58 protein-coding genes (2 of these 58 cut by a window edge) are annotated in these 54,578 nt (G+C 59.7%); 28 read left to right on the forward strand and 30 right to left on the reverse strand.

Annotated features, from left to right (window positions below; translation table 11 throughout):
• From ctaD to Q8X48_RS11785, 3 genes are all read left to right on the forward strand, one after another.
• On the forward strand, positions 1–954 hold the 3' portion of the coding sequence (gene ctaD / locus Q8X48_RS11775) for a cytochrome c oxidase subunit I (protein ID WP_407800703.1). It extends 639 nt beyond the left edge of the window; the window shows 954 of its 1,593 coding nt (coding positions 640–1,593); its start codon lies off the left edge, out of view; its stop codon occupies positions 952–954.
• A gap of 138 nt (positions 955–1,092) precedes the next feature.
• Positions 1,093–1,644 (forward strand): cytochrome c oxidase assembly protein, encoded by a 552-nt coding sequence (locus Q8X48_RS11780; RefSeq protein WP_126048463.1) that lies wholly within the window; start codon positions 1,093–1,095, stop codon positions 1,642–1,644.
• Positions 1,645–1,669: 25 nt separating this feature from the next.
• A complete protein-coding gene (locus Q8X48_RS11785; RefSeq protein WP_407800702.1) occupies positions 1,670–2,557 on the forward strand; it encodes a cytochrome c oxidase subunit 3 in 888 nt (295 codons plus the stop codon).
• An 81-nt stretch (positions 2,558–2,638) separates the two neighbouring features.
• Here the strand turns inward: Q8X48_RS11785 and Q8X48_RS11790 are convergent, their stop codons facing one another.
• A complete protein-coding gene (locus Q8X48_RS11790) occupies positions 2,639–2,842 on the reverse strand; it encodes a twin transmembrane helix small protein (RefSeq protein ID WP_015092894.1) in 204 nt (67 codons plus the stop codon).
• A 71-nt stretch (positions 2,843–2,913) separates the two neighbouring features.
• On the opposite strand from Q8X48_RS11790, the gene Q8X48_RS11795 reads away from it, so the two are divergent.
• Genes Q8X48_RS11795 through Q8X48_RS11815 form a run of 5 tightly spaced genes read left to right on the forward strand, consistent with a single transcriptional unit; the run spans position 2,914 to position 6,816 of the window.
• Positions 2,914–3,654, forward strand: coding sequence for an SURF1 family protein (locus tag Q8X48_RS11795; protein ID WP_407800701.1), 741 nt, complete (start codon positions 2,914–2,916; stop codon positions 3,652–3,654).
• Positions 3,620–4,213 (forward strand): hypothetical protein, encoded by a 594-nt coding sequence (locus Q8X48_RS11800; protein ID WP_095967861.1) that lies wholly within the window; start codon positions 3,620–3,622, stop codon positions 4,211–4,213. The genes Q8X48_RS11795 and Q8X48_RS11800 overlap by 35 nt, the downstream gene beginning before the upstream one ends.
• A 10-nt stretch (positions 4,214–4,223) precedes the next feature.
• The gene (locus Q8X48_RS11805; protein WP_407800700.1) at positions 4,224–5,297 is read left to right on the forward strand and encodes a COX15/CtaA family protein; all 1,074 of its coding nucleotides are present in this window, start codon (positions 4,224–4,226) and stop codon (positions 5,295–5,297) included.
• The gene (gene cyoE, locus Q8X48_RS11810; protein ID WP_015092898.1) at positions 5,285–6,184 is read left to right on the forward strand and encodes a heme o synthase; all 900 of its coding nucleotides are present in this window, start codon (positions 5,285–5,287) and stop codon (positions 6,182–6,184) included. Before Q8X48_RS11805 ends, cyoE begins: the two co-directional genes overlap by 13 nt.
• Positions 6,181–6,816, forward strand: a complete 636-nt coding sequence (locus tag Q8X48_RS11815) for an SCO family protein (protein WP_407800699.1) — start codon at positions 6,181–6,183, stop codon at positions 6,814–6,816. The genes cyoE and Q8X48_RS11815 overlap by 4 nt, the downstream gene beginning before the upstream one ends.
• Before the next feature lie 173 nt (positions 6,817–6,989).
• Here Q8X48_RS11815 and Q8X48_RS11820 read toward each other — a convergent pair whose 3' ends face one another.
• The 3 genes from Q8X48_RS11820 to Q8X48_RS11830 are packed head-to-tail and all read right to left on the reverse strand — an operon-like array spanning position 6,990 to position 9,505.
• On the reverse strand, positions 6,990–7,763 hold the full coding sequence (locus Q8X48_RS11820; protein ID WP_407800698.1) for a MetQ/NlpA family ABC transporter substrate-binding protein: 774 nt from the start codon (positions 7,761–7,763) through the stop codon (positions 6,990–6,992).
• Positions 7,764–7,823: 60 nt separating this feature from the next.
• Positions 7,824–8,498: a methionine ABC transporter permease gene (locus Q8X48_RS11825; protein ID WP_008018443.1), complete on the reverse strand. Its 675-nt coding sequence runs from the start codon at positions 8,496–8,498 to the stop codon at positions 7,824–7,826.
• A complete protein-coding gene (locus tag Q8X48_RS11830) occupies positions 8,498–9,505 on the reverse strand; it encodes a methionine ABC transporter ATP-binding protein (RefSeq protein ID WP_407800697.1) in 1,008 nt (335 codons plus the stop codon). Before Q8X48_RS11830 ends, Q8X48_RS11825 begins: the two co-directional genes overlap by 1 nt.
• A gap of 210 nt (positions 9,506–9,715) precedes the next feature.
• Between Q8X48_RS11830 and katE the strand changes: the two genes are divergently transcribed.
• A complete protein-coding gene (gene katE, locus Q8X48_RS11835; RefSeq protein WP_407800696.1) occupies positions 9,716–11,854 on the forward strand; it encodes a catalase HPII in 2,139 nt (712 codons plus the stop codon).
• Positions 11,855–11,975: 121 nt separating this feature from the next.
• On the opposite strand, the gene Q8X48_RS11840 is transcribed toward katE, so the two are convergent.
• The 4 genes from Q8X48_RS11840 to zur are packed head-to-tail and all read right to left on the reverse strand — an operon-like array spanning position 11,976 to position 14,778.
• Entirely contained in the window at positions 11,976–12,692 is a 717-nt protein-coding gene (locus Q8X48_RS11840) for a PA5502 family lipoprotein (protein WP_407800695.1), read from the reverse strand.
• A gap of 37 nt (positions 12,693–12,729) precedes the next feature.
• The gene (gene znuB / locus Q8X48_RS11845) at positions 12,730–13,518 is read right to left on the reverse strand and encodes a zinc ABC transporter permease subunit ZnuB (protein WP_015092904.1); all 789 of its coding nucleotides are present in this window, start codon (positions 13,516–13,518) and stop codon (positions 12,730–12,732) included.
• Positions 13,511–14,296: a zinc ABC transporter ATP-binding protein ZnuC gene (gene znuC / locus Q8X48_RS11850; RefSeq protein ID WP_095967855.1), complete on the reverse strand. Its 786-nt coding sequence runs from the start codon at positions 14,294–14,296 to the stop codon at positions 13,511–13,513. Before znuC ends, znuB begins: the two co-directional genes overlap by 8 nt.
• Positions 14,296–14,778 (reverse strand): zinc uptake transcriptional repressor Zur, encoded by a 483-nt coding sequence (gene zur, locus Q8X48_RS11855; protein WP_007969799.1) that lies wholly within the window; start codon positions 14,776–14,778, stop codon positions 14,296–14,298. Before zur ends, znuC begins: the two co-directional genes overlap by 1 nt.
• A 66-nt stretch (positions 14,779–14,844) precedes the next feature.
• Here zur and Q8X48_RS11860 point away from each other — a divergent pair, with 66 nt between their 5' ends.
• Entirely contained in the window at positions 14,845–15,765 is a 921-nt protein-coding gene (locus Q8X48_RS11860; RefSeq protein ID WP_407800694.1) for a zinc ABC transporter substrate-binding protein, read from the forward strand.
• Positions 15,766–15,855: 90 nt separating this feature from the next.
• Here the strand turns inward: Q8X48_RS11860 and Q8X48_RS11865 are convergent, their stop codons facing one another.
• Together Q8X48_RS11865 and Q8X48_RS11870 are read right to left on the reverse strand one after the other, a co-directional pair.
• On the reverse strand, positions 15,856–16,806 hold the full coding sequence (locus tag Q8X48_RS11865) for a homoserine kinase (protein WP_407800693.1): 951 nt from the start codon (positions 16,804–16,806) through the stop codon (positions 15,856–15,858).
• 57 nt (positions 16,807–16,863) lie between these two features.
• The gene (locus Q8X48_RS11870) at positions 16,864–17,154 is read right to left on the reverse strand and encodes a DUF2782 domain-containing protein (protein ID WP_015092908.1); all 291 of its coding nucleotides are present in this window, start codon (positions 17,152–17,154) and stop codon (positions 16,864–16,866) included.
• 74 nt (positions 17,155–17,228) lie between these two features.
• Here Q8X48_RS11870 and polA point away from each other — a divergent pair, with 74 nt between their 5' ends.
• Positions 17,229–20,033 (forward strand): DNA polymerase I, encoded by a 2,805-nt coding sequence (gene polA, locus Q8X48_RS11875; RefSeq protein WP_407800692.1) that lies wholly within the window; start codon positions 17,229–17,231, stop codon positions 20,031–20,033.
• Between the two features lie 405 nt (positions 20,034–20,438).
• Here polA and yihA read toward each other — a convergent pair whose 3' ends face one another.
• Positions 20,439–21,083, reverse strand: coding sequence for a ribosome biogenesis GTP-binding protein YihA/YsxC (gene yihA / locus Q8X48_RS11880; protein WP_407800691.1), 645 nt, complete (start codon positions 21,081–21,083; stop codon positions 20,439–20,441).
• 191 nt (positions 21,084–21,274) lie between these two features.
• Between yihA and Q8X48_RS11885 the strand changes: the two genes are divergently transcribed.
• The 7 genes from Q8X48_RS11885 (at position 21,275) to Q8X48_RS11915 (ending at position 28,566) form a co-directional block, all read left to right on the forward strand.
• Complete coding sequence (locus Q8X48_RS11885) at positions 21,275–21,565, forward strand: c-type cytochrome (RefSeq protein WP_015092910.1); 291 nt, start codon at positions 21,275–21,277, stop codon at positions 21,563–21,565.
• A gap of 45 nt (positions 21,566–21,610) precedes the next feature.
• Positions 21,611–22,240 (forward strand): c-type cytochrome, encoded by a 630-nt coding sequence (locus tag Q8X48_RS11890; RefSeq protein WP_015092911.1) that lies wholly within the window; start codon positions 21,611–21,613, stop codon positions 22,238–22,240.
• 199 nt (positions 22,241–22,439) lie between these two features.
• Positions 22,440–23,081: a thiol:disulfide interchange protein DsbA gene (gene dsbA, locus Q8X48_RS11895; protein WP_126048484.1), complete on the forward strand. Its 642-nt coding sequence runs from the start codon at positions 22,440–22,442 to the stop codon at positions 23,079–23,081.
• Between the two features lie 14 nt (positions 23,082–23,095).
• Positions 23,096–23,974: an endonuclease/exonuclease/phosphatase family protein gene (locus Q8X48_RS11900; RefSeq protein ID WP_095967848.1), complete on the forward strand. Its 879-nt coding sequence runs from the start codon at positions 23,096–23,098 to the stop codon at positions 23,972–23,974.
• Positions 23,971–25,989 carry a GGDEF domain-containing protein gene (locus Q8X48_RS11905; RefSeq protein ID WP_407800690.1) on the forward strand — a complete coding sequence of 673 codons (2,019 nt, stop codon included), beginning with the start codon at positions 23,971–23,973 and terminating at the stop codon, positions 25,987–25,989. The genes Q8X48_RS11900 and Q8X48_RS11905 overlap by 4 nt, the downstream gene beginning before the upstream one ends.
• A gap of 104 nt (positions 25,990–26,093) precedes the next feature.
• Complete coding sequence (locus Q8X48_RS11910) at positions 26,094–26,873, forward strand: N-acetylmuramoyl-L-alanine amidase (RefSeq protein ID WP_015092915.1); 780 nt, start codon at positions 26,094–26,096, stop codon at positions 26,871–26,873.
• Positions 26,874–26,949: 76 nt separating this feature from the next.
• On the forward strand, positions 26,950–28,566 hold the full coding sequence (locus Q8X48_RS11915; RefSeq protein WP_126048488.1) for an EAL domain-containing protein: 1,617 nt from the start codon (positions 26,950–26,952) through the stop codon (positions 28,564–28,566).
• A gap of 7 nt (positions 28,567–28,573) precedes the next feature.
• Here Q8X48_RS11915 and Q8X48_RS11920 read toward each other — a convergent pair whose 3' ends face one another.
• Complete coding sequence (locus Q8X48_RS11920; protein WP_407800689.1) at positions 28,574–30,364, reverse strand: ATP-binding protein; 1,791 nt, start codon at positions 30,362–30,364, stop codon at positions 28,574–28,576.
• Positions 30,365–30,374: 10 nt separating this feature from the next.
• Complete coding sequence (gene algB, locus Q8X48_RS11925) at positions 30,375–31,721, reverse strand: sigma-54-dependent response regulator transcription factor AlgB (protein ID WP_007969783.1); 1,347 nt, start codon at positions 31,719–31,721, stop codon at positions 30,375–30,377.
• Positions 31,722–32,160: 439 nt separating this feature from the next.
• Here algB and Q8X48_RS11930 point away from each other — a divergent pair, with 439 nt between their 5' ends.
• From Q8X48_RS11930 to Q8X48_RS11945, 4 genes are all read left to right on the forward strand, one after another.
• On the forward strand, positions 32,161–32,448 hold the full coding sequence (locus Q8X48_RS11930) for a hypothetical protein (protein WP_095967843.1): 288 nt from the start codon (positions 32,161–32,163) through the stop codon (positions 32,446–32,448).
• Between the two features lie 72 nt (positions 32,449–32,520).
• Positions 32,521–32,685 carry a DUF1328 domain-containing protein gene (locus Q8X48_RS11935; RefSeq protein WP_003177151.1) on the forward strand — a complete coding sequence of 55 codons (165 nt, stop codon included), beginning with the start codon at positions 32,521–32,523 and terminating at the stop codon, positions 32,683–32,685.
• Positions 32,686–33,528: 843 nt separating this feature from the next.
• Positions 33,529–34,860, forward strand: a complete 1,332-nt coding sequence (gltP, locus tag Q8X48_RS11940; RefSeq protein WP_015092920.1) for a glutamate/aspartate:proton symporter GltP — start codon at positions 33,529–33,531, stop codon at positions 34,858–34,860.
• A gap of 213 nt (positions 34,861–35,073) precedes the next feature.
• Entirely contained in the window at positions 35,074–36,303 is a 1,230-nt protein-coding gene (locus tag Q8X48_RS11945) for a nucleoside recognition domain-containing protein (RefSeq protein ID WP_015092921.1), read from the forward strand.
• On the opposite strand, the gene Q8X48_RS11950 is transcribed toward Q8X48_RS11945, so the two are convergent.
• Positions 36,285–37,382, reverse strand: a complete 1,098-nt coding sequence (locus tag Q8X48_RS11950) for an aminopeptidase (protein WP_407800688.1) — start codon at positions 37,380–37,382, stop codon at positions 36,285–36,287. The two genes, Q8X48_RS11945 and Q8X48_RS11950, sit on opposite strands and share 19 nt — an antisense overlap.
• Positions 37,383–37,441: 59 nt before the next feature.
• Between Q8X48_RS11950 and Q8X48_RS11955 the strand changes: the two genes are divergently transcribed.
• Both Q8X48_RS11955 and Q8X48_RS11960 read left to right on the forward strand, forming a co-directional pair.
• Entirely contained in the window at positions 37,442–37,864 is a 423-nt protein-coding gene (locus tag Q8X48_RS11955; RefSeq protein WP_218503732.1) for a PA0061/PA0062 family lipoprotein, read from the forward strand.
• A gap of 40 nt (positions 37,865–37,904) precedes the next feature.
• Positions 37,905–38,327: a PA0061/PA0062 family lipoprotein gene (locus Q8X48_RS11960; protein WP_015092924.1), complete on the forward strand. Its 423-nt coding sequence runs from the start codon at positions 37,905–37,907 to the stop codon at positions 38,325–38,327.
• Positions 38,328–38,331: 4 nt separating this feature from the next.
• On the opposite strand, the gene Q8X48_RS11965 is transcribed toward Q8X48_RS11960, so the two are convergent.
• Both Q8X48_RS11965 and Q8X48_RS11970 read right to left on the reverse strand, forming a co-directional pair.
• Positions 38,332–38,565, reverse strand: coding sequence for a DUF1161 domain-containing protein (locus Q8X48_RS11965; protein ID WP_407800687.1), 234 nt, complete (start codon positions 38,563–38,565; stop codon positions 38,332–38,334).
• 183 nt (positions 38,566–38,748) lie between these two features.
• Positions 38,749–39,180: an OsmC family protein gene (locus tag Q8X48_RS11970; RefSeq protein WP_116579880.1), complete on the reverse strand. Its 432-nt coding sequence runs from the start codon at positions 39,178–39,180 to the stop codon at positions 38,749–38,751.
• 239 nt (positions 39,181–39,419) lie between these two features.
• On the opposite strand from Q8X48_RS11970, the gene Q8X48_RS11975 reads away from it, so the two are divergent.
• Positions 39,420–40,421, forward strand: coding sequence for an LLM class flavin-dependent oxidoreductase (locus tag Q8X48_RS11975; protein WP_008002158.1), 1,002 nt, complete (start codon positions 39,420–39,422; stop codon positions 40,419–40,421).
• A gap of 68 nt (positions 40,422–40,489) precedes the next feature.
• On the opposite strand, the gene Q8X48_RS11980 is transcribed toward Q8X48_RS11975, so the two are convergent.
• Positions 40,490–40,714, reverse strand: a complete 225-nt coding sequence (locus Q8X48_RS11980; RefSeq protein ID WP_015092928.1) for a DUF1161 domain-containing protein — start codon at positions 40,712–40,714, stop codon at positions 40,490–40,492.
• 121 nt (positions 40,715–40,835) lie between these two features.
• The gene (locus tag Q8X48_RS11985) at positions 40,836–41,051 is read right to left on the reverse strand and encodes a dodecin (protein ID WP_015092929.1); all 216 of its coding nucleotides are present in this window, start codon (positions 41,049–41,051) and stop codon (positions 40,836–40,838) included.
• Positions 41,052–41,208: 157 nt separating this feature from the next.
• On the opposite strand from Q8X48_RS11985, the gene Q8X48_RS11990 reads away from it, so the two are divergent.
• Positions 41,209–41,532 carry a DUF883 family protein gene (locus Q8X48_RS11990; protein WP_095967836.1) on the forward strand — a complete coding sequence of 108 codons (324 nt, stop codon included), beginning with the start codon at positions 41,209–41,211 and terminating at the stop codon, positions 41,530–41,532.
• Here Q8X48_RS11990 and Q8X48_RS11995 read toward each other — a convergent pair.
• Positions 41,529–42,422 carry a LysR family transcriptional regulator gene (locus Q8X48_RS11995; protein WP_407800686.1) on the reverse strand — a complete coding sequence of 298 codons (894 nt, stop codon included), beginning with the start codon at positions 42,420–42,422 and terminating at the stop codon, positions 41,529–41,531. The genes Q8X48_RS11990 and Q8X48_RS11995 overlap by 4 nt on opposite strands.
• Before the next feature lie 124 nt (positions 42,423–42,546).
• Between Q8X48_RS11995 and trpB the strand changes: the two genes are divergently transcribed.
• Both trpB and trpA read left to right on the forward strand, forming a co-directional pair.
• Positions 42,547–43,767 (forward strand): tryptophan synthase subunit beta, encoded by a 1,221-nt coding sequence (trpB, locus tag Q8X48_RS12000; protein ID WP_407800685.1) that lies wholly within the window; start codon positions 42,547–42,549, stop codon positions 43,765–43,767.
• A complete protein-coding gene (trpA, locus tag Q8X48_RS12005; RefSeq protein ID WP_015092933.1) occupies positions 43,767–44,579 on the forward strand; it encodes a tryptophan synthase subunit alpha in 813 nt (270 codons plus the stop codon). The genes trpB and trpA overlap by 1 nt, the downstream gene beginning before the upstream one ends.
• 162 nt (positions 44,580–44,741) lie before the next feature.
• Here the strand turns inward: trpA and Q8X48_RS12010 are convergent, their stop codons facing one another.
• From Q8X48_RS12010 to Q8X48_RS12060, 11 genes are all read right to left on the reverse strand, one after another.
• Positions 44,742–46,703 carry a DUF7844 domain-containing protein gene (locus Q8X48_RS12010; RefSeq protein WP_407800684.1) on the reverse strand — a complete coding sequence of 654 codons (1,962 nt, stop codon included), beginning with the start codon at positions 46,701–46,703 and terminating at the stop codon, positions 44,742–44,744.
• Positions 46,700–47,020 carry a DUF2388 domain-containing protein gene (locus Q8X48_RS12015; RefSeq protein ID WP_008045884.1) on the reverse strand — a complete coding sequence of 107 codons (321 nt, stop codon included), beginning with the start codon at positions 47,018–47,020 and terminating at the stop codon, positions 46,700–46,702. The genes Q8X48_RS12010 and Q8X48_RS12015 overlap by 4 nt, the downstream gene beginning before the upstream one ends.
• A 27-nt stretch (positions 47,021–47,047) precedes the next feature.
• Positions 47,048–47,365 (reverse strand): DUF2388 domain-containing protein, encoded by a 318-nt coding sequence (locus Q8X48_RS12020; protein WP_015092935.1) that lies wholly within the window; start codon positions 47,363–47,365, stop codon positions 47,048–47,050.
• Between the two features lie 107 nt (positions 47,366–47,472).
• Complete coding sequence (locus Q8X48_RS12025) at positions 47,473–47,793, reverse strand: DUF2388 domain-containing protein (protein ID WP_015092936.1); 321 nt, start codon at positions 47,791–47,793, stop codon at positions 47,473–47,475.
• Between the two features lie 145 nt (positions 47,794–47,938).
• Positions 47,939–48,148, reverse strand: coding sequence for a DUF1127 domain-containing protein (locus Q8X48_RS12030; RefSeq protein ID WP_015092937.1), 210 nt, complete (start codon positions 48,146–48,148; stop codon positions 47,939–47,941).
• A 259-nt stretch (positions 48,149–48,407) separates the two neighbouring features.
• Entirely contained in the window at positions 48,408–48,623 is a 216-nt protein-coding gene (locus Q8X48_RS12035; protein ID WP_007969750.1) for a DUF1127 domain-containing protein, read from the reverse strand.
• Between the two features lie 320 nt (positions 48,624–48,943).
• The gene (locus Q8X48_RS12040) at positions 48,944–50,437 is read right to left on the reverse strand and encodes an acetyl-CoA hydrolase/transferase family protein (RefSeq protein WP_407800683.1); all 1,494 of its coding nucleotides are present in this window, start codon (positions 50,435–50,437) and stop codon (positions 48,944–48,946) included.
• A gap of 213 nt (positions 50,438–50,650) precedes the next feature.
• Complete coding sequence (locus Q8X48_RS12045) at positions 50,651–52,084, reverse strand: NAD(P)(+) transhydrogenase (Re/Si-specific) subunit beta (RefSeq protein ID WP_007969748.1); 1,434 nt, start codon at positions 52,082–52,084, stop codon at positions 50,651–50,653.
• A complete protein-coding gene (locus Q8X48_RS12050; RefSeq protein WP_007992881.1) occupies positions 52,081–52,437 on the reverse strand; it encodes an NAD(P) transhydrogenase subunit alpha in 357 nt (118 codons plus the stop codon). Before Q8X48_RS12050 ends, Q8X48_RS12045 begins: the two co-directional genes overlap by 4 nt.
• Positions 52,438–52,448: 11 nt before the next feature.
• On the reverse strand, positions 52,449–53,570 hold the full coding sequence (locus Q8X48_RS12055; protein ID WP_007969746.1) for a Re/Si-specific NAD(P)(+) transhydrogenase subunit alpha: 1,122 nt from the start codon (positions 53,568–53,570) through the stop codon (positions 52,449–52,451).
• A gap of 435 nt (positions 53,571–54,005) precedes the next feature.
• Positions 54,006–54,578, reverse strand: the 3' portion of a protein-coding gene (locus Q8X48_RS12060) for a LysR family transcriptional regulator (protein WP_015092939.1). Its footprint extends 327 nt past the window's final position; the window shows 573 of its 900 coding nt (coding positions 328–900); its start codon lies beyond the right edge, outside the window — the gene reads right to left on this strand; the stop codon is at positions 54,006–54,008.

Below are 54,578 nucleotides of genomic sequence, written 5' to 3' on the forward strand. Positions count from 1 at the left end.
ATCGCGGTGATGCCGGTGCTGGCGGGCTGCGTGACCATGATGCTGATGGACATCCACTTCGGCACCAGCTTCTTCAGCGCCGCCGGTGGCGGTGACCCGGTGCTGTTCCAGCACGTGTTCTGGTTCTTCGGCCACCCCGAGGTGTACATCATGATCCTGCCGGCCTTCGGTGCCGTCAGCTCGATCATTCCGGCGTTCTCGCGCAAGCCGCTGTTCGGCTATACCTCGATGGTCTACGCCACGGCGAGTATCGCGTTCCTGTCGTTCATTGTCTGGGCGCATCACATGTTCGTGGTCGGCATTCCGCTGGTGGGCGAGCTGTTCTTCATGTACGCCACTCTGCTGATTGCGGTGCCAACGGGCGTGAAGGTATTCAACTGGGCCAGTACCATGTGGCAGGGCTCGCTGACGTTCGAGACACCGATGCTGTTTGCCGTTGCGTTCGTGATCCTGTTCTCCATTGGCGGTTTCTCCGGATTGATGCTGGCCATCGCCCCGGCGGACTTCCAGTACCAGGACACCTACTTCGTGGTCGCGCACTTCCATTACGTGCTGGTACCGGGGGCGATCTTCGGGATCTTCGCCTCGGCCTACTACTGGTTGCCGAAATGGACCGGCCACATGTACGACGAAACCCTCGGCAAGCTGCATTTCTGGCTGTCGTTCATCGGCATGAACCTGGCCTTTTTCCCTATGCACTTTGTGGGTCTGGCGGGCATGCCGCGACGGATTCCGGACTACAACCTGCAGTTCGCCGACTTCAACATGGTGTCGTCGATCGGCGCATTCATGTTCGGGGCCACGCAGATCTTCTTCCTGTTCATCGTGATCAAGACCATTCGCGGCGGCGCGCCAGCACCGGCCAAACCGTGGGATGGGGCTGAAGGCCTGGAGTGGAGCATCCCGTCGCCGGCGCCGTATCACACCTTCACCACGCCGCCGGAAGTGAAATGAATACCTGCCCCTTTGTAGGAGCGAGCTTGCTCGCGATGGTCGTCAACGATAACGCTGGAGGCCTGGTACCCCGCGGCGCTCTCAGGTTTTTCGCGAGCGGGCTCGCTCCTACAGGGGTTGGCGTAGAGGTTTGCAATCATGGCTGACTCGATTTCGCTGAAGAAACTGGTCACCCGTCTATTGCTGGTAGTGGGAGCAATGTTTGTATTCGGCTTTGCGCTGGTGCCGATCTACGACGTGATGTGCAGGGCCTTCGGCATCAATGGCAAGACCGCCGGGCAGTACGAGGGGGAGCAGACGGTCGACACCTCGCGGCAGGTGCGTGTGCAGTTCCTGTCGACCAATACCGCCGATATGCCATGGGATTTTTACCCCAAGCATGACGAGCTGACCGCTAACCCGGGGGCGGTGAACGAGATGATCTTCATCGCCCACAACCCTACCGATAAGCCGATGAGTGCCCAGGCCGTGCCGAGCATCGCGCCAAGCTCCGCGGCGGCGTACTTCCACAAGACCGAATGTTTCTGCTTTACCCAGCAAGTGCTGCAGCCCGGTCAACGGATCGAGATGCCGGTACGTTTCATCGTTGACCGTGACATGCCCAAGGATGTGAAGCACCTGACGCTGTCTTACACGCTGTTCGATATCACCGCCCGACATCCACCGGTAGCTGTAAACACTGGCGGCTGAGCGTGCCCGATAAGGAGAACAATAAATGGCAACTCATGAACATTATTACGTACCGGCCCAGAGCAAATGGCCAATCATCGCCACGGTCGGCATGTTCGTCACGGTGTTTGGCCTGGCCACCTGGTTCAATGATCTGAAAGCAGCGCGCCCGGAATCCCACGGGCCACTGATCTTTTTCGTCGGCGGGTTACTGCTGGCCTACATGCTGTTCGGTTGGTTCGGCACGGTGATCAAGGAAAGTCGCGACGGCTTGTACAGCGCACAAATGGATCGCTCGTTCCGCTGGGGCATGAGCTGGTTCATTTTCTCGGAGGTGATGTTCTTCATCGCCTTTTTCGGCGCTCTGTTTTATGTGCGTCACATCTCTGGGCCGGCGCTTGGCGGTGAAGGCGCCCAAGGCATCACGCACATGCTGTGGCCGAACTTCCAGTTCACCTGGCCGCTGCTGGACAACCCCGACTCGAAACTGTTTCCGCCGCCCAAGGAGGTCATCAGCCCCTGGGGTCTGCCGCTGCTCAACACCGTGTTGCTGGTGAGCTCCAGTGTGACTGTGACCATCGCCCACCACGCCTTGAAAAAGGGCCATCGCGGCGCACTGAAACTCTGGCTGGCGCTCACCGTAGTGTTGGGCTGTGCATTCCTCATCTTCCAGGCCGAAGAGTACATGCACGCCTACCGCGAACTGGGTCTGACCCTGGGTTCGGGCATCTACGGCGCGACCTTCTTCATGCTCACCGGGTTCCACGGCGCCCACGTGACCATCGGCACCATCATCCTGTTCGTGATGCTGATGCGGGTCATGCACGGGCACTTCGACAGCGAGCACCAGTTCGGCTTCGAAGCGGCGAGCTGGTACTGGCACTTCGTGGATGTGGTGTGGATCGGGTTGTTCGTTTTCGTCTACGTACTGTAGGGGCGAGCTTGCTGGCGAAGGTGTGTCAGTCGAAATCAACGTGTCTGACACACCATCGCCAGCAAGCTGGCTCCTACACGGTTACCAGGGGGCATGGGAAACCAGCTGGCCGCTGAAAAAACCCCAGGTGATCAGACCGAGGGTAAGGGCGGCCAGCGTGACACGCACACTCAAGGCAATGACGAGGCGGTTTGAGCTGCTGTCGTCCTTGACCAGAAAAAACAGGCCGCTGAACAGGCTGACAACCGTGGCAATCAGCATCAGGACGATGGCTGCTTTGAGCATGGTGGGACCTCCGGGGGACAAGCGATGCACTTGAGTATAGCTATCGCGATGACCAACTTTCTGGCGATGCCATGAAGCGCTTTCGGCCGGGTATCGTGCCAACGCTGGTGGTCGCGCTGTTGCTGCCGCTACTGGTGTCCCTGGGGTTCTGGCAATTGAGCCGGGGCGCGGAGAAAAGCGCGCTGCTGCACACCTACGCCGAGCGCCGGGCCGCCGAGCCGATGGCCAGCACCGAGCTGCAATACACCGCTGACCCGGCTTTCCGCCGGGTTCGCCTGCACGGCCGCTTCGATGCCGAACACAGCCTGCTGCTGGACAACAGTCAACGTAACGGCAGGGTCGGCGTCGAGCTGTTGCAACCCTTTCATGATCAGGCCAGCGGGCTCTGGCTGCTGGTCAATCGCGGCTGGCTGCCCTGGCCGGAACGCCGCACACCCGTGCAATTCAAGACACCTGCCGAGGCAGTCAGCCTCGACGCGTGGGTCTACGTCTCCCCCGGTGCACCATTTCAGTTGCATGCAGACCCGGCGACAGCGACGTGGCCGAAGCTGATTACGGCCGTTGAACCGGCCAGTCTCTGGAAGACGCTGAACCGCGAAGGCTTTGCCTTTGAGCTACGCGCCGAAACCGGCCCCGCCACCTATCAGGCCGACTGGCCGGTGGTCGCCACGGGCCCGGAAAAACACATCGCTTATGCCGTGCAGTGGTTCGCCATGGCGATCGCCCTGTTCGGTCTTTATCTCTATCTCGGCTGGCACAACGCAAAGGAGAAACACCATGGGAGCGGCCATGAATCCACCCAGCATGTCTGAGGCGAAACCTTCGGTGAACCGGCGCAAGGGCCGTATGCAACTGCTGCTGATCCTGCTCGGGGTAATCGGTCCGATGATCCTTGCCACCGGCATGTACAAGCTGAATTTCTGGGTGCCCGAGGGCCGCAGTTATCACGGCGAACTGATCGGCAACGGTCAGACCCGCGCGGACATTGGCGTGCAGGCCCAGGAAGAGCGTTGGCAAATCCTGGTGACCGCGCCCAAAGATTGCGCGGTGGACTGCCAGCAACTGGTGTATCTGGCGCGGCAGATCCAGATCGGCCTCGGCCGCGATGCGTCCCGCGCCAGCCATGCATTGGCCGCCGCGCAGGCGCTGAACAGCGATTACGAGACTAAACTTCAACGCGAGTACCCGCAGTTGCAACGCTATTCACTGGACTTGCCTGCCTACACAAAAGGCGCTCAGAGCAATGACGTGCCGCACCTGTGGATCATCGACCCCCACGGCAATCTGGTGCTGCGCTACGACCCGTCGGTGAAGGGCAAGGACCTGCTGAACGATCTGCGCCACCTGCTGAAACTGTCGAACATCGGATAAGGGCATCGTCATGGCCAAGCCTGGATTTCGCCTCGCGTTGTTTGCCACCTTGCTGGCACTGATCGTGGTATTGCTCGGCGCCTACACCCGCCTGACCCACGCCGGCCTCGGCTGCCCGGACTGGCCTGGCTGCTACGGTTTCATCAGCGTGCCGAAAAGCGAAGCCCAGCTGGCCCATGCCGAATTGCATTTCCCGGACGCTCCGGTCGAGGCCCACAAGGGCTGGAACGAGATGATCCACCGCTACTTCGCTGGCACGCTGGGCGTGTTGATCGCGGTGTTGGCCGGTCGTGCGTGGTTGCATCGCCGTCATCCGGGGCAACCGGTGAAGTTGCCATTGTTTCTGTTGGCGGTGGTCATCGGACAGGCCGCGTTCGGCATGTGGACGGTAACGCTCAAGCTCTGGCCGCAGGTGGTCACCGGGCATTTGCTTGGCGGCTTCGCGACCTTGAGCCTATTGTTTCTGCTGACCTTGCGCCTGTCCGGCGTGCTGCCGGCGCTGACCGTGCCACGACGTTTGCAGCACTGGGCGACGGCGGGGCTGTTGCTGGTGATCGGGCAAATCGCCCTCGGTGGCTGGGTCAGTTCCAACTACGCCGCCGTGGCCTGCATCGACTTTCCGACCTGTCACGGCCAGTGGTTGCCGCCCGCCGACTTCGCCAATGGCTTTCATCTGACCCAACACATCGGCCCGAATTACCTCGGCGGGCAACTGGACAGCGATGCCCGTACGGCCATCCACCTGACCCATCGCATCGGCGCCTTGCTGGTCACCCTGGTGTTGCTCGGTCTGGCCTGGCAATTGAAGGCGGTCGGCATGACGCGCCTGGCAGGCCTGGTGCTGATCGCCCTTGGCGCACAAATCACTTTGGGCATCAGCAACGTGCTATTTCATCTGCCTCTGCCGGTGGCCGTCGCACATAACGCGGGCGGCGCGGCGCTGTTGCTGACCATGGTGCTGGTCAACTACCACGCCCGAACCAGTCTGGTCCGGGTCAAGCAGCCAACGCGCTGGCGCTTCAGCCTGCGTAAACATTCAGCCGGGCCCATAACAATAAAAGGAGAGATGCCATGGCGATTCTGATCGGCGAACGTCCCAGTCAGGCGATCTGGCGTGACTACCTGGAACTGACAAAACCCAAAGTCGTGGTGCTGATGCTCATCACGTCACTGGTGGGGATGTTCCTCGCGACCCGTGCCGGGGTGCCGTGGACGGTGCTGGTGTTCGGCAACCTGGGCATCGCCCTGTGTGCCGGTGGCGCCGCGGCGGTCAATCATGTGGTGGACCGGCGCATCGACGCGGTGATGGCGCGCACTCACAAACGGCCGCTCGCCGAAGGCCGAATTTCTCCGACCGCCGCGCTGACGTTCGCGCTGGTATTGGCGGCCCTCGGGCAAGCCATGCTGCTGGCGTTTACCAACCCGCTGACCGCGTGGTTGACCCTCGCCTCGCTGCTTGGCTATGCGGTGATCTACACCGGATTCCTCAAGCGTGCGACCCCGCAGAACATCGTCATCGGCGGTCTGGCCGGTGCCGCGCCGCCCTTGCTCGGCTGGACCGCAGCCACCGGTCACGTCAGCGCCGAACCGCTGCTGCTGGTGCTGATCATCTTCGCCTGGACCCCGCCGCACTTCTGGGCGCTGGCAATCCATCGCAAGGAGGAATACGCCAAGGCCGACATCCCGATGCTGCCGGTCACCCATGGCGAGCACTACACCAAGATTCATATCCTGCTGTATACCTTTGCGCTGCTCGCCGTCAGCCTGATGCCCTACGTGATCCACATGAGCGGTATGCTCTACCTGGTCTGCGCGCTCGGGCTGGGCGCGCGCTTTCTGCAATGGGCCGTGGTGTTGTACCGTGGCACTCGGCCGCACGCGGCGATCAACACGTTCAAGTACTCTATTTACTACTTGTTCCTGCTGTTTATCGCCCTGCTCGTAGACCACTACTTACTGTTGAACCTATGACTCGAACCCAGAAAACCGTCTTCATCCTCGTCGCCCTGGTCGCACTGATCCTGGGCCTGACCGTCAACAAGGTACTGTCCGGGAAAGACCAGGGCGACCCGACGGCGCTGATCGACGCCGGTATCATTTTGCTGCCGCAAGGCCGCAATCTGCCGGACGTGACGATGACCAATCAGGACGGCCAGCCGGTCGCGATCAATGAATTGAAGGGTAAGTGGAGCCTGCTGTTCTTCGGCTACACCTTCTGCCCGGACGTCTGCCCGACCACCCTCGCCCAGCTGCGACAGATCAAGAGCGAGTTGCCGCCCGAGGCGGTGGATAAGTTGCAGATCGTGCTGGTCAGTATCGACCCCAATCGCGACACCCCCCAGCAGCTCAAGCAGTACCTGGGCTACTTTGACCCGCAATTTGTCGGCCTGACGCCAAAGTCGATCGATGAGCTGCAAAAGGTCTCCAACGCGGTGAGCATTCCGTTCATTCCGGCGGACACCAACAAGCCAAACTACACCGTCGACCACAGTGGCAACCTCGCGGTGATCGGGCCGGACGGCACGCAGCGCGGCTTCATCCGGGCGCCGTTGAACAACGCGAAGCTGGTGGCGCAGTTGCCGGTAATGCTCAAGCGCAACTAAAGACACCGCTAAACCTGTGGGAGCGAGCTTGCTCGCGATGAGACCGTAATATTCAACATCTACATTGACTGATACACCGCCATCGCGAGCAAGCTCGCTCCCACAGGGGGGCGGTGTTTCTGGCACAAAAAAAGGGCGCATTCGATGCGCCCTTTTTTGTTGCTTTCAGTCGGTCAGAACGCCGGCACTACCGCGCCTTTGTACTTCTCGAGGATGAAGGCCTTCACTTCCGGGCTGTGCAAAGCTGCAACCAGCTTCTTCATCGCCTCGCTGTCCTTGTCATCCGGGCGAGCCACCAGGATGTTCACGTACGGCGAGTCGTTGCCTTCGATGACCAGCGCGTCCTTGGCCGGATCAAGCTTGGCTTCCAGCGCGTAGTTGGTGTTGATCAGCGCCAGGTCGACCTGGGTCAGCACGCGCGGGATGGTCGCGGCTTCCAGTTCGCGGATTTTCAGGTCCTTGGTGTTCTCGGTGATGTCCTTCACGGTCGACAGGATGTTGTTCGAATCCTTCAACTTGATCAGCCCGGCCTTGGCCATCAGCAACAGTGCACGGCCGCCGTTGGTGGCGTCGTTCGGGATCACCACGTTGGCGCCGCCAGGCAATTCAGCGAGGGTCTTGTACTTGCTGGAGTAAGCGCCCAGGGGTTCCAGGTGCACGCCAGCGACGGATACCAGGTTTGTGCCCTTGGCCTTGTTGAACTCATCCAGGTACGGCTGGTGCTGGAAGAAGTTGGCGTCCAGGCGCTTTTCCGCGACTTGCACGTTCGGCTGGATGTAGTCGGTGAAGACCTTGACCTTCAGCTCCACGCCTTCTTTGGCCAGGGTCGGCTTCACGAATTCGAGGATCTCGGCGTGTGGCACCGGGGTGGCCGCGACGGTCAGGGTGTCAGCCGCGTGGGCCGAGAATGCGGCAACGGCAGCGAAGGCGACGAGTAGTTTTTTCATTCAGCTAACTCCTTGTGAGGCGCCCGTTTGGCGCCTGCCAGCGAATGGCCGGCTCATGTCTTACTTGCGGGAAAAGTGGACGACCAACTTGTCGCCAACGGTTTGTAGTACCTGGACCAGGACCAGCAGCAACACCACTGTCACGACCATCACATCGGTCTGGAATCGCTGGTAACCGAAGCGGATTGCCAGGTCACCCAGACCACCGGCGCCGACAACACCCGCCATCGCCGTGTAGGACACCAGTGTAATTGCGGTCACCGTAATCGCCGCGAAGATGCCCGGACGAGCCTCAGGCAGCAACGCATTGGTGATGATCTGTCGCGTGGTCGCACCCATGGCCTGGGTGGCTTCGATGATGCCGCGGTCCACTTCACGCAGGGCGGTTTCCACCAGGCGCGCGAAAAACGGCGTGGCACCCACCACCAGCGGCGGGATCGCACCGGCAACGCCGAGGGATGTACCGGTGATCAACACGGTGAACGGAATCATCACGATCAACAGGATGATGAACGGCAGCGAACGCAGGATGTTCACCACCAGCGACAACATCGCGTAGACACCTTTGGCTTCCAGCAACTGGCGCGGGCTGCACAGGAACAGCAGCACGCCCAGCGGCAAGCCGAGCAGCACGGTGAACAACAGCGAACCGCCGAGCATCAGCAAAGTGTCGCCGGTGGCCAGCCAGATTTCGAGCCAGTCGATGTTGGCGAAGAAACTTGTCAGGGCTTCCATTAGCGCAGCACCTCCATGTGGACGTCGGCTGCGGTGAAGCGGGCGAACGCCGCCTCCATGTCACCGCCGGTCACGGCCAGGGTCAGTTGCCCGTAAGGGACGTCTTTGATGCGGTCGATACGACCGGCCAGGATGCTGTAGTCCACCCCGGTTTCCCGGGCGACGGTGCCCAGCAACGGCGCGTAGGTCGCATCGCCCTGGAAGGTCAGACGCACGATGCGCCCCGGTACGTGAGCGAAGTCGTCACGCTGTTCGCTTTCGTCGATCTGCTCGTCTTCCTGCACAAAGCGTTTGGTGGTCGGGTGCTTCGGATGCAGGAACACCTCGGCCACCGAGCCTTGCTCGACGATCATGCCGGCGTCCATCACGGCCACTTGGTCGCAGACCCGGCGGATCACGTCCATTTCGTGGGTGATCAACACGATGGTCAGTTTCAGCTCGCGATTGATCTCGGCCAGCAATTGCAGGACCGATGCAGTGGTTTGCGGGTCGAGAGCGCTGGTGGCTTCATCGCACAGCAGGATTTTTGGCTTGGTCGCCAAGGCGCGGGCAATGCCGACACGCTGCTTTTGCCCGCCGGACAATTGCGCCGGGTACTTTTTCGCGTGGTCGGACAAACCGACCCGCGCCAGCAACTCGGCCACGCGCGCATCGATCTCGCTGCGCGACAGTTCGCCGGCCAGGGTCAGTGGCAGTGCGACGTTGTCGGCGACGGTCTTGGAGGCCAGCAGGTTGAAGTGCTGGAAAATCATCCCGACCTGCTGACGGAAGCGGCGCAGGCCGTTGGCGTCGAGCGCGGTGACTTCTTCACCGTCGACGGTGATCTTGCCGCCACTGGCGTTTTCCAGGCGATTGATCAGACGCAGCAGGGTACTTTTTCCTGCGCCGGAATGACCGATCAAGCCGAAAACCTGCCCGTTCTCAATCGTCAGACTGGTCGGATGCAGCGCGGGGATTTCCTTACCGGCGACGCGGTAGGTTTTATGGACGTTTTGAAACTCGATCACGTAGCGAACCTTGTGGGGCGCGTTAGAAAAGGGTCAGCGGTTAGCCGGGCGCGCATTTTAGCCTGTCCGTATAGAGGTTCTTAGCATTTATTTCGCATTTGTCCTGTCATTTGGCAATAACGCGATCAAAGGTCAGAAAAAAGGAACGGCTGAATAAGCTCGTCAGTCACTACTTAGGCCACTGGAATATGCCTGAGGAGTTCACGCCTGATGAGTACCAAGAAGCCTGCCGCCACCAAGAGCGTCCTGGCCGGGACCGATACCCCGGACCGCCACAACACCAACGCCAAGCTCGACAGCCTGAAAGCATTTCGCTCCGATGCCACTGAGCAGGCCTTGCGCACTAACCAGGGTGTGAAGGTGGCGGACAACCAGAACACCCTGAAGGCCGGGGCCCGCGGACCGTCGCTGCTGGAAGATTTCATCATGCGTGAAAAGATCACGCATTTTGATCATGAGCGCATTCCCGAACGCATCGTTCACGCTCGCGGCACCGGTGCCCATGGTTATTTCCAGAGCTATGAAAACCATTCGGTGCTGACCAAGGCCGGTTTCCTGCAGGACCCCGCGAAGAGAACGCCGGTGTTCGTGCGCTTTTCCACGGTACAGGGGCCGCGAGGGTCAGGCGATACCGTGCGTGATGTACGGGGTTTCGCCGTGAAGTTCTTCACCGACGAAGGCAACTTCGACCTGGTGGGCAATAACATGCCGGTGTTTTTCATACAGGATGCGATCAAGTTTCCCGACTTCGTGCACGCGGTCAAACCCGAGCCGCATAACGAAATCCCTACCGGTGGCTCGGCCCACGATACGTTCTGGGACTTTGTTTCGCTGGTACCGGAGTCGGCGCACATGGTGATGTGGGCAATGTCCGACCGGGCGATCCCGAAAAGCCTGCGCAGCATGCAGGGCTTCGGCGTGCACACCTTTCGCCTGATCAATGCCGAGGGCAAGTCGCGCTTCGTCAAATTCCACTGGCGCCCTACGGCCGGCACTTGCTCCCTGGTGTGGGACGAAGCGCAGAAACTTGCGGGAAAGGACGCCGACTACCATCGGCGTGATCTGTGGGAGTCGATTGAGATCGGCGACTACCCGGAATGGGAGTTGGGGGTGCAGGTCATCGAAGAAGAAAATGAACACGCCTTCGATTTCGACATTCTCGACCCGACCAAGCTGATTCCCGAAGAGCTCGTGCCCATCACGCCGCTGGGCAAGATGGTGCTGAACCGCAACCCGGACAACTTCTTCGCCGAAACCGAGCAGGTTGCCTTCTGCCCCGGGCATATCGTTCCGGGGATCGATTTCTCCAACGACCCTCTGCTGCAAGGTCGATTGTTTTCCTACACCGACACGCAAATCAGCCGACTCGGTGGGCCGAATTTTCACGAGATCCCGATCAACCGTCCGGTGTCGCCCTTCCACAACGGTCAGCGGGATGCGCAGCACCGCACCACCATCGACAAGGGACGTGCGTCTTATGAGCCGAACTCCATCGATGGCGGCTGGCCAAAGGAAACGCCTGTTTCGGCTCAGGATGGAGGATTCGAGAGTTATCCGGAGCGCATCGACGCCAACAAGATTCGCCAGCGCAGCGAGTCGTTCGCCGACCACTTCTCCCAGGCTCGCTTGTTTTTCCACAGCATGAGTGAGCATGAACGGGAGCACATCATCTCGGCCTACAGCTTTGAATTGGGCAAGGTTGAGCGTGAGGCGATCCGCGCCCGGGAAGTGAACGAAATTCTCGCCAATATCGATCTGGAGTTGGCCAAGCGAGTGGCGCAGAACCTTGGATTGCCTACGCCGGCTCGAGGAACCGTCGAGGTGCGCAAAACCGCACCGGATCACTCTCCGGCATTGAGCCAGGCCAATTTATTGCCGGAGAACATCAAGACGCGAAAAGTCGCGATTCTGGCGGCCAATGGCGTTGATAGCGTTGCGATTGATGCGATGAAGAAAGCGCTTGCAGCGCAGGGCGCTCACGCGAAGTTACTGGGGCCGACCTCTGCACCCGTGAAAACCGCCGATGGCAAAACCCTGGTGGTCGATGCTTCGATGGAGGGCTCGCCGTCGGTGGCATTCGACGCGGTGTTCGTGCCGGGCGGAGCCGCGTCGATCAAGGCGCTGAGTACAGACGGCGTGGCGCTGCATTACCTGCTGGAGGCATACAAACATCTCAAGGCTATCGCCTTGCAGGGTGAAGCGAAGCAGTTGCTGGATGTGTTGAGGCTGGAGGCTGATGTGGGATTGATCGTGGGGACGGACGCGAAATTGATCAAAGGGTTTTTCGCCGCGATCGGGCAACATCGGGTTTGGGACAGGGAGGCGAAGGCCAGGGTGATTCCGGCCTGAGGATCTTTGGAGCTAAAGAGGCCGCCATCGCGAGCAAGCTCGCTCCCACAGGGATCCGAGTTGCCACAAATCTTGTGACCAACACGTCTCTACTGTGGGAGCGAGCTTGCTCGCGATGCTTTTAAGATTTGCGGGGTGTTAGAACCATCTGCGCCGGAACACTGCGCAAAATCTGTCGCTCCAGCTTCAGGTCAAACTCGGGATCGAGCTTGTTCACCCGTTTTGTCAGCAATGTCGCCAGCCAAGGGTAATCATCGGTGCGTGGAGCCTGAATGCTCACCTCGCACTGAAAATTCACCACATCGGCGGCGATGGCATCCAGTTGGCGACGCAGTTTGCCCATATCGTTGATATTCAGCGCGACCGTGGTGCTTTCAGCCGTCAGATCGATGACCTTGGCTTTTGGCTTGGCTTCGGCAGCCTTCAGGGCGGCTTCGGCTTTTTCCAGCTCGGCCTTGCGCGCCTGGGCAATCGAGCCGTTGACTCCGCCGGTCAGTGCCGGAGCCTTGGGCATCAACGCGCGGGCACGGCTCAGGGCGGTTGCAGCGGCATCCACATCACCTTTTTGCAGCACGATCTGGCTGCGGCGCAGATAGGCTTCGGCCAGTTGCCGCTGGTACTGCTCAAGGGATGCATCGTTGGGCGATTCGGCCTGCAAGGCCGCCAATTGGTCTTCGGCGGTGGCCAGTTCATCGCTGGCGATGTTTTGTTCCAGCTGTACGATGGCCGTGGCTCGCGCATTGGCGGCCTCGGTGGCCGCCGGTGGCGTGCTTTGGCAGGCGCCCAGCAGCAAAGAAAATGCGACAAGGAGCAGATAACGGGAGGCGAACGACTTCATTCCTGCGACTCTCTATTTGCGCAAAAAACGAGCAAGTCTACACCCCTCGGCGGGGCAGAACAAAACTCAGCAGAAACAGCGCGGCGGCTGCCACCACAATCGACGGGCCGGCCGGGGTGTCCTTGAACCAGGACAACGCCAGCCCGCCACACACGGCGAGTATGCCCAGCAGGCTCGCGCCCAGTGCCATCTGCTCCGGCGAGCGGGCGTGACGTTGTGCCGCAGCCGCCGGGATGATCAGCAACGAAGTGATCAGTAGCACGCCGACGATTTTCATCGCCACGGCAATCACCACGGCGATCAGCAACATCAGCGCCAGGCGCAATCCGGCCACTGGAAGGCCTTCGACCCTGGCCAGTTCTTCATGCACAGTGATTGCCAGCAATGGCCGCCACAATGCAACCAGCAAGGCCAGCACGGCCGCACTGCCGCCAAGAATCCAGGCCAGATCGGTTGGACTGATTGCCAGCAGGTCGCCGAACAGATAGGCCATCAGGTCGATCCGCACTTCGTGCATGAAGCTTAGTACCACCAGGCCCAGTGAGAGCGTGCTGGGTGCGAGAATTCCCAAAAGCGTGTCGGATGCCAATGGCTGGCGTTGTTGCAAGGTCACCAGTAACACCGCCAACAGCAAGCAGCCGACGGTCACGGCAACCGTCGGGCTGACGTCCAGCAGGAAGCCCAAGGCCACGCCGAGCAATGCCGCGTGGGACAGGGTGTCGCCAAAATAAGCCATGCGTCGCCAGACCACGAAAGACCCCAACGGGCCTGCGACAACGGCCAGGGCCAGACCTGCAAGCAGGGCGTAGAGCAGAAAATCAGCCATGCTTGCAGCCATCTCCGTGAACATGGGGTTGGCCCGATGCGGGCGCCTTGACCACTGAGCCGTGCAAGTCGTGGGCGTGGTCGTGATGGTGGTGATAAATCGCCAGGCTTTGTGCGTTTTTTCCGAACAGCTCGACGAACGCCGGATCGCCGCTGACCTGCTCGGGATGGCCTGAACAGCAGACGTGACGATTGAGGCAAACCACTTGATCCGTGGTGCTCATCACCAGATGCAAATCGTGGGAGACCATCAGCACGCCGCAACCGTGACGGTCGCGCAGGCGGGTGATCAGGCTGTACAGCTCAGCCTGGCCGGCAACGTCGACACCCTGTACCGGTTCGTCGAGTACCAGCAACTCCGGTTCGCGCAACAAGGCCCGGGCCAGTAGCACGCGTTGCATTTCACCACCGGAAACGCTTTGCACCGGACTGTCGATGACCTGCTCGGCACCGACTTCCTTGAGTGCCGCCAAGGCCATCGCACGGTCTACGCCCGGCACCAGGCGCAGGAAGCGCAGCACCGACAGCGGCAGGGTCGGGTCGACATGGAGTTTTTGCGGCATGTAGCCGACCCGCAGTTTGGGCTTACGCCAGACGTTGCCGCTGTCCGGTTTCAACAGGCCGAGCACGGCACGTACCAGTGTGGTTTTGCCGGCGCCGTTGGGGCCGATCAGTGTCACGATCTGCCCAGGCTCGACACTCAGCTCAATGTTGTCCAGCACCGGTTGCCCGGCGAACGTGACGGCAACCTGCTCTAGACGGATCAGCGCGTTGCTCATCAAGCCCCCTGGCAACCCGAGCACAGACCGACCACTTCGACGGTCTGGCCTTCGACGATAAACCCGACATCCCTGGCGCTGGCGATGATCGCGTCGCTGATGGATTTTTGCTCGAGCTCGATGGCGGCGTGGCACACACGGCAGATCAGGAACTGACCCTGGTGTGCATGTTCCGGGTGATTGCAGCCGATAAAGGCGTTGAGCGAGGAAATCCGATGGACCAGGCCGTTTTCCAGCAGGAAATCCAGCGCGCGGTACACCGTCGGCGGCGCGGCGCGGCGACCGTCCTGCTCGCTGAGGACCGCGAGAATGTCGTAGGCGCCCAGCGGCTTGTGGCTTTGCCAAACCAGTTCCAGCACCCGTCGGCGCAATGCGGTCAGGCGCAGGCCTTGACGAGCGCACAGGGCGTCGGCCTCGGACAAAGCGCTGTGAACGCAATGCGAGTGGTCGTGGGGGCGGCTGGCAATCGGTGTTTTTAGCATGAGCGGCGACGAGTTTTGTGAGAGACGTTATTATGTTACCCGTTCTCGCCTCTTCGAGTGGTCATCGTGTCCCGTCTTTTTTCTATCTTTGTCGCATTTTTCGCAAGTTTTCTGCTGATCGGTCCGGCGCAGGCCGAGGTCAAGGTCCTTACCAGCATCAAGCCCCTGCAGTTGATCGCCGCAGCGGTGCAGGACGGCGTGGCGATTCCTGAGGTCTTGCTGCCACCGGGTGCCTCGCCGCACAACTATGCACTGCGCCCTTCCGACGTACGCAAGGTGCAATCGGTGGACCTGCTGTACTGGATCGGCCCGGACATGGAAGGTTTCCTGCCTCGCGTGCTCAATGGTCGTACGCTGCCCAGCGTCGCCGTGCAGGATTTGCCAGGCATGAAACTGCGCCGTTTTGCCGAAGATAGCCACTCCCACGCCGAAGAAGCCGACGACCACGACCACGATCATCGCCCAGGCAGCCTGGATGCACATTTGTGGCTGTCGCCGGTCAACGCCCGGGTCATCGCCACGAAAATGGCGGCTGACCTGAGTGCGGCCGATCCTGACAATGCCGTGCGCTATCAGAGCAACCTGAAAGCCTTCGACGAGCGTCTCGATGCGTTGGATGCGCGCCTGAAGAAGCGCCTGGCCGATGTTCAGGGCAAGCCTTACTTCGTGTTCCACGAAGCGTTCGATTACTTCGAAGACGCCTACGGCCTCAAGCACGAGGGTGTGTTCAGTGTCGCGGCCGAAGTGCAACCCGGTGCCCAGCATGTCGCGGCGATGCGCGCGCGTTTGCAGGAGGTCGGCAAGACCTGCGTGTTCAGCGAACCACCGCTGCGTCCGCGCCTTGCGGAAACTCTGGTGGCGGGCTTGCCGGTGAAGCTGGCGGAACTGGATGCGTTGGGCGGTTACACGCCGGCGACTGCCCAGGGCTATGAGCAGGTGCTGGAGAAATTGGGGAATGATCTGGCGGGGTGCCTGGAGTCGTTGTAATTCGAAAAAAGTGGCGCCCCCATTCGCGAGCAGGCTCGCTCCCACAAGGATCACCGTGAACCTGTGGGAGCGAGCCTGCTCGCGAAGCCTTTAAAGGGCGAAAGGCAACGGCGTATTGACCGTCTGCCGCTGCGCCAGGCGCAGCTGGAATTCCATCGGATCGTGAATCAACACGTCCTGCCCGGCAAACGACTCTGCCGCGATCAAGCGTGACAACCAGAACCGTACGCAAGCCACCCGCAGCATGGTCGGCCACAACTCGGCTTCGGCAGCGGTGAACGGTCGCAAGGCCGCATAAGCGCCCAGCAAGGCCCGTGCTCGCGGTCCATCGATCACGCCCTCGTCGTCCGAGCACCAGTCGTTCAAGGCAATCGCCACATCGTAGAGCATCGGCCCGGAGCAGGCGTTGTAGAAGTCGATCAGTCCGGTCAGGTGTGTGCCTTCGAACATCGCGTTGTCGCGGAACAGGTCGGCGTGAATATTCGCCCGCGGCAGAGCGAGGATTTTTTCTTTCTGTCGGGTGATTTCTTCCAGCGCCCGTTGTAGCAGGTCTTTCTGTTCGGCATCGAGGTGCGACAGGAACTGCGTGCCCTCTTCCAGCATCCAGTCCAGGCCGCGATCGGTTTTGCGCTTGATCATGTTGGCCTGGGTCGCCAGGTGCAGATGGCCGAGCAACTCACCGACCTGTGCGCAGTGTTGCGCATTGGCGTGCTTGATGTGTTTGCCGGCCAGGCGCGGTTGCAGCAACGCAGGTTTGCCCGCCAGTTCGCGCAAGGCCACGCCGTCGGTGGTGCGCAGGGCGTAAGGCACCGGCAGGTCGGCGCCGTGCAGTACGTCGAGCAGTTCGATGAAGAACGGCATTTCCTGAACTGGACCGCGCTCGACCAGGGTCAGGACAAATTCGCCCTGCTCCAGGCTGATGAAAAAATTGGTGTTTTCGCTACCGGCGGCAATCCCCTGGAAATCAAGCAGGCGGCCGAGGCCATAAGGGGCGAGAAAAGCTTCCAGCTCGGGCCGAGCCAGGGGGGTGAACACAGACATGTTTAAGCTGCCAGTACGGGCGCCATTGTTGAGCCAGCGCCGATTGAAATTAAGAAACTACTTCCACTCGAAAATCTTCCACGACGGAATCAGCATATCGGGCTGATCCGAGCGGATAAAGTTACCGTCCGATCCATCGGCGCGCACCAGAAAGTACGGTTTTCCGCCCTTCGGTGTTACCTGAATGGCATACAGGAAGCCATTCTGGCGGTATTCCTTGATCGTATTGTCGCCTTCCGTGCGAATGGTCACATCCGGTTCCGGCGATGGCGCATCGTCCGCCGCCATGACGGCCAATGGTGTGATTGCAAACAAGCCAGCCAGCAACAGGCGATTTAGTGTGCGCATGATAACCTTGTCCCTTTGTCGTCAACGGTCCCGCTATTCTAGCGCCGGACCCGCCGAAAAGGTTGATCCTGCTCATGAGCCAAGCCCCCCTCGTCCTGGTGGACGGTTCTTCTTACCTGTACCGCGCCTTTCACGCGCTGCCACCGCTGACCACGTCCAAAGGCCTGCCGACCGGCGCGGTCAAGGGCGTGTTGAACATGCTCAAGAGCCTGCGCAAGCAATATCCGAATAGTCCGTTTGCCGTGGTGTTCGACGCCAAGGGTGGGACTTTTCGCGATGACATGTACGCCGAATACAAGGCCAACCGTCCGAGTATGCCTGACGACATGCGCGTGCAGATCGAGCCGCTGCACCAGAGCGTGATCGCCCTGGGCTTCCCGCTGCTGTGCGTCGAAGGCGTAGAGGCCGATGACGTGATCGGCACCCTGGCCCGCAGCAGTACGGCGGCGGATCGTCCGGTAATCATCTCCACGGGCGACAAGGATATGGCGCAACTGGTCGATGGTCACATTACCTTGGTCAACACCATGACCGGTAGCAGCATGGACGTGGAGGGCGTGAAGGAGAAATTCGGCGTCGCTCCGGAGCAGATCATCGATTATCTGGCGCTCATGGGCGATTCTTCCGACAACATTCCGGGCGTTCCGGGGATTGGCCCGAAGACGGCTTCAGGCCTGCTGGTCGGTGTGAACGGCGGTCTGACCGAGCTCTATGCGCAGCTCGACATCGTGCCAACCCTGCCGATTCGCGGTGCCAAGACCCTGCCGGCCAAGCTCGAAGAGCACAAGGAAATGGCCTTCCTTTCCTATCAGTTGGCGACCATCAAGGTCGACGTACCGCTGGACATTGGCCTCGACGACCTGCAAATGGGCGCGGAAGATCCGGCGAAACTCTACGAGTTGTACAGCCTGCTGGAGTTCAAGAGCTGGCTGAATGACCTTGATCGCGACGCCAAACGCCTGGAGCTGAGCGCTGCCGCCGAGCCTGCACCGGCCAACGATCTGTTCAGCGAACCCGAGGCCGAAGCACCGGCCGCCGCTGCTGAAGCCGCCTACGAAACCATCCTCGATCAGGCGCGTTTCGATGCCTGGCTGGAAAAGCTGAACAACGCCAAGCTGTTTGCCTTCGACACCGAAACCACCGGCATCGACGCGCAGCAGGCGCAATTGGTGGGGCTGTCATTCGCGGTTCAGGCTAACGAAGCGGCCTACATCCCGTTGACCCATTCCTACATCGGCGTGCCGCAGCAGCTGGACCGCGACACGGTCCTGCGCGCGCTCAAGCCGATTCTGGAAGACCCGAACAAGCTCAAGGTCGGCCAGCACGCCAAGTTCGACATGAATATCCTGGCCAACTGCGCCATCGGTGGCGTACAGGACAACGGCATCACCGTGCGCGGCATCGCCTTCGATACCATGCTCGAGTCCTACGTGCTCAACTCCACGGCCACGCGCCATGACATGGACAGCCTGGCGCAGAAGTATCTGGACCACACCACGGTGAGCTTCCAGGACATCGCCGGCAAAGGCGTGAAACAGCTGACGTTCGATCAGATCGCCCTTGAGCAGGCCGGGCCTTACGCCGCCGAAGATGCGGACATCACCCTGCGTCTGCACCAGGCCCTGTTCGAAAAGCTCTCGGCCATTCCGAGCCTGGCCAGTGTGCTGACCGACATCGAAATCCCGCTGGTGCCGGTGCTGGCGCGCATCGAGCGCCAGGGCGCATTCGTCGACGCCGCTCTGCTGGGCGTGCAAAGCATCGAGCTGGGCGACAAGATGGTCGCACTTGAGCGCGAAGCCTTCGAGATTGCCGGCGAGGAATTCAACCTCGGTTCGCCCAAGCAGCTCGGCGTGATCCTCTACGAGAAACTCGGCCTGCCGGTGCTGAAAAAGACTGCCAAGGGCCAGCCGTCCACGGCCGAAGAGGTGCTGGCCAAGCTGGCGGAAGACGACTACCGATTGCCGAAAGTGCTCATGGAATATCGCTCCATGAGCAAGCTGAAAAGCACCTACACCGATCGTTTGCCGGAACAGATCAACCCGCGCACCGGGCGGATCCATACGTCTTACCACCAGGCTGTCGCCTCCACCGGGCGCCTGTCCTCCAGCGATCCGAACCTGCAGAACATCCCGGTGCGTACTGCCGAAGGGCGTCGTATCCGCCAGGCCTTCGTGGCCCCGGCCGGTTACAAGCTGCTGGCGGCGGACTACTCGCAGATCGAGTTGCGGATCATGGCGCACCTGTCACGGGATGAAGGGCTGATGAACGCCTTCCGCCACAATCTGGACGTGCACACCGCGACCGCCGCCGAAGTGTTCAAGGTCGAACTGGCCGACGTGACCTCCGACCAGCGCCGCAGCGCCAAGGCGATCAACTTCGGCCTGATCTACGGCATGGGGGCGCAGAAGCTCGGCAAGGACATTGGCGTCGACACCAAGACCGCCAAGGCCTACATCGATACTTACTTCGCCCGATACCCCGGCGTACGCCAGTACATGGACCGCACGCGTGCCCAGGCCGCCGAGCAGGGTTATGTCGAGACGTTCTTCGGGCGTCGCCTGTATCTGCCGGACATCAACTCCAACAAGCCGCAAGAACGCGCCGCCGCCGAACGCACGGCAATCAACGCACCGATGCAAGGCACCGCTGCGGACATCATCAAGAAAGCCATGGTCGCTGTGGATAACTGGCTGACCGCGTCCGGCCTCGACGCCAAAGTCATTTTGCAGGTGCACGATGAACTGGTGCTGGAGGTGCGTGAAGACCTGGTCGACCAGGTTCGCGATGAAATTCGCGTACACATGAGTGAAGCCGCGAAACTGGACGTGCCGTTGCTGGTCGAAGTGGGTGTTGGAAATAACTGGGATGAGGCTCACTGAGCCTTCCTGTAGGAGCGAGCTTGCTCGCGATGGAGTGTCAGGCACATCGTGTTCGACTGAAATTCCATCGCGAGCAAGCTCGCTCCTACAGAAAATGTCGTGTTCTTGCTGCGGCATAGTGCCGCGGCAGAAGGGCGCAATCAGTTTAGTCCGGAAGGCTATCGGCGTTATTTCAAAGCTATTTGAAAAAAATCTGAACTAATCTTGCGAAGCACCACTCAGAGGTACTGAATGGCTGGTGAAGCCCTTCGATGCTCCTATGTTGTGTTAAGTGTTGGCAGATATCTGGACCCCGCCCTAGCGGTCTAGAGCTTGAACCCCGGAACTTCTCCCTCCCCATATGAAGCCCGGGGTTTTTTTTGCCTGCAGAAAGCTGTCTGGAGTGCCCAGACAGCTTTCGCTGCCTTACTGGCCTTCTACCTCGGCGCCCTTGTCCGCCAGCTCCATCCAGCCTGCCAGTACGGTATAGGCTTCTTCCAGGCCCATGCGTTTCGGGGCCGAGAACAGCTGAATCGTCACCAGATCGCCCCAGCCCTTGCGGATTTCCGCCTGGACCTTGAGCAGCGTGTTCTTGGCCGCGCCATAGGTCAGCTTGTCCGCTTTGGTCAGCAGAATGTGCATCGGCATGCCGGCAGCCACGGCCCAATCGAGCATCAGCAGGTCGAAATCGGTCATCGGATGGCGGATGTCCATCATCAGGATCAGGCCTTTCAAACTCTCTCGACCACCCAGGTACGCTTCCAGGTGACGCTGCCAGTGTTGCTTGAGCGGGATCGGTACTTTTGCATAACCGTAGCCCGGCAGGTCGACCAGACGGCGTTCATCGTCTAGCTTGAAGAAATTCAACAGTTGCGTGCGCCCCGGGGTTTTCGAGGTGCGCGCCAGGCTGGCGTGGGTCAGGGTGTTCAAGGCACTCGACTTGCCGGCGTTGGAACGCCCGGCGAAGGCGACTTCGAAGCCCTCGTCATCCGGACATTGGTCGACTTTGGCGGCGCTGAGCATGAAGGTGGACTGTTGGCACAGACCGAGGATGGGATTCTTGAGTTGCATGGGATTTCCGATGTGGGCGGCGCCAGGAATGGGTGCGGCAAGCAGTGTCGCTTCCGTTTCAGTGACGCCAGTATATAATGCCGCAGATTTTGTGTGCGCTTTGTCCCAGCGTAGGATGAAGTTCACGAGAGCGACAGACCTTGATTGCGCACTAGAACGCAGCACGCTCTCAACCCTGAAAAGGTCGTTTTATGACGAAATGGCTGCTAGCTGCCGGTGTCTTGATGCCGCTTTACAGCGCTCAGGCTACACAGGATCCGGAAGCTGTGTACAACCGTGTTTGTGGTGCCTGTCATTCCGGCCAACTACCCATGGCGCCGAAAAAAGGCGATCAGGATGCTTGGACGCCGAGGTTGGCGAAAGGTATGGAGACGCTGGTGCAACACGTGACCCAGGGTTTCAAGGCGATGCCGCCGCGTGGTTTGTGCATGGACTGCAGTGCCGAGGATTACCAAGCCATCATCCTTTGGATGAGCGAGTAAGCCCGGTCCATAACTCTTAACCCTTAGCCGTAGTTGGATTAGCTGATGAAGAAATTGATCGTGAGTCTGCTGTTGACCGTGGGCATCTCCGGCATAGCCCATGCTGCAGGTGAGGCAGTACAACCGGGTGATGCTAAAGCTGGCCAGGCCAAAGCCGCCGTCTGTGGCGCCTGCCACGGCCCGGATGGCAACAGCATGGCGCCAAACTTTCCCAAACTCGCGGGTCAGGGTGAACGTTACCTGACCAAGCAATTGCACGACATCAAGTCGGGCAAGCGCACCGTTCTGGAAATGACCGGCCTGTTGACCAACCTGAGCGATCAGGACCTGGCGGACATCGCCGCCTACTTCGCCAGCCAGAAAGGCAGCGTTGGTGCCGCCGATCCTAAAGTCGTCGCTCGCGGTGAAGCACTGTTCCGTGGCGGCGACCTGGCCAAGGGCCTGCCATCCTGCACCGGCTGCCACTCGCCAAATGGCGCCGGCAACGCAGCCGCCGGCTTCCCGCACCTGGGTGGCCAGCACGCTCAATACATCGCGAAGCAGCTGACCGATTTCCGCAAGGAAGAAGGCGGCCGCACCAACGATGGCGATGCCAAGACCATGCAGACCATCGCCAAGCGGCTGAGCGACGAAGACATCGCCGCGGTGTCCAGCTACATCCAGGGCCTGCACTAAGGCCGGCGGATCGGGCGTTGAACGGGGTAAATATCGCCTGCAACGTTAACGCTCGATTAATCCGTTGCAACGAGTATAAAAAGGGTGGCCTTGGCCGCCCTTTTTTGTGGCCGCTGCCGTTACACTACAGAACTCAAGCCCGCCAGGACCTGTCTGAAAACACGTTGCGCGAGGCGAAAAACTTGTCCAGGAGTGAAGCATGCGTAATCTGATCATCAGCGCCGTTTTTGCCGCTGCCAGCCTGTTCGGCATGACTGCCCAGGCCGCTGAAGCCCCCGCCGCACCTTATGTCGAACTGAGCAATCCGGTTCCGGTCGCCGTGCCTGGCAAGATCGAAGTGGTGGAGCTGTTCTGGTATGGCTGCCCGCACTGCTATCACTTTGAGCCGACAATCAATCCCTGGGCCGAAAAACTGCCATCGGATGTGAACTTCAAGCGTATTCCAGCGATGTTCGGCGGTCCTTGGGACGCTCATGGCCAAATGTTCCTGACTCTTGAATCCATGGGTGTTGAGCAAAAGGTTCATGCCGCGGTGTTCGACGCGATCCAGAACAAAAAAATGAAGCTGACCGATAAGAATGATATGGCCGACTTCCTGGCTACCCAAGGCGTAGACAAGGAAAAATTCCTGGCCACTTTCGACTCCTTTGCGATCAAGGGGCAGGTCGTTCAAGCCCGTGAACTGGCCAAAAAATATGAGATCTCCGGCGTTCCAACCCTGATTGTGAATGGTAAATACCGCTTTGACGTAGGCTCCGCCGGCGGTGCCGAACAGGCCCTGCAACTGGCCGACAAACTGATCGACAAAGAGCGAGCGGCTAACAAGGCTGCCGCCAACTAAGGGCAGTCACTGCCATGCGCCGATGGGGTACTGAACGCATCGTTGGCCTGCATGATCCGCGGGTCAACGAGCATCATCTGGAATCCACGGGCTTGCCCGCAGACAGTCGTCTGCGCTTGCTCAGTTTCAATATCCAGGTCGGCATCAGCACCGAGCGTTACCGGCATTACCTGACCCGGGGCTGGCAGCATCTGCTGCCGCACACCGGGCGTGCCGACAATCTGCAGAAAATCGGCAATCTGCTGGGCGACTTCGATCTGGTCGCCTTGCAGGAGGCCGATGGCGGCAGCCTGCGTTCAGGCTACGTCAATCAGGTTGAGCATCTGGCCCAGCTCGGCGCCTTCCCCTACTGGTATCAACAACTCAATCGCAATCTCGGTCGCCTGGCCCAGCACAGCAATGGCGTGCTCAGCCGATTGCGCCCGTGGGCCATTGAAGATCATCCGTTGCCGGGCCCAAAGGGGCGCGGCGCCATCCTGGTGCGCTTCGGCGAAGGCCCGGAAGCATTGGTAGTCGTCATGATGCACCTGGCGCTGGGTGCCCGGGCGCGCAGCCTGCAACTGGCCTATATCCGCGATCTGATTGGCGACTACAAACACCAGGTACTGATGGGCGACATGAACACCCATGCCAGTGACCTGCTGCAAAATTCCGCGTTGCGCGATCTCGGCCTGCTCGCGCCGCAATTGGAAGCAACGTTCCCCAGTTGGCGTCCACAGCGCTGCCTGGACCATATCCTGCTGAGCCCGAGCCTGACCCTGGAAAAGGTCGAGGTGCTGGCACAGCCCATTTCCGATCACCTGCCGGTCGCGGTAGAGATTCGTCTGCCGGGTTCGCTCACGGCCGATGCATTGCCCGCGTTGAGTCCTGCCCCTCGCGGAACCCATGAATGAGCGACGAAGCACAGCGCTGGAAAGAGAAATACCTCAAAAGCATCGAACAACAGGAAAAGCTCGAACGTCGCTGGGACGCGCGGCTCGACTTGCTGCGCCGTGGACTGGTGCGCAGCACCCTGGCGGCGGAAGGTACTGACCGCGCGGTTGACCAATGCATGAAGGAAATGCGCGAGGTCGTGCGTACCGACGACATGGACGCCGGCCTGGCCGCGCTGATTCCACGCCTGGAAAAAGCCGTGCTCGACTCCGAGCAGCGTCGGGAAACCCGGATCAACCAGACCAGTGCCGCCCTGACTGCACTGGTCACTCAACTGCAAACATTGCCGCTGCCACGGGATGTGAGCCGGCCACTCAAGAGTTTCGCCAAGCAACTGGATGCGCGGGTCAGTCAGGCGCGTGAGATGCCCTTGTTGCTCAGCGAGCTGAGTGGCTTGCAAGGCAAGGCCCTGAGCCAGCTGGAGACCCCGACGGAACCTGGTCGGCCGGGCTTGTTGCAGCGATTGTTCGGCGGTCGCGAAGCAGAAGAGACGGTGGCATCAACGACTGTTTCTCCTGCGCCGGCGGCCCCTGTAGCCGAGAGTCCTGCGGCGGTTATCGAGCCCATCCCGGTCGCGACTGAGACGGCAATCTGCGAAGTACCCATGGCTGAGCGAGTTGAAGAGGCGTCCGCGCTGACCGAGCCAGCCGAGGCTTGCGTTGCTCCGGCAGTCGTGGCCTTGGCACCTGCGGCTGCGGAGCCTCAAACCGCCATCGCAGGCGCGGCAGAAACCGGGTCGACCGAGAAGCCGACCCCGGAAACCATCGAAACACCTCTTGAGTCGCAAGTGAACCCCGACGAGCTGATCGTGCCAGCATCGCCGGATGGCCATGCCTTGCTTGCGATTCCGACAGAGGAGGTGGTCGCCGCAGATCAGCCTCTATCCGGTCACGACACGTTCTATGCACTCCCGGATACCCCAGAGCCCTCCTACAGCTCGGTGGCCAGCCACATCGAACACACGCTGCTGGGGCTGCTCGAAGACCTGACATTGCCCGAGCGTCATCGCCCGCAAGCCGAATCCATGCGCGATCGTCTGAAAAACGGGTTGAACTGGTACGAATTACTACCGATTCTTGACGACTTCGCCACGTTGATGCTGGCCATTACCGACAGCGGCCAGCATGAGTTCGAAGCCTACCTGCAACGACTGAACGAGCGCCTCGAATCGTTCCAGAGCAACTTGCAGGCCGCCACCGCAGGGCACGCCGACAACCGTTCGGCTGCGCGGCAGATGGACACGCAGATCCGCGAACAGGTTGATGGCTTGCAAAGCAGCATGCAGGAAGCGGCGGACCTGGAAGGTCTCAAGCACGTTCTGGAAAACCATCTCGAAGGCTTGCTGGGCACCATGGACCAGCACCAGAAACAACGCGATGAGCGCGAGCAAGAGGTCGCTGCGCGCCTGCACAGCCTGGCCGAGCGCGTCGCTCATATGGAGCAGGAGGCCCAGGGGTACCGTGAGCATCTTGAAGAGCAACGGCAGAAGGCCTTGGTCGACCCGTTGACCGGCCTGCCCAACCGCGCGGCCTGGAGCGAGCGCCTGGATCATGAAGTCAAACAATGGCAGCAACATGGCAATACGCTGTTACTGACCATGCTCGACCTCGATCATTTCAAGCGCATCAACGATAACTACGGGCACCTGGCCGGTGACAAAGTGCTGAAGATCATTGCCAGCGTGTTGCGCAAGCGTCTTCGCGCAACGGACTTCATTGCCCGGTTCGGCGGCGAGGAGTTTGTGCTGTTAATGCCATCCACAGTGCCGGCGGCGGGACTGAAGTTGCTGGAAAGCCTGCGTGCCTCCATCGAGGCCTGTCCGTTCCACTTCAAGGGAGAGCCGGTGACCATTACCGTATCTGTCGGAATGTCGGCGTTCAGGCCGGGTGAGCACAGTGATCAAGTGCTTAAAAGAGCCGATCAGGCGTTGTACCGTGCAAAAAATGCCGGCCGCAATCGCGTGGAGCCGGGCTGAACATTATTTGTTCCATATTTGTTTAATTCGTGGCGATTGCCGTCAACCCGCAAGGCATTACGTTACACTGTTGCATTATTGTCTTGTGTGTACTGCCTTTCGCCATGAAATATCTTGCTCTGATCCTGTCACTTGTTCTGCTGGCTGGCTGCGCCAGCGGTCCCCGTTTTGACACCAGTCATCCTTCAGCCAATTACGACAGTCGTGTGCAGTTCGTGGTGGTGCATTACACCAACGCCTCGATGGAGCGTTCGCTGCAACTGCTGACCCGCGGCGAAGTCAGCAGTCATTACCTGATCGGTGACGACAAGGGCGCCACAATCTACAAGCTGATGGATGAAAATGTTCGTGCCTGGCACGCCGGGGAGAGCGAATGGGATGGCCGGACCTGGCTCAATTCCAGTTCCATTGGTATCGAAATCGTCAACCCGGGGTTCAAGGACACTCCAAACGGGCGCGTGTGGTACCCCTACAGCGAAGATCAGGTTCAGTCCTTGATCGTGTTGCTCAAGGACATCAGCAAGCGTCAGGGCATCAAGCCTCGCGACATCATCGGCCATAGCGATATTGCGCCGTTGCGCAAACTGGACCCGGGGCCGCTGTTCCCCTGGAAGCGTCTGGCTGCCGAGGGTCTGGGTATCTGGCCGAACGAACAGGCGGTCGCGCGCCAGCAAATGCTGTTCGCCGATCAGTTACCGAGCATCAGCTGGTTTCAGGCGCAATTGGCCCGTCTGGGTTATGCCTCTCCACAAACCGGCGAGCTCGATGTTGCGACACGACATGTGATAGCGGCATTCCAGATGCACTTCCGCCCGGCACGCTTCGATGGCACTCCGGATGCGCAAACAGCCGCGCTGCTTTTGGTGTTGAATCAGACAAAATAATGGCGCCCGCCCGGCGGTCCGGGCTATTTCCCAATCAGCAGCTATAACTCATTGGTAATCCATCGGATATTACGCAATGACTGCTGCTCGAGAGACCTTCCGTAGTTGGTTCCATCGCCCCTGGTTCCTGGGGCTGATGTCGGCTGTCTTGAGTGCAACGTTATTGATGGCCGGCAGCCTGTTCGTCGCCATTCATCAGGTCGAGCAAAACGAAAGCGAAGAAATGAATGCTCAGGGGGAGCGCTTTCTCGCCCGCCTGGAACAGCTCTTCGGGCAACTGCGTGAAAGCCTGGACGACCTTGAAGCGCAACCGTTGCGTGGTTGCGATGCTGAAATGATCGCGACCTTGCAACAGGTTACGTTCAATTATCGCTTCGTCTACGAAGCAGCCTACATGGATTCCTCGCGAATCTGCTCCAATCGCCCTCGCCAGGAAGGGCTGTCGCTGATTCGACCGCCAGACATCAAAGGCCCGACCTACAGCTATTGGCTCAATACCACCACCGAACCCGATGAAAACCGTGCCGCCCTGATGCTCGGGCGCGGGAATTTCCGGGTCGCGACCTCTCGCGGGCATTTGACCGATATGGTCGACCTGTCGCCGGGCAGCAGCCTGCTGGTAGTCCTGGACCATGGTAAGCGCGCGATTCCGGTGTTGGGTTCTTCGCAGATCTGGCCCCCGGTCGAGGCCTGGCCCCCGAAAAATCGCGATGCGCTGCAGATCACTCAGACACGCCTGATATACCGCATGCCCACCGACAACCCGGAGTATCAATTGGTGTTGATCAGCCTGCGTACGGGCATGCATATCCCTTCGGTCTGGTGGTGGCTACTGCCGGCCAGCGTTGCGCTGGGCATATGCGTCGGGTTCCTGGTGTTTCTGCTGGTGCAACAGCGGCAGTCGCTGGATGCCGAACTGGCCGGGGCGATTCGCCGGGGCGAGTTGCAGGTGCTGTATCAACCGATCTTCGACCTCGATAGCCGCAACTGTGTCGGGGCTGAAGCGCTGCTGCGCTGGCGCAGGCCGGACGGTACCCTGACCAGTCCCGACCTGTTCATTCCGATGGCGGAGGACACCGGGCAGATTCGCCAGATGACGGATTTCGTCTTGCAACGCTTGCTCGAGCAACTTGGCCAGTTGCTGCGTGCCAACCCGCAACTTTACATCTCGGTCAATCTCGCGGCGTGTGATGTGATGGTTCCGCGAATCGGCCAGGTGATGGCGAGGCTGTTGACCCTGCACCGCGTCGCTGCGCGGCAGATTGCCTTCGAGGTCACCGAGCGTGGACTGGTCGATGTGGTGGTGGCCCGGGAAAACCTGCAATCGCTGCGGGATGTCGGGCACCAGGTGTTGATCGATGATTTTGGCACCGGCTACTGCAGCCTCGCCTATTTGCAAACCCTGCCGGTGGACTGCCTGAAAATCGACAAGGCGTTCATTGATGCGTTGGGACATGACGCCGCCAGCAGCGGTGTGGCCCCGCACATCATTCACATGGCCCAGTCACTGCATTTGAAGGTGATTGCCGAGGGCATCGAACATGAGGCCCAGGCCGAGTTCCTGAGCAGTGAAGGCGTGAAGTTCGGCCAGGGTTGGCTGTTCGCCCACGCGCTGAGCGCGGTTCAGTTCATTGAATTGATCACCCGGGGGCGACGTCTGGCGGGCGGCCGGCGCCTGGATGACGAAGCGTGACCGCAATCTAAACCGTCAGCGCCATGTAGAACTGAGTGCCCTGCCCCGGCCGTGAATAGACGCCCATCCGTCCGCCATGCAATTGCACGATTTCCTTGCACAATGCCAGGCCGAGACCGGCTCCGCCTTTCTTGCGTCCGACCTGCACGAACGGCTCGAAAATCCGCCCCTGCTGACCGTAGGCAATGCCTTCGCCGTTGTCCTCGACAATGATGATGACCCGATCGCCGTGGCGCCGGGCATGCAAGCGTATCCGTCCGCCGGGACCGGTGTGACGCAAGGCGTTGTCGAGCAAATTATCGAGTACCCGCTCCAGTTGTGGCTGATCGGCCTGCAAGCGCGGCAAGGGCCCCTGCACTTCCACCAGCAGACTGATTTCCTTCTCTTCGGCCGATGTGGCAAAGCGTGACTGAGCCTGTTCCAGCAGCGCCTCGATGGAACACGGCGCCAGGGTGAGTTTCTGCAATCCGTTCTGGTAACGGGAGAAATTCAGCAGGTCATTGATCAGCTGCATCAGCCTTTGCATCTCTTCATTCACGGTATCGAGCAGGTCGGCTTCCCGGGAGTCCGGGGCAAAGTGCGCGCGCTCGCGGAACAATCCGAAGGCCATGTGCATGCCGGTGACCGGTGTGCGCAATTCATGGGAGGCGCGCAACACAAATTCGCTGCGTACCCGTTCGAAGGCACGCTGCTCCGTGACGTCATGCAGCACCATCACGGCACCGAGAATATGGCCCTGGGTGTGGCTGACCGGGGTCAGGCTATAGGTCAGCAGTCGCGACTCGCCGTCGACCTCGACACTCAAGTCCTCCGGCGCCCTCTCCAGGGTGCCGCCGCGCAGCACCAGTTGCAGTTGCTCATCGAGTTCGGGGCGCTCCAGTGCCGTGCCCAGTCCCTGTCCCAGGCGATCGGAGTCCCAGCCCAACTGGCGCTGGGCCACAGGGTTAAGGTGTTCCAGATGGCCCTGACGGTCGATCATCAGCAGCCCGTCGTCGATGCTGTCGAGCACGGCCTGCAAACGCTGCTGGCCGGCCAGCAACTCATCGACGTTGGTGGCCTGATGTTCACGCAGCGCCTGGGCCATGATCCCGAAACGCCGGGTCAGCTGGTTGAGCTCCACTGCCGAGGAGATCGGCAGGGTCACATCGAAATTGCCCTGGCCGATATTGTCCGCTGCCTTGGCCAAGGCTTCGATGGGCGCCCCGAAACGCCGGGCAATGGCCTGCGCGGTCACGAAGCCGATGATCAGCACCGCCAGCCCCACCAGGGCAAGTAACCCTGCAATCAGCAGTGCCCGCTCCCGGGCCTGGCGCTCGGTATCATTGATGTTATCCAGGGCGCGCTTGTGCTCGGCGATCAGACCATTGCGCAGTGCGTTGAATTTTTCCGTCAGGTTGTCATGGCTGCTGAGCACAGTCGAAGGGTCCGGGGACGCCTCATAAGCTTCGATAAAGCGCTCGTAGTCAGCCTTGGCTTTTCTGAAGCCGTACTCGCTTGCGTTTAGCTCGGGTTCCTGGGCGATGCCCTCCTCCAGCAATTGGAAGTAGTGCTGCTTCGAGGCGGCGAAAGCGGCGGAGTCAGGCTTCTCGCTGAGCATGATGATCAGTTGATCACCCAGGGTCTGGCGCAGCTTGAGTCCCAGGTCCAGGGTGATGAAGTTACTGCGGGTCAGTGCTTCCTGGCTGCCGGCCATCTGCATCACGCTGACCAGCCCGAGCAGGAGACCGAGCAAGGCGACGGTGATCAGTGCGGAGATGCTCAGGAAAAGCCGGGTCCGCAATTTCATCGCCAGTTTCATCGGCTATTGCTCACAAGTTGTACTGCTTGCGTTTGCGGTACAGCGTCGAGGCATCGATGCCCAGGGTTTTTGCCGCTTGATCCAGCGTGTCGGCGGTGGCGAGGACCGCGCCGATGTGGGCCTTTTCCAGCTCATCCAGGCTCAGCGCTGCGCCGATGCGCGGTGCATTGTTGACCGGGGTTTCGGCCATGCCCAGATGACTGATCTCGACCCGTTCCTGCGGACAGATGATGCTCGCGCGCTCTATCACGTTGCGCAGCTCACGGATGTTGCCCGGCCAGCGATAGCCCAGCAGGGCTTCCCGGGCCTCGTCGCTTAGCGCGCGCGCGGGACGGGCATACTCCTTGACGAAACGCGCCAGGAAACGATCGGCCAGGTTCAGGATATCTTCACGGCGTTCGCGTAGCGGTGGCAGGTGCAGGGTAATGACATTCAGGCGATAGAGCAGGTCTTCACGGAAACGCCCATCGCGGACCATGTCCTCGAGGTTGAGGTTGGTGGCTGCAAGGATGCGCACATCGGCACGGCGAGTCACCGGATCACCGACGCGCTCGTACTCTTTGTCCTGAATGAAACGCAGCAACTTCGGCTGCAATGTCAGAGGAAAATCGCCGATTTCGTCGAGAAACAGCGTTCCGCCGTCCGCCTGATTGACTCGGCCCAGGGTGCTTTCGCTGGCGCCGGTGAAGGCGCCACGACTGTGGCCGAAGAGCTCGCTTTCCATAAGCTCGGCGGTCAGCGACGGGCAGTTGATCGTGACACAGGATTTCTTCGCGCGTTTGCTCCAGCCGTGAATGGCTTGGGACAGCTCACCCTTGCCGGTGCCGGATTCACCGAGAATCAGGATATTGGCATCGGTCGTGGCCACCTGACGCGCGGTTTCGAGAACCACTTTCATGGCCGGGCTGTGGGAGTCCAGACCATCCTTGGGCTTGCGCACTTCACCTTCCAGGGCTTCGAGCCGCGCCGACAGCTGCCGCACTTCCAGTTGCTTGGCGGTTGCCAACCGCAATTGATCGGGGCTGCACGGCTTGACCAGATAGTCGGCGGCACCGGCCTGAATCGCATCCACCGCCGTGTCGACGGCTGAGTGCGCAGTGACGATCACCACCCGCATCCAGGGCGCCTGGATACGCATCTGGGCCAGCACATCCAGGCCGTTGTCTTCACCCAGACGCAGATCGAGGAAGCACAGGTCGAAGACCTGGCGTTGCAACAGGGCTTCTGCCTGCGCGGCGCTGGTGGCGGTGGCCACGCTGTAGCCTTCGTCTTCGAGGCAGTAACGGAAAGTACGCAGGATGGCGGACTCATCATCCACCAGCAGAATGCGGCCTTGGTGCTCAGTGGCTGATTCCATTTTCCTACGCTCCTTAATGAATGATCTTGATTTAGTCCCGGAGAAATCGGGCAAGTTGCATGATTGATTCTGAGCCATTCCTGTCATGGCAGGGTAGCTTTCATCCGATGTATCGGTTAGCCAGCTGATGTCGCGGCTCTTTTATATAGATGACCGGTTTCCGACAGTGGCCAGCGTGTATTTCTGACAGCTGCGTCCTCCTCTCAATTCAAAAAATTTACACCCTCCTTCAAACGAATCGTGCAATACGCACGACCGTACAAGTGGCATCGTGCAGGATGCGTACGATGTGATTTCTTTGATGGTCATAAAGTATTGATATTAAAAGAAATTAATTCATTTCAATGCTGGCATGCGGGCTGCAATTGTCTAGTTGACCAGGGCATTCAAAAACAGACGCCCGCTATCGAATACCGACCCGAGTGGTAGGAGCTCCAGGATGAATCGTCAACGTGCCGCCCACCTGCAACTCTCGCCTGTGCATATTCAGCAAGGACTGTTTGCTGTTCTGGCGCTGTTGCTCACCCTTATCGGCGGCCAACAGTTTCTGCGCTGGGAGCAGAGTCAGCAGCCGCAAGCGCCACAACTGTCAATTGAGCATCCGACCCAAACCCATTTCAGTGCTGTTGGCAGTCTTCAGGCCGATAGCCCCCCGATGCGCATGATGGACGTCGACCAGGCCGGGCCTGCAGGTGAGATACGTCATCAGGAGCGCTGGGTGTTCTAGGTAAAAAATTTCCGCCGCAGCGATGTGCCGGGAAACGCAACACCTCTAAATAGAAGCGTAAGGAGAATCACCATGTTGAGCTGGGCAATCACATTCCTGATCATTGCCATCATCGCCGCAGTACTGGGCTTCGGTGGTATCGCGGGCACCGCCACGGGTATCGCCAAGATTCTGTTTGTCGTGTTCCTGGTGATGTTCATTGCTTCCTTCTTCTTTGGCCGTCGCGGTCGAGGCTGACATGAAAGGTTTGTTCAATACGCTGGCAGCCGCCCTGCTATCAGGGCGGTAGTGCCCATGGCATGCGGGCTGAGGCTTCTGCGGCATGCCTGAGAGGCCCTCATGCAGGGCTTGTCGGTAGAACAGAATTTGTACTCGAAGGAGGTCACAGCGCCTCTTTCTATCTGCGTCACCTGAGGAAGGCTGGCGCATGACCAAGGGGTCGGGATGTTCTGCCTGCTTCAGGGGCGGAGTGACCTACGGGTACAGGGAGTGCCTGCGTAAGGGCCGGGTCAGGAAAAGCCGCTGCGCAAGTTCGCCGGACCACCATGGCTCGACGAGCTTGCGCAGGGCTGGATCAAGCAACATATTGAAATAGAGCGCTCGTCTCGATTTCATCACTGTTATCGCGTCCTTGTCCCTGTTACGTCGGAAATTACTTTTCCCGGTGTTTCACAGGCGACCGTATATCGAGAAAAATCCCTTTTTTTTGGTCGCGTTTTTTCGCTTTGTCCTACGGGATTTTGTTGAAAAATCAACGCTCGGCCACTGCTCAAAAAACATTCAATCTGCTCTGTGATGACCGGTTCACGGCACTTATGCCTGCCGAAATGTCGCAATCGAACCGATTGCGACGCCGCATTCAGCAAAAAAACCTCATGCCGATTCGGCATAGGGTAGGCGTTTACGGCATTAGACGGCGCTTCCTTGCATCGGAATAGTTGCGCCTTTTTTCGCCTGCCAGAGAGCCGCAAACACGCGTTCCGGGGCACCTTATACGGGGGGTAGATGCACTAGACTTTTTCGCCATGAGCGTTCCAGTTCGCGCATCTCCCTGAGTCAAACGCAAGTAAGGGTAAAGATATGAAGAAGGCAAAGCTTAGCCTCGCCTGGCAGATCCTCATCGGTCTGGTATTGGGGATAGCAATCGGTGCGCTGCTCAACCATTTCAGTGCCGAAAAAGCCTGGTGGATCAGCAACGTCCTGCAACCAGCAGGCGATATCTTTATCCGTCTGATCAAGATGATCGTGATCCCGATCGTCATCTCCTCTTTGATCGTCGGCATTGCCGGCGTCGGTGACGCCAAGAAGCTGGGGCGCATCGGCTTCAAGACCATCGTCTACTTCGAAATCGTCACTACCATCGCCATCGTGGTCGGTCTGCTGCTGGCCAACCTGTTCCATCCGGGTGCCGGCATCGATATGAGCACCCTGGGCACCGTGGACATTTCCAAGTACCAGGCGACTGCCGCCGAGGTCCAGCATGAACACGCGTTCATCGAAACCATCCTCAACCTGATCCCGTCGAACATCTTCGCGGCCATGGTTCGCGGCGAAATGCTGCCGATCATCTTCTTCTCCGTATTGTTTGGTCTCGGGCTGTCGAGCTTGCAGGCGGACCTGCGCGAGCCGCTGGTGAAGATGTTCCAGGGCGTGTCGGAAAGCATGTTCAAGGTCACTCACATGATCATGAACTACGCCCCGATCGGCGTGTTCGCACTGATCGCGGTGACTGTGGCCAACTTCGGCTTCGCGTCGTTGATACCGCTGGCCAAGCTGGTGATCCTGGTTTACGTCGCCATCGCCTTCTTCGCGTTCGTGATCCTGGGCCTGATCGCTCGCCTGTTCGGCTTCTCGGTGATCAAGCTGATGCGCATCTTCAAGGATGAGCTGGTACTGGCCTACTCCACCGCCAGCTCCGAAACCGTGCTGCCGCGCGTGATCGAGAAGATGGAAGCCTACGGCGCACCGAAAGCCATTTGCAGCTTCGTGGTACCGACCGGTTACTCGTTCAACCTCGACGGCTCGACCCTGTACCAAAGCATTGCGGCGATCTTCATTGCCCAGCTCTATGGCATCGACCTGTCGATCAGCCAGCAACTGCTGCTGGTCCTGACGTTGATGGTCACCTCCAAAGGCATCGCCGGCGTACCGGGCGTGTCCTTCGTGGTCCTGCTGGCTACCCTCGGCAGCGTCGGTATTCCACTGGAAGGCCTGGCGTTCATCGCCGGTGTCGACCGCGTCATGGACATGGCCCGTACCGCACTGAACGTGATCGGCAACGCCCTGGCTGTTCTGGTTATCGCTCGTTGGGAAGGCATGTACGACGACGCCAAGGGCCAGCGTTACTGGAACTCCCTGCCGCACTGGCGCAGCAAGGAAAAACTGCCGGCGGGTGAAACCTCCAGCAACTGATACAAAACCTGTGGGAGCGAGCTTGCTCGCGATGACCGACTAAAGCCGACATTGATGTCGACTGATACACCGCTATCGCGAGCAATCGAGCGTCGACCGGCTGCTCCCACAGTGATCTACGAAAGCCGCACCAGACCAACCCCGGAGAAATCCGGGGTTTGTCGTTTCTGGTCACCCCGCTATCATTCGCGGATATTTTGGGGGATTTGACTGATGCTCAATGGCCTGTGGCTTGGCTTCTTCATCGTGGCAGCCGTTTCGGCGCTGGCGCAGTGGCTGATTGGTGGAAACGCCGGGATATTCGCGGCGATGGTGGAGAGCATTTTTGCCATGGCCAAGCTGTCGGTCGAGGTCATGGTGCTGCTGTTCGGCACCCTCACCCTCTGGCTGGGTTTTCTGCGCATTGCCGAGAAGGCCGGCATCGTCGAATGGTTGGCCAGGGCCTTGGGACCATTGTTTTTGCGCCTGATGCCTGAAGTCCCGCCTGGTCATCCGGCCATCGGCCTGATCACCCTGAACTTCGCCGCCAACGGCCTCGGTCTGGACAACGCCGCCACGCCTATCGGCCTGAAGGCCATGAAAGCGCTGCAAGAACTCAACCCCAGCGCTACCGTCGCCAGCAACGCACAAATCCTGTTCCTGGTGCTCAACGCCTCTTCGCTGACCCTGCTGCCGGTGACCATCTTCATGTATCGCGCCCAGCAAGGCGCGCCTGACCCGACGCTGGTGTTCCTGCCAATCCTGCTGGCGACCAGTTGCTCGACCATTGTCGGCTTCCTGTCGGTGGCGTTCATGCAGCGCCTGCGCGTCTGGGACCCGGTGGTGTTGGCCTACCTGATCCCCGGCGCCCTCGCCCTCGGTGGTTTCATGGCGTTGCTGGCGACCCTTTCGGCGACCGCGCTGGCCGGCCTGTCATCGATCCTCGGCAACCTGACGCTGTTTGGCCTGATCATGCTGTTTTTACTGATCGGCGCGCTGCGCCAAGTGAAGGTGTACGAGGCCTTCGTTGAAGGTGCCAAAGAGGGTTTCGACGTCGCCAAGAACTTGCTGCCCTATCTGGTGGCGATGCTCTGCGCGGTGGGTGTCCTGCGGGCCTCCGGAGCGCTGGACTTCGGCCTGGACGGGATTCGTCATCTGGTGGAGTGGGCCGGTTGGGACACGCGCTTCGTCGATGCGCTGCCGACGGCGATGGTCAAACCTTTCTCGGGTAGCGCCGCCCGGGCGATGCTGATTGAAACCATGAAGACTTCGGGCGTGGACAGCTTCCCGGCGCTGGTGGCGGCGACAATCCAGGGCAGTACCGAGACCACGTTCTATGTCCTGGCGGTGTACTTCGGTGCCGTGGGCATTCAGCGTGCGCGCCATGCAGTTGGCTGCGCATTGCTGGCGGAACTTGCCGGGGTGCTGGGTGCAATCGGCGTTTGCTACTGGTTCTTTGGTTGATCGGCGCCTTCAGCCAGCGTCTTAAGCGCGGCCTTGCGCTCATCCGTCGGCAAGCCGCCGAGCTTTTCCGCGGCGGCATAGAACCTGGGCCAATCGCCATCCACCTGATGGAACAGCGCGTCAAATGCCGGTACCCACTGGTCGTACAAGCCAAACGGCAATAGCCGGGCATTGTTCATGGGGGCATGAATCCAGGCGTCGTAGCGTTTGTCTCCAGCCCACTGACTGTCGCGCAGTTGCCGGTATTCGCTGCGCAAGCGCTCGAACTCGGCCGCCTTGCGCTGGCGCATCTGTTTGGTTGGCAATGGCAAGGCGTAGAGCTTTTCCAGCCTGGCGCGGGTTTCCAGCACCAATTCAGTGAACTGGTCGCGCTGACGCGCCTGCGCATTGTTGTCCGGTGGCAGGTGGCGATAGGCCCGCCATTGGCGAGTACCTTCCTGCTCAACGAAGGTGGCAAAGGATTCGTTGAACTCGGTGTCGTCCTTCACATAGACGCGCTGATGGGCCAGTTCGTGAAAGATCAGCGTGGCCAGTCGCTCATCCCCCCAGCCCATCATCGAACTGATGATCGGATCGTTGAACCAGCCGAGTGTCGAATAGGCCTCGACACCGCCAATCGACACGTCCATGCCCTGCAAGCGTTGCAAGGCTGCTTCGCCGCGAGCTGCGCTCTGGCTGTAGTACCCGCGATAGGCCACGCAGCCGGCGATCGGAAAACAGTGGTTTACAGGCTTGAGGGAAAATTCCGGCGTGACGAAGACATTCCAGACGACGAAGGGGCGGCCAATGTCCGCGTACAAGCGGTAACTCTGGTTGTCCGGCAGGTGCAATTGCCGGCTGGCGAACGTTCGGGCCTTTTGTGATTGCTCCAGGTGTATACGCAGTTTTTGGTCGCGCGCCGGGTCGGCAATCACGCTGGAAACCGGCTCCCTGGCCCGCAGCAACTGCATTTGGCCGCTGGCCAGTTGGCTGTAATAGCTGATGCTGGTGCAACCGTTGAGCAACAAAAACAACACGCCCGGAAACAAAACGCGAAAAACGCGATCAAGTAACCCAAGGCTAGGAAGCGGCCTGAACACAATAATTCTTCCTTGGAGAGTCTTCCCGCAAGACTATCCCGCCTCACTGGAGCTCCGCTATGCGCACGATGATACTGACAGGAAGTCTGCTGTTGCTGGCCGGCTGTGCCGGATTCGGAATACCCCGCCATGATCCTGCACAAGCCTGGATCGACCTGGACTCGAAGCAAGAAGATACGGCGTTGCAGGCATTGGAGGTCGATGCCAAGGCCACCGACGATAAACGCTACTTCGAGGTTCAGCCCGGTAGCCATGAATTGACAGTCCGTTACCAGTTTCCGGTGCAGCCCACCAACATCGGCCCCGACGCCGAGCCGTTGTGGCGCGATTGTCAGTTGAACGTGAAATTCAAGGATTTCAACGCCGGCGAACGTTATCAACTGCAAGCGGGGAACATCGGTTTTCGGCCGTGGGCCAAGCTCTATGATCAACAGCGAAAAGTGATCGGCCATGGCACTCCTGCGGGCTGCCAACGAACCTGATCGGCGTTATGCTGGATGCATATCCCCAGGGACATCCATCATGCGCAGGTTGATGCTGTTACTCGCCGTCGGAGTCGTCGCGGGCTGTCAAAGCCCGATGCCGACACCTGATCCAAAAATGGCCTGGGTTGATTTTTCGACGCCCTTCCCTAACGACAAGTTGTTGATGGCTGAACGCCTGGACAAACAACGATTGCGCGATGGGCGTTATTTCGAAGTGACGCCCGGCAGCCACGAACTGATCGTGCGTTTCGACTTTGAAGTCCCCGGCGGCGGTGGCTTGAGTACGATGAGCGGGCCCTCTGAGCGGCTGTGCTACCTGACCATCCGTTATGATCATTTCGAAGCCGGTCAGCGTTACGTGCTCGAAGGTCGGTCCATTGCGTTTACCCCCGGCGCCCGCCTGTACAACGCCAAGCGCGAGATCGTCGCTGAAGACCGGGAAGCCAACTGCCTGATGTGAAATGTCAGCGGTCGTTCTTCTGGTAGATGATTTTTCTGGTGCCGTTTTCGCACGAGCCCACGACCATGTTCTGGTCGTGCACTTCGTCGTTAGTGACGATTTCAAGCGTGTAGGAAGTGACGCCACGGGCCTGGATCTTGGCTTCGATCTCGGCCTTGAGCTCTTCGCAGGGTTTCGGTGCTGCGAAGGCCGACGTGGCCAGTACGCAACAGATAACCGCCAGGGCAAAACGTTTCATGGTTGAAGCTCCTTTGAGGCAGCACGCCTGTTCACAGGTTTTCGCTGCTGTCATTTATTCGACCATATTATTAGCGGGCAAATCTGTCACCACACAAAAAAGATCGCAGCCTTGGGCACCTCTTGCCGAATGATCCCGGCAAGTTGCGCAAGGCTACGATCTTTTCTTTGCAAAAATGAAGATCTAGCTGACCAATGTTGCCTCCAGGCTGATCTTGGCATTCAGCACTTTGGACACCGGGCAGCCCTCTTTGGCCTTGTTGCTCAGTTCTTCGAACTGCGCCTGGCTTGCCCCGGGGATTTTCGCCTGCAGAATCAATTTCACTGCGGTGATCGCAAAACCGCCGTCCACTTGATCCAGAGTGACTTCCGCCTGGGTATCGATGCTATCGGCCTTCAGGCCGGCGTCACCGAGAATCATGGAGAACGCCATGGAAAAACAGCCGGCGTGGGCAGCGCCGATCAACTCTTCCGGGTTGGTGCCCCGGCCGCCTTCGAAGCGCGCCTTGAAGCCGTAGGGGGCTTCCCGAAGCACGCCGGTTTCTGTGGAAATCGAGCCGATGCCGGTTTTCAGATCACCTTCCCAATGAGCCGATGCTTTCTTGACGATAGCCATGCCTGCCTCCTAAAGGTCGGCGCGAAAGGTCGCGCCTGTGGGGTTTTCGGTTGTCAGGGTTGTGAGGATAGACGAAGGGGCAAAGTTCACTTCGTCCGATCAATCTGCTTTTTTCGCGGGATTTTTTACCGGGCTATTGAAACTCGGGTATATGCCCACATTGCATGAACACGCTTTTGGATTCGGCAGGTTTACGTTCGCAAGAACAAACCTGCGCCCTCAATTGGAGAAGCAGGTTTATGAAACGACTGTCCGATATCAAGTTCTCGACCCTCGATCTGGTGCCGGTGCGCGAGAACGGCAGCGCGGCCCAGTCGCTGCGCAACTCGCTGGACCTGGCGCAGCACGTCGAGAAGTTCGGTTACAACCGCTTCTGGGTGGCTGAGCACCACAACATGGACGGCATCGCCAGTTCCGCGACCTCGGTACTGCTCGGTTATCTGGCCGGTGGCACGTCGACCATTCGAGTCGGTTCGGGCGGTGTGATGTTGCCCAACCACGCCCCCTTGGTGATTGCCGAGCAGTTCGGCACCCTGGAAAGCCTGTATCCAGGCCGGATTGATCTGGGCCTGGGGCGCGCGCCCGGTTCCGACCAGATGACTGCACGTGCGTTGCGCCGAGAGCGCTCCGGCAGTGCCGACGACTTCCCGGAAGATGTGGCGGAGCTGGTGCGCTACCTCGGGCCACGTACCCCGGATCAACGGATCATCGCCATGCCGGGAACCGGGACCAATGTGCCGGTCTGGTTGTTGGGGTCGAGCCTGTTCAGTGCACAGCTGGCCGGTGAACGCGGTTTGCCCTACGCCTTCGCTTCGCATTTCGCGCCGCGCTACATGCATGAAGCGATTCGGGTCTACCGCAATCACTTCAAGCCCTCAGCCGTTTTGGACAAACCCTACGTAATGCTCGGCGTGCCATTGGTGGCAGCCGATACCGACGAGCAGGCCGATTACCTGGCGACTTCGGTGTTCCAGCGGATTCTCGCCCTGATGCGCGGCCAAAGCCTGGTACAGCGTCCGCCGGTGAAGACCATGGACGGCCTGTGGCTGCCCCATGAGAAAGAGGCTGTGCACGATTTTCTTGGACTGGCCATGATTGGCAGCCCACAGAAAATCCGCGCCAAGCTCGAGGTCCTGATCGAACAGACCCAGGCTGACGAGCTGATTTTCACCTGTGACCTGTACGAACACTCGGATCGCGTGCATTCCTACGAGCTGCTCGCGCAGGTCATGCGCGGCTGATGCTCAAACGGCAGGCATGAAAAAGCCGGCGCCAGGGCGTCGGCTTTTTCAATCAGGCGAGGATCAGCCTACTTTTTGTAGACGATCACTTTGGCGCCCTTTTCGCATTGACCAACGACTTTTCCGCCAGATGCACTACCTTTATCGACAATCTCCAGCGAATAACCGGAAACGCCCTTGGCATCAAGTTTCGCTGCGATTTCGGCTTTCAGCTCTTCGCATGGCTTGCCACCATCTGCCAATACGGTCCCCGCAAGGCTCAACAAACCTACCGCCAACATAAACTTCTTCATCGGTTGCATTCCCTGGTCGGATCATAGGGGTAACCAGCCGTCAGCCGGACGCACTCATTCAGCGCTTTGCCATTCCCTATGGCATTCGTCCGGCGTGCAAGTTCAGAAGACTAGCCCAAAGTCAGCTGCTGGCAATCCGGAATCCGACTTTCAGGGTCACCTGAAAGTGCGCAGCCTTGCCGTCCCTGATGTGCCCACGGGTCTCGGTTACTTCAAACCATTCCATGTACTTGATGCTTTTGCTGGCTTCGGTCAGAGCATTGTTGATCGCATCTTCGATACTGCTGGTGGACGAGCCGACCAGCTCGACTTTCTTGTAGGTGTGATGGTCAGACATGGCGTTCTCCTTGGCGTGTGAATTACAGCCTAGCAGTGATTTTTCCTATTTCTTCTGTTGGCCGTTCTGAGAGTGAAGTTCAGATTTTCTGCACTTTCTCGAACCTCTGAAGTCCCAACCAACACACGCCACTCATCACCAATGCAGGAGAGCCACCATGGCCAACACCTCGTTACGCAAAGCCTCATTGCAAAGCATGGAAGCCGAGATCGAGAGTCTGCTCAAGTCTTTGGAAAACCTGAAGGACGACGCCTCGGACGAGTCGCGTAAAACCCTCAAGACCCTGAAAGGCAACGCCGAGAATGCCTTGAAGCACTCGCGTCATCTGCTTGCCGACGCCTATGAAGAGGTCAAGGTCAAAACCCGCGAAACCGGGATTGCCACCCGGGACTACGCCCAAGAGCACCCCTGGACGACAGCCGGTGTCGCCGTGGGCGCATTGGGCCTGCTGGCCGCTTATCTGTTGTGCAAGCGTGATTAATCCGCCCGGCGCAGTTCGCTTTTCAGCCACTGCGCCAGTTGCCGGGCGCGCCCGTCCGCGGCGCGCTTGGGTAGCCACAACGCCAGTTGTGCCGGGGTTTCACTGAAACCCCAGGGCGCAACCAGGCGGCCGGCCTTCAAGTCTTCCACCACCAGGGGTTCGGGGGCAATCGCCACGCCCAGACCCGCGACGGCGGCTTCCAGCAAGTAGTACAAATGCTCAAATCCCTGGCCGTGCTTCAACGCCCTGGCGTCGAGGCCGCATTGTTGCGCCCAGTTTGGCCAGGCTTGCGGGCGTGAGGTGGTGTGCAGCAAGGGTTCGTTTAGCAGTGCGCTTTCCGGCGCTTGCTTGAGCCGCTCATAGCCGGCGAACCGAGGGCTCATTACCGGACCGATACGTTCGCTGGCCAGCTCGAAAACCTGCATGTCCGCCGGCCAGGGTGGCTCGGCAAAGACCAGCAAGGCATCCAGTCCCGGTCTTCGCGGATCGAGATCGCCTTCTCCGGCCGACAGGTGCAGGCGCAGGTCCGGCAGGTCGGCATTGAGTCTCCCCAGTCGCGGAATAAACCAGCGTGCCAACAGGCTTCCTGAGCAACCGAGCACGAACGGAGCGTCGACCGTGCTTTGTGTGAGTTCGGCGCAGACGCTGCGCAGGCGCTCGAAGGCTTCGCTGCTGGCGTCACGCAGGCGTAGGCCGGCATCTGTGAGTTTCAGGCCGCGACCGTCCTTGATGAACAGGCTGACGCCGAGGTGTTCTTCAAGCACCTTGAGCTGCCGGCTGACCGCACCATGGGTGACATGCAGCTGTTCGGCCGCCTGACTGACGCTGTTCAAGCGGGCAGTGGCTTCGAAGGCGCGAAGCGCATTCAGCGGAGGAAGGTCATGGCTCATGGAATCTGTGAGTTTTCCTGACAGGTTGTGGCGATCTTATCGGTTTTCAGGCCGGGGCGTCAGGGGTAGAGTGAAGCCCACTATCTCTTTACGCATCACTTCACGCATTCAACTGGAGCGCCAAATGACCCAGACTAATCTGCGCAACGGCCCTGATGCCAACGGCCTGTTTGGCGCGTTCGGTGGCCGCTACGTTGCCGAAACCCTGATGCCGTTGATCCTCGACCTGGCCCGTGAATATGAATTGGCCAAGGAAGATCCTGCATTCAAGGAAGAACTGGCCTACTTCCAGCGCGACTACGTCGGACGTCCAAGCCCGTTGTACTTCGCCGAGCGTCTGACCGAGTTCTGTGGCGGCGCAAAGATCTATCTCAAGCGCGAAGAGCTGAACCACACCGGTGCGCACAAGATCAATAACTGCATCGGCCAGATCCTGCTGGCGCGACGCATGGGCAAGAAACGCATCATCGCCGAGACCGGCGCCGGCATGCACGGCGTGGCCACTGCCACCGTGGCTGCACGTTTCGGCCTGGATTGCGTGATCTACATGGGCACCACTGACATCGAACGCCAGCAGGCCAACGTTTTCCGCATGAAGCTGCTGGGCGCCGAGGTTATCCCGGTGGTCGCCGGCACAGGCACGCTGAAGGATGCAATGAACGAAGCCCTGCGTGACTGGGTGACCAACGTCGACAGCACCTTCTACCTGATCGGCACCGTGGCCGGACCGCACCCTTACCCGGCAATGGTCCGCGACTTCCAGGCCGTGATCGGCAAGGAAACCCGCGAGCAGTTGCAAGCCCAGGAAGGTCGCCTGCCGGACAGCCTGGTGGCGTGCATTGGCGGTGGCTCCAACGCCATGGGCCTGTTCCATCCGTTCCTCGACGACAAGAGTGTCGAGATCATCGGCGTTGAAGCGGCCGGTTACGGCATCGAGACCGGCAAGCATGCGGCCAGCCTGAATGGTGGCGTTCCAGGCGTGCTGCACGGCAACCGCACTTTCCTGCTGCAGGACGGCGATGGCCAGATCATCGATGCCCACTCGATCTCCGCCGGCCTCGACTACCCGGGCATCGGTCCGGAACACGCCTGGTTGCACGACATCGGCCGCGTTCAGTACACCTCGGTGACTGACGACGAAGCCCTCGCCGCGTTCCACCAGTGCTGCCGCCTGGAAGGGATCATCCCGGCCCTGGAAAGCGCCCATGCCCTGGCTGAAGTATTCAAGCGCGCACCGAGCCTGCCAAAGGATCACCTGATGGTGGTCAACCTGTCCGGCCGTGGCGACAAAGACATGCAGACCGTGATGCACCACATGGAACAATCAACGCAGGAGAAACACTGATGAGCCGCCTGCAAACGCGTTTTGCCGAACTCAAGGAACAGAACCGTGCCGCCCTGGTGACCTTCGTTACCGCTGGCGATCCGGGCTATGACACCTCCCTGGCAATCCTCAAGGGCTTGCCGGCGGCTGGCGCCGATGTGATCGAGCTGGGCATGCCCTTCACCGACCCGATGGCTGACGGCCCGGCCATCCAGCTCGCCAACATCCGTGCGTTGGGTGCCAAACAGAATCTGGCGAAAACCCTGCAAATGGTTCGCGAGTTCCGCCAGGACAACAACGAAACGCCGCTGGTGCTGATGGGTTACTTCAACCCGATCCACATGTACGGCGTACCGCGCTTCATTGCCGAAGCCAAAGAGGCCGGCGTTGACGGCCTGATCGTGGTCGACCTGCCGCCGGAGCACAACGGCGAGCTGTGCGACCCGGCCCAGGCTGCGGGCCTGGACTTCATTCGCCTGACCACGCCAACCACTGACGATGTGCGCCTGCCGACTGTTCTCAACGGCAGCTCCGGTTTCGTCTACTACGTGTCGGTGGCCGGTGTGACCGGCGCAGGTGCCGCCACGCTGGAACACGTCGAAGAAGCGGTCGCCCGTCTGCGCCGCCATACTGACCTGCCGATCAGCATCGGTTTCGGTATCCGGACTCCGGAACAGGCAGCGTCCATTGCACGCCTGGCTGATGGCGTGGTGGTGGGCTCGGCGTTGATCGATCACATCGCCAATGCCACGTCCCCGGAACAAGCCGTGGATGGCGTGCTGAGCCTGTGCTCGGCATTGGCCGAAGGCGTGCGTAAGGCCCGCGTCAGCTGAAGGCACCGTTCCTGATTCAGGGACTGAACAGCAAAACGCTGTAAACCTTGTGGGAGCGAGCTTGCTCGCGATAGCGGCGTGTCAGCCAACATCAATGCTGGATGTGCAGCCCTCATCGTCGGATCGCCGCCCGGAGCAAGCTCGCTCCTACAAGGTTGCGGGTCAAGGCAACTCTATGCCGCCTGCTGCCTTGTGCAGTTTGCGCAAATGCTCGCCAATCTGCTTCACGTTGGCTTCGTTGGCGGCCATTTCGGCGGCACGACCCGGTTCGAGCAACGCTCTCACTTCCTTGTCCAGGTCCCCGGACAGCGCCAGAAGCTGCTTCTGGCGCTGGCTGCTTTCCGATTCCAGGTGCTCCCACTCGCTCGGCTGTGGCAAGCCATATCCGTTGGTGCCCAGCAGTTCCGCCGGACGGCTGAGGAAGCCACTGTTGGCGAGAATGTCCTTGAGCGTCTGGTTGGCCTTGTCCATGCCGCCATTCTGCAGTTCCCGGGCGCCCAGATAGCGCTGCTTCACTTCATCCTGAGCCAGCAGCATCTGCTGACGGAAACTGGCCTGTTCCAGCAGGAGCAACGCCGCGCTGGTGCGCAGGTCCGCCTGCTCGAACCATTGCCGACGATCCGCGGCTTTCAAGTCCAGCCAGTCTTCGACGGTTTCCTGTTTGATCGGCAAGTGCTTTTTCAGGATTTCGAACATCGCCTGATAGCGTTCGCGGAAGGAATCGAAACGATAACCCAGGCGCAAGGCTTCCCGCGGATCGTCCAGCACACTGGTGTCCGCCAGCCCTCGACCTTTGAGCACTTCCAGCAAACCGTTGGGCATGATGTTGTCGAGCCCTACCAATTTCGGGTTGTTGGTGCCGCCGCGCAGCAATTTCAGTTCTTCCACCGCACAGTTGTTCGACAGGAAGAAGTAGTTGCCGTCGTAGCTCCAGTGCATCTCGGCGGCACGCTCCACCACGTCTTCAACCTCTGTGCGCGACAGGTTCAGGGGCACGGAGGCCAGGCTGCGCAGTTCGGTCTTGGTATATTCGTCGATGACCTGGGACAGCGGCAGGATAAACAGCCGCGACGGGTATTTACCGACCAGGCCATCCCAGCTCGACAACTGTACGTCGCCGACGAAGGCGCGATACGACAGCACCAGGTGCTGGTCCAGGTCCAGTCGGCAATCCGGACCACGGGGGCGGCCCGGCGCGCAGATCACCAGACGCAGCATGCTGTGGCCCCAGCGGCTGAACAGGTTCTGGTTAGCCTCGGCCAGCAGATAGTCAACGGCATAGACCCGCTCCGGATCGACCTGCCCCAGCGGTGTCTTGGCGAAATCGTTGCCGGCATTGAGGAACGCGACGGTTTTGCTGCAGGTGTCACTGGCGGCGGGCGCCCAGCCGAAATGCTCTTTGTAGTAGCGATACAGTGCGGGACGGCGGCAGGCGTAGCTCGGGTCAAGGAGGAAATACTCCATGTTGACCGCGACGAATTCCTTGGGACTGCTGGTCTCGTAGATATCCGGACTGCGGGCAATCTGGCGATTGTGCTGTTCGCGTTCACCCCGACGGCCTACGTATTGCTGCCAGCCGGCCAGGTCGAGCAGGCGCGGATCGTCGCTGAGGGTAAAGCGCCGATCGGACTGGCCCCGACATTGGTCGGGTATGCCGACCAGCCCTGAGCTGTTGTTGCGCCGGGTGCAGCGCTGAATCAACTTGCGCTCGTCATCCGGCCACAGGCGCGAACGGTCGTAGATGTGAGTCAGCTCGTGCAACACAGTGGCCAGCATTTCCCGACGCACGGTGCCATGGGGGCGATGGGTTTTTTTGCTCGCGGCGCTGCCATCGGTGAGACCGGCCAATAGATTGCGGTTCAGATCGAGCTCGGACACCAGCGATGCCTGGCCGTAGGCATTGCGCGGCATGTCATCGGTCCAGCCGACGACGATACGCCGGTCCAGTTGCTCGATGAAACGTGGCGGCAGCGCCTGCATGGCTTCATCAAGCAACGCCTGGCTGGCTTGCTGTTGCGCGGGCGTCAGGCCTTCGGTCTTGAGTTGCAACTGAAGGCCTGCGTGGGCCGTGTTGCCGAACAGCAACAGGGCCCCGGTCAGCAGCCAGGCACGTGGACACCTCACAGTGCGAGGATGGCTTCGGCGAGATCCTGATCGCTGGCGTCGCGCGCTTCCGGCACGCGGGTACGCAGCAAGTTGAAAGCGGACTCCAGGTGAGCGCCGCGAATGTCGCCATTGCTGGCGACGAAACTGGCGGCGTCGTCCTGGGCTTCGCGCACGATTTTCGAATCGCGAATGGACGTGGTGGTGTCGGAGGTGAAATCGAGAGTGCGCTGGGTAGCACGGATCAGGATGTTACTGGTGGCAACCAGAGTATGTGCCTGGGCCACATCGGCCAACAGCAGCAGGCCGAGGATGGCAGCAATCAGCGGGTTACGCATGGATCGAACTCCAGAAAACGGGGATAACTATTGGACGAGAATTGCTTGCGCCAGTTCAAGGTCGCTGGCATGAAGTTTTGCCTGGGTCTGGCGCAGATACCGAAGGGCCGACTCCAGTCGTGCGCCTCTCATCAGACCGTCACTGGCAATGAATGCCGCGGCGTCGTCGTGGGCGGCGAGCAGTAGTTTATGGTCGAAGGGGGCGGAGGTCACGAGGCTTGTGGCGTAACCACTGGCAACAGTGCCCTGTGTGGACAGGTTAAAGGCGTCATAAGCGTGGGCTGATGCGCAGTAACCCAGAGTAAGAAAAACTGGAGCGATCAAGGGAATGGAAAGAAAACGCATGAGACTCGACAGTTGAAAGTGAGTCCCAAGGCTAGCGCAAGGGCCGGTCTAGAGCCAGTGCCGAAACATTGGGACACGCCAGGCGTGCCCCATGTCTGTACTGCCGTTTAGATGGTCAGGATCGCCTGAGCCAGTTGTGCGTCTGTTGCGCTCAGTTGCGGCGCCTTATGGCGAATGTGATCGAGGGCGCTTTCCAGCTTCACACCGCGGATGGAGCCTTCGCTGGCGACGAAGCTGGCGGCGTCGTCACGGGCGGCGAGGACGATCTTGTCATCCTTGAACGACGACGAAACGATGTTGGTGGTCGCATCGGATGTGGCCTTGAGCGCGTTGACCACAGCATCCGTGGTCACGATGAAGCTGGAGGCTTGGGCACCGGCAGCCACGGCAAACAGGGCCGCGGCGCTAAGCAGGCGAAGACGGGACATGGGGTAACTCCTTTTGGTAGACCATTTGAAATATGGCGCAGTGTCTGCAAAGTCAGACGCCAGGCACTCGGCGTTCGCCACGTTCTGAAGTGATATTAGGCCTGTCTGTGTCGGTTCGCACAGTCCTGACTCTTCACGCAGGCAGTCAGCGCCAGAACGGTTTATCCAATTCATTGCTGCGGTCGGCGTGGCTGATACCCAGATCCGCTAGCTGGCGATCATCGAGTTGAGCCAGCAAACGTCGCGTTCTCGCCCTTTCCAGGCCGGCGCAGAGCCCCTTCAGCATCCCTCGAAGCCCCTGCTGGTACGGTCTCGATTGAGCCGAGGGAATGGAAAAATCCTGTAGGTTCTTCATGGCACGGTCCCTGTCCTGATTAAGTGGAGAGCTCCATGCTGACACCCGTCGAATATCTATGACAGACACACGCTGGCGATATTGTACTCATGCAGTTTGTTATTTTTGCAAACTGTACTGGTTGTCAGGTTTGTCTTCTGTAAGACCGGATTTGCCAGGCCAAAACGACAAAACCCGTCGTGGTTGTCCACGACGGGTTCTGTTTTTTCAATTCGGGTTGCTGGCGGTGGACCTTAAGGTCAGAGCCAGCGACGCTAACTTAGCGCCAGAACGGCTTGCTCAGCTCTTCGTAGCGTTGTGCTTCGCTAATCCCGGCGTCAGCCAGCAGACGCGAATCCAGGCGAGCCAGTTGATGGCGGCTGGTAATGCGGCGCTGCCACAACATCAGGTTGGCGATAACGCGCAGAGGCAGGGAAGCCTGGGTTTTTGCAGCAGTGTCTTCGAAGAACAGATCGGAACTGAGTGTACGTTCCATGGTGGTCATCCTTCCGCTTGTGGCGGGATTAGGTAGTGGTTTAACTGGTGCCCATGATCCTCTTGTTTGCCTAGTCTCTGTAGATACAGTTCATCTGTATTGTGAGAGCTCAGTTAACTGTTTATAGGGGGTGTACTGGTCGAAATTGAGGCAACTGTACCTGTCTGCACTGTTTGAGTGCAAAACTGCAGTTTTTGCTCGAGGAAGTAGGAATTTTCCGTAGGAAATGACCAGTACAGCAGTACAGTTTTTTTCATATTGCGAGGGTGGCAAGCGCAAGCTGGCGAAACTGTGTTTGCACCAGCTGCTATCTGTAGCAATTACTTCTTCAGCATGTACCCGGTTTCTTCCAGGTTTATGTGCCAGCTGAGTGCGTCACGCAGGATATGCGGGGTGTGTCCGCCGATGGCGCACGCTGCAGTGAAGTAATCATTCAGCGCCTGGCGGTAATCCGGGTGCACGCACTTGTCGATGATGATCCGGGCACGCTCCCGGGGCGCCAGGCCTCGCAAGTCTGCCAGGCCCACTTCGGTCACGAGGATGTCGACATCATGTTCGGTGTGGTCGACATGGCTGACCATCGGCACCACGCTGGAGATCGCACCGCCCTTGGCGATCGACTTGGTCACGAACACGGACAGGTGCGCGTTGCGCGCGAAGTCGCCCGAGCCACCGATGCCGTTCATCATCCGGGTGCCGCAGACGTGAGTGGAGTTGACGTTGCCGTAGATGTCGAACTCCAGCGCCGTGTTGATGCCGATGATGCCGAGGCGGCGCACGACTTCCGGGTGGTTGGAGATTTCCTGCGGGCGCAGGACCAGCTTGTCCTTGTAACGCTCCAGGTTGCCGAACACATCGGCGTTGCGCCGGCTCGACAGGGTGATCGAGCTGCCCGAAGCAAAGCTCAGCTTACCGGCGTCGATCAGGTCGAAAGTCGAGTCCTGCAGCACCTCGGAATACATCGTCAGGTCTTCGAACGGCGAGTCGATCAGGCCACACATCACCGAGTTGGCGATGGTACCAATACCGGCTTGTAGCGGACCGAGCTTGTTGGTCATGCGTCCGGCGGCCACTTCCTGTTTGAAGAAGTCGATCAGGTGGTCGGCAATAGCTTGGGTCTCGGCGTCTGGCGCCAGCACCGTGGAGGGTGAGTCAGCCTGATTGGTGACCACGATGGCGACGATTTTTTCCGCTGGAATCGGGATGGCGGTGCTGCCAATGCGGTCGTCGACACTGACCAATGGAATCGGGGTGCGGGTCGGGCGATAGGTCGGGATATAGATGTCGTGCAGGCCTTCGAGGTTCGGGTTGTGTGCCATGTTGATCTCGACGATCACGTGCTTGGCGAAAATCGCGAAGCTGGCCGAGTTGCCTACCGAAGTGGTTGGCACGATATGCCCTTGCTCGGTGATCGCAACGGCTTCAATCACGGCAATGTCCGGCAGTTTCAATTGCTGGTTGCGCAACTGCTCCACGGTTTCCGACAAGTGCTGGTCGATGAACATGACTTCGCCGGCGTTGATCGCCTTGCGCAGGGTGCTGTCGACCTGAAACGGCATGCGCCGCGACAGCACGCCAGCTTCGGTCAACTGCTTGTCGAGGTCGTTGCCCAGGCTTGCGCCGGTCATCAGGCTGATCTTCAACGGCGTGACCTTGGCGCGCTCGGCCAGCGCCTGGGGGACGGCCTTGGCTTCGCCGGCGCGAGTGAAACCACTCATGCCGACGGTCATGCCGTCCTCAATCAGGGCGGCAGCGTCGGCAGCGCTCATCACTTTGTCCAACAACGAAGGCAGGCGAATACGGTCACGGTACATGGATTATTATCTCGGGCAACAGGTAGCAGGACGTGCAGTCTAGTGAATTGCGCCGACTTCTGTCCCGCTACCAAGGTCGCAATCGAGGCGTCTATTCCGGGCCTTTCAAGCAAAACACCGTTACCGGATCGGTAACAAAAGAATAGTTTGTCCGACGATTTGCGCAAACAAAAACGCCCCGACGAGTCGGGGCGTTGTGTGTACCGCAGAGGATTAGTCGACGGCTTTTACCATATCTTCGATGACCTTTTTGGCGTCACCGAACACCATCATGGTTTTGTCCAGGTAGAACAGTTCGTTGTCCAGGCCGGCATAGCCGCTGGCCATCGAACGCTTGTTGACGATGATGGTCTTGGCCTTGAACGCTTCGAGGATCGGCATGCCGGCAATCGGCGATTTCGGATCGTTCTTCGCGGCTGGGTTGACCACGTCGTTGGCGCCCAACACCAGCACCACGTCGGCCTGACCGAACTCGGAGTTGATGTCTTCCATCTCGAACACCTGGTCGTAAGGCACCTCGGCCTCCGCCAGCAACACGTTCATGTGGCCCGGCATGCGACCGGCAACCGGGTGGATCGCGTACTTCACGGTCACGCCGCGATGGGTCAGCTTCTCGGTCAGTTCCTTCAACGCATGCTGCGCCCGTGCTACCGCCAGGCCATAGCCCGGAACGATGATCACGGTGTCGGCGTTGGTCAGCAGGAAAGTCGCGTCGTCAGCCGAGCCGGATTTCACCGGACGGGCTTCCTTGGCGCCTGCCGGACCTGCGTCGGCTGTATTGCCGAAACCGCCGAGCAGTACATTAAAGAAGGAGCGGTTCATCGCCTTGCACATGATGTACGAGAGGATCGCACCGGATGAACCTACCAGCGAACCCGCGATGATCAGCATCGAGTTGTTCAGCGAGAAGCCGATACCTGCCGCTGCCCAGCCGGAGTAGCTGTTGAGCATCGACACGACCACTGGCATGTCCGCGCCACCGATCGGGATGATGATCAGCACACCCATGATGAAGGCCAGGGCCAGCATCAAGGCGAAGGCGCTGAGGTCGCCGGTCAACATGAAGGTGATGCCCAGGCCCAGGGTAGCCACGCCCAGCAGCAGGTTCAGCTTGTGTTGACCGGTGAACTGTACCGGTGCGCCCTGGAACAGGCGGAACTTGTACTTGCCCGACAGCTTGCCGAAGGCGATGACCGAACCGGAGAAGGTGATCGCACCAATGGCGGCACCGAGGAACAGCTCCAGGCGGTTACCTGCCGGGATCGCGTCACCCAGCTGCGCAACGATACCCAGCGACTGCGGCTCGACGACCGCCGCGATGGCAATGAACACCGCGGCCAGGCCGATCATGCTGTGCATGAAGGCGACCAGTTCGGGCATCTTGGTCATTTCAACGCGTTTGGCCATGATCGAACCGGCAGTGCCGCCGATCAGCAGGCCGACGATCACGTAGACGATACCGTCATGGGCCAGTTCGGCACCGAGCTTGTAGATCAGGCCGACCGTGGTGAGGATAGCCAAGCCCATGCCGAGCATGCCGAACAGATTGCCGCGACGCGACGTGGTGGGATGCGAAAGGCCCTTGAGCGCCTGGATGAAGCAAACCGAGGCGATCAAATACAGGGAAGTAACCAGGTTCATGCTCATGCTTGCTGCACCTCAGCCTTGACTGCTTCGGCCTTGGCGGCCGGAGCTTTTGCCGGGGCCGCTTTCTTCTTGAACATTTCCAGCATGCGCCGGGTGACCAGGAAGCCACCAAAGACGTTGACGGCGGCCAGGGCAACGGCCAGGGTGCCCATGGTCTTGCCCAGCGGGGTCACAGTGAGGGCGGCGGCGAGCATGGCGCCGACGATCACGATGGCCGAGATGGCGTTGGTGACAGCCATCAGTGGCGTGTGCAGTGCAGGTGTAACGTTCCAGACCACGTGGTAGCCGACATAGATGGCCAGCACGAAGATGATCAGGTTGTAGATACCGTGAGAGATCAGCATGTCTTCCATTGTTTTTATCCTCAGCCGTTCTTGCGCACGATCTGGCCGTCGCGGCACATCAGGCACGCGGCGACGATATCGTCTTCAAGGTTGATCACCAGTTGTCCTTCTTTATCGAACAACAGTTTCATGAAGTCCAGCAGGTTGCGTGCGTACAGCGCCGACGCATCGGCCGCCACTGCGCCCGCCAGGTTGGTCGGGCCAACGATGGTCACGCCATTTTCGACCACCACCTGATCGGCCACGGTCAGCGGGCAGTTACCGCCCTGGGCTGCCGCGAGGTCGATGACTACCGAGCCCGGTTTCATCTGTGCCACGGTTTCTGCGCTGAGCAGCGTCGGTGCCTTGCGGCCCGGAATCAGCGCCGTGGTAATGACGATGTCAGCCTGCTTGGCGCGCTCGTGTACCGCCGCGGCCTGGCGCTGCATCCAGCTGGCCGGCATCGGCCGGGCGTAACCACCGACACCAACGGCGCACTCACGCTCTTCGTCGGTCTCGTAAGGCACGTCGACGAACTTGGCGCCGAGGGATTCGATCTGCTCTTTCACCGCAGGACGCACGTCTGAGGCTTCGATCACCGCACCCAGGCGTTTTGCCGTGGCAATGGCCTGCAATCCGGCTACACCGGCACCAAGGATCAGCACGCGCGCCGCTTTTACGGTGCCCGCAGCCGTCATCAGCATCGGCATGAAACGTGGGTAATGGTGAGCGGCCAGCAAGACAGCCTTGTAACCGGCAATGTTGGCTTGCGACGACAGCACATCCAGGCTTTGGGCGCGTGAGGTGCGTGGCGCAGCCTCCAGGGCGAAGGCGGTAATGCCGCACTCGGCCATCTTGGCGATGGTTTCGTTGTTGAACGGATTGAGCATACCCACCACAACGGTGCCGCTTTTGATCAGCGCCAGCTCGCTGTCGCTGGGGGCGACCACCTTCAAAATCAGCTCTGCTCCAAACGCATCATTGGCGCTGCCAATGGTTGCGCCTGCCGCTTCATAGGCACTGTCGACAACGCTGGCATTAACGCCGGCGCCGCTTTGTACAGTGACCTTATGACCCTGGCTGATCAGCTTCTTGATGGTTTCCGGGGTTGCAGCAACCCGTGTTTCACCGGTCTGGGTTTCGAGAGGAACACCAATGTGCACGTCAAATCTCCTGCGTGATCTTATTGAGTAAACCCATGCACTACGGATGGTGCGGCTGGGGCGGCCGATCAGCACGATCCCGCCAAATCAGGGCGGGGCGCGGCATTTTGCAGGCGAACTTTGTGCCCTTCAAGGGATTATGACGGGTGACGGAAAATTAACTACAAGTCACCCCGTGACCGAATGTCGCAACCAACCGGCTCGATCCCTTGCAAACCGTGCTTTACAAGGATTCTGGCCGAAATTGAAGAATTTATACATCGGCCGTATGAATGATGCGGCATCGCCTCGAAATAGTGGCCCAAAGCCGCGTGATCTGGCGCTTGTGGGACGTTTGTACGACTTTTCGATACAGTTTGCTGTTATGCGACAAATCCGTATATCTGTAGGGCTTTGTTTTTGCTGACTACGGGGTCAGGTAACGTGGAGAAGCCTTTACTCCTCTAGGCTGTAGCTGTGCGCCTGGTTTACCAGCCAGTCACGAAATGCCCTTAAAGACGCGGATTCGACCTTTCGCTCAGGAATCATCAGGTAATAAGCCTTGATGCTGGACAGTGCTTGCGGGTTGGCGATCACCAGACGTTTTTCTTTCAACTCCCTTTGAATCAGGAACGGCGGAATCAGGGCAATGCCCATGTCATGCATGGCCGCTTGGGCGAGCATGGAGAATAGCTCGTAGCGGGGGCCTGTCATGTCTCGCGGGACATTCAGGTGTTGGGAATCGAACCACTGGCGCCAGGCATAAGGACGGGTGGTTTGTTGCAGCAGGGGCAAATCGGCGATTTCGCCGGGCGTAAGGCTGTTGTTGTTTCCGAGCAGGTTGGGGCTGCAAACGGGCATCGGATTTTCACCCATCAGCCTGTGGGATTCTGTACCCGACCAATCCGCGTCGCCGAAGTAGATCGCGGCATCGAAATCCGTGTCGGCGAACAGGAACGGGCGTGTGCGGTTGGTCAGGTTGACCGTCACTTCCGGGTGCTTGTGCTGGAAATCCTTGAGTCGTGGCAG

The sequence above is a fragment of the Pseudomonas sp. QLc11A genome (assembly GCF_052112305.1).
Lineage (GTDB): Bacteria > Pseudomonadota > Gammaproteobacteria > Pseudomonadales > Pseudomonadaceae > Aquipseudomonas > Aquipseudomonas laurylsulfatiphila.

Excerpts from the sequence above, each read along its gene's own strand:
- Q8X48_RS11780 (WP_126048463.1), top strand. The coding sequence starts at position 1,093 with ATGGCTGACTCGATTTCGCTGAAGAAACTGGTCACCCGTCTATTGCTG.
- Q8X48_RS11785 (WP_407800702.1), top strand. The coding sequence starts at position 1,670 with ATGGCAACTCATGAACATTATTACGTACCGGCCCAGAGCAAATGGCCA.
- Q8X48_RS11790 (WP_015092894.1), bottom strand. The coding sequence starts at position 2,842 with ATGCTCAAAGCAGCCATCGTCCTGATGCTGATTGCCACGGTTGTCAGC.
- Q8X48_RS11795 (WP_407800701.1), top strand. The coding sequence starts at position 2,914 with ATGAAGCGCTTTCGGCCGGGTATCGTGCCAACGCTGGTGGTCGCGCTG.
- Q8X48_RS11800 (WP_095967861.1), top strand. The coding sequence starts at position 3,620 with ATGGGAGCGGCCATGAATCCACCCAGCATGTCTGAGGCGAAACCTTCG.
- Q8X48_RS11805 (WP_407800700.1), top strand. The coding sequence starts at position 4,224 with ATGGCCAAGCCTGGATTTCGCCTCGCGTTGTTTGCCACCTTGCTGGCA.
- cyoE (WP_015092898.1), top strand. The coding sequence starts at position 5,285 with ATGGCGATTCTGATCGGCGAACGTCCCAGTCAGGCGATCTGGCGTGAC.
- Q8X48_RS11815 (WP_407800699.1), top strand. The coding sequence starts at position 6,181 with ATGACTCGAACCCAGAAAACCGTCTTCATCCTCGTCGCCCTGGTCGCA.
- Q8X48_RS11820 (WP_407800698.1), bottom strand. The coding sequence starts at position 7,763 with ATGAAAAAACTACTCGTCGCCTTCGCTGCCGTTGCCGCATTCTCGGCC.
- Q8X48_RS11825 (WP_008018443.1), bottom strand. The coding sequence starts at position 8,498 with ATGGAAGCCCTGACAAGTTTCTTCGCCAACATCGACTGGCTCGAAATC.
- katE (WP_407800696.1), top strand. The coding sequence starts at position 9,716 with ATGAGTACCAAGAAGCCTGCCGCCACCAAGAGCGTCCTGGCCGGGACC.
- Q8X48_RS11840 (WP_407800695.1), bottom strand. The coding sequence starts at position 12,692 with ATGAAGTCGTTCGCCTCCCGTTATCTGCTCCTTGTCGCATTTTCTTTG.
- znuB (WP_015092904.1), bottom strand. The coding sequence starts at position 13,518 with ATGGCTGATTTTCTGCTCTACGCCCTGCTTGCAGGTCTGGCCCTGGCC.
- znuC (WP_095967855.1), bottom strand. The coding sequence starts at position 14,296 with ATGAGCAACGCGCTGATCCGTCTAGAGCAGGTTGCCGTCACGTTCGCC.
- zur (WP_007969799.1), bottom strand. The coding sequence starts at position 14,778 with ATGCTAAAAACACCGATTGCCAGCCGCCCCCACGACCACTCGCATTGC.
- Q8X48_RS11865 (WP_407800693.1), bottom strand. The coding sequence starts at position 16,806 with ATGTCTGTGTTCACCCCCCTGGCTCGGCCCGAGCTGGAAGCTTTTCTC.
- Q8X48_RS11870 (WP_015092908.1), bottom strand. The coding sequence starts at position 17,154 with ATGCGCACACTAAATCGCCTGTTGCTGGCTGGCTTGTTTGCAATCACA.
- polA (WP_407800692.1), top strand. The coding sequence starts at position 17,229 with ATGAGCCAAGCCCCCCTCGTCCTGGTGGACGGTTCTTCTTACCTGTAC.
- yihA (WP_407800691.1), bottom strand. The coding sequence starts at position 21,083 with ATGCAACTCAAGAATCCCATCCTCGGTCTGTGCCAACAGTCCACCTTC.
- Q8X48_RS11885 (WP_015092910.1), top strand. The coding sequence starts at position 21,275 with ATGACGAAATGGCTGCTAGCTGCCGGTGTCTTGATGCCGCTTTACAGC.
- Q8X48_RS11890 (WP_015092911.1), top strand. The coding sequence starts at position 21,611 with ATGAAGAAATTGATCGTGAGTCTGCTGTTGACCGTGGGCATCTCCGGC.
- dsbA (WP_126048484.1), top strand. The coding sequence starts at position 22,440 with ATGCGTAATCTGATCATCAGCGCCGTTTTTGCCGCTGCCAGCCTGTTC.
- Q8X48_RS11900 (WP_095967848.1), top strand. The coding sequence starts at position 23,096 with ATGCGCCGATGGGGTACTGAACGCATCGTTGGCCTGCATGATCCGCGG.
- Q8X48_RS11905 (WP_407800690.1), top strand. The coding sequence starts at position 23,971 with ATGAGCGACGAAGCACAGCGCTGGAAAGAGAAATACCTCAAAAGCATC.
- Q8X48_RS11910 (WP_015092915.1), top strand. The coding sequence starts at position 26,094 with ATGAAATATCTTGCTCTGATCCTGTCACTTGTTCTGCTGGCTGGCTGC.
- Q8X48_RS11915 (WP_126048488.1), top strand. The coding sequence starts at position 26,950 with ATGACTGCTGCTCGAGAGACCTTCCGTAGTTGGTTCCATCGCCCCTGG.
- Q8X48_RS11920 (WP_407800689.1), bottom strand. The coding sequence starts at position 30,364 with ATGAAACTGGCGATGAAATTGCGGACCCGGCTTTTCCTGAGCATCTCC.
- algB (WP_007969783.1), bottom strand. The coding sequence starts at position 31,721 with ATGGAATCAGCCACTGAGCACCAAGGCCGCATTCTGCTGGTGGATGAT.
- Q8X48_RS11930 (WP_095967843.1), top strand. The coding sequence starts at position 32,161 with ATGAATCGTCAACGTGCCGCCCACCTGCAACTCTCGCCTGTGCATATT.
- Q8X48_RS11935 (WP_003177151.1), top strand. The coding sequence starts at position 32,521 with ATGTTGAGCTGGGCAATCACATTCCTGATCATTGCCATCATCGCCGCA.
- gltP (WP_015092920.1), top strand. The coding sequence starts at position 33,529 with ATGAAGAAGGCAAAGCTTAGCCTCGCCTGGCAGATCCTCATCGGTCTG.
- Q8X48_RS11945 (WP_015092921.1), top strand. The coding sequence starts at position 35,074 with ATGCTCAATGGCCTGTGGCTTGGCTTCTTCATCGTGGCAGCCGTTTCG.
- Q8X48_RS11955 (WP_218503732.1), top strand. The coding sequence starts at position 37,442 with ATGCGCACGATGATACTGACAGGAAGTCTGCTGTTGCTGGCCGGCTGT.
- Q8X48_RS11960 (WP_015092924.1), top strand. The coding sequence starts at position 37,905 with ATGCGCAGGTTGATGCTGTTACTCGCCGTCGGAGTCGTCGCGGGCTGT.
- Q8X48_RS11965 (WP_407800687.1), bottom strand. The coding sequence starts at position 38,565 with ATGAAACGTTTTGCCCTGGCGGTTATCTGTTGCGTACTGGCCACGTCG.
- Q8X48_RS11970 (WP_116579880.1), bottom strand. The coding sequence starts at position 39,180 with ATGGCTATCGTCAAGAAAGCATCGGCTCATTGGGAAGGTGATCTGAAA.
- Q8X48_RS11975 (WP_008002158.1), top strand. The coding sequence starts at position 39,420 with ATGAAACGACTGTCCGATATCAAGTTCTCGACCCTCGATCTGGTGCCG.
- Q8X48_RS11980 (WP_015092928.1), bottom strand. The coding sequence starts at position 40,714 with ATGAAGAAGTTTATGTTGGCGGTAGGTTTGTTGAGCCTTGCGGGGACC.
- Q8X48_RS11985 (WP_015092929.1), bottom strand. The coding sequence starts at position 41,051 with ATGTCTGACCATCACACCTACAAGAAAGTCGAGCTGGTCGGCTCGTCC.
- Q8X48_RS11990 (WP_095967836.1), top strand. The coding sequence starts at position 41,209 with ATGGCCAACACCTCGTTACGCAAAGCCTCATTGCAAAGCATGGAAGCC.
- Q8X48_RS11995 (WP_407800686.1), bottom strand. The coding sequence starts at position 42,422 with ATGAGCCATGACCTTCCTCCGCTGAATGCGCTTCGCGCCTTCGAAGCC.
- trpB (WP_407800685.1), top strand. The coding sequence starts at position 42,547 with ATGACCCAGACTAATCTGCGCAACGGCCCTGATGCCAACGGCCTGTTT.
- trpA (WP_015092933.1), top strand. The coding sequence starts at position 43,767 with ATGAGCCGCCTGCAAACGCGTTTTGCCGAACTCAAGGAACAGAACCGT.
- Q8X48_RS12015 (WP_008045884.1), bottom strand. The coding sequence starts at position 47,020 with ATGCGTAACCCGCTGATTGCTGCCATCCTCGGCCTGCTGCTGTTGGCC.
- Q8X48_RS12020 (WP_015092935.1), bottom strand. The coding sequence starts at position 47,365 with ATGCGTTTTCTTTCCATTCCCTTGATCGCTCCAGTTTTTCTTACTCTG.
- Q8X48_RS12025 (WP_015092936.1), bottom strand. The coding sequence starts at position 47,793 with ATGTCCCGTCTTCGCCTGCTTAGCGCCGCGGCCCTGTTTGCCGTGGCT.
- Q8X48_RS12030 (WP_015092937.1), bottom strand. The coding sequence starts at position 48,148 with ATGAAGAACCTACAGGATTTTTCCATTCCCTCGGCTCAATCGAGACCG.
- Q8X48_RS12035 (WP_007969750.1), bottom strand. The coding sequence starts at position 48,623 with ATGGAACGTACACTCAGTTCCGATCTGTTCTTCGAAGACACTGCTGCA.
- Q8X48_RS12040 (WP_407800683.1), bottom strand. The coding sequence starts at position 50,437 with ATGTACCGTGACCGTATTCGCCTGCCTTCGTTGTTGGACAAAGTGATG.
- Q8X48_RS12045 (WP_007969748.1), bottom strand. The coding sequence starts at position 52,084 with ATGAGCATGAACCTGGTTACTTCCCTGTATTTGATCGCCTCGGTTTGC.
- Q8X48_RS12050 (WP_007992881.1), bottom strand. The coding sequence starts at position 52,437 with ATGGAAGACATGCTGATCTCTCACGGTATCTACAACCTGATCATCTTC.